At 73.8% G+C, this 54,695-nt stretch carries 57 protein-coding genes (1 of these 57 running past the window's edge); 25 read left to right on the top strand and 32 right to left on the bottom strand.

Annotated features, from left to right (window positions below; all coding sequences use genetic code 11):
- Positions 1–614 carry the 5' portion of an HpcH/HpaI aldolase family protein gene (locus O2W15_RS09130; protein WP_269179168.1) on the bottom strand. The gene continues 118 nt to the left of window position 1, outside the view, so the window shows 614 of its 732 coding nt (coding positions 1–614); its start codon is at positions 612–614; its stop codon lies beyond the left edge, outside the window.
- 196 nt (positions 615–810) lie between these two features.
- Between O2W15_RS09130 and O2W15_RS09125 the strand changes: the two genes are divergently transcribed.
- On the top strand, positions 811–2,214 hold the full coding sequence (locus O2W15_RS09125; protein WP_269179167.1) for a short-chain fatty acid transporter: 1,404 nt from the start codon (positions 811–813) through the stop codon (positions 2,212–2,214).
- A gap of 24 nt (positions 2,215–2,238) precedes the next feature.
- On the opposite strand, the gene O2W15_RS09120 is transcribed toward O2W15_RS09125, so the two are convergent.
- Both O2W15_RS09120 and O2W15_RS09115 read right to left on the bottom strand, forming a co-directional pair.
- Complete coding sequence (locus tag O2W15_RS09120) at positions 2,239–2,463, bottom strand: hypothetical protein (RefSeq protein ID WP_269163288.1); 225 nt, start codon at positions 2,461–2,463, stop codon at positions 2,239–2,241.
- A 121-nt stretch (positions 2,464–2,584) separates the two neighbouring features.
- Entirely contained in the window at positions 2,585–3,040 is a 456-nt protein-coding gene (locus O2W15_RS09115; RefSeq protein ID WP_269163289.1) for an Lrp/AsnC family transcriptional regulator, read from the bottom strand.
- Positions 3,041–3,171: 131 nt separating this feature from the next.
- On the opposite strand from O2W15_RS09115, the gene pdhA reads away from it, so the two are divergent.
- From pdhA to O2W15_RS09095, 4 genes are all read left to right on the top strand, one after another.
- Positions 3,172–4,263, top strand: coding sequence for a pyruvate dehydrogenase (acetyl-transferring) E1 component subunit alpha (pdhA, locus tag O2W15_RS09110; RefSeq protein ID WP_269179166.1), 1,092 nt, complete (start codon positions 3,172–3,174; stop codon positions 4,261–4,263).
- Positions 4,263–5,276, top strand: a complete 1,014-nt coding sequence (locus O2W15_RS09105) for an alpha-ketoacid dehydrogenase subunit beta (protein WP_269179165.1) — start codon at positions 4,263–4,265, stop codon at positions 5,274–5,276. The genes pdhA and O2W15_RS09105 overlap by 1 nt, the downstream gene beginning before the upstream one ends.
- Positions 5,273–6,697: a dihydrolipoamide acetyltransferase family protein gene (locus O2W15_RS09100; RefSeq protein ID WP_269179164.1), complete on the top strand. Its 1,425-nt coding sequence runs from the start codon at positions 5,273–5,275 to the stop codon at positions 6,695–6,697. The genes O2W15_RS09105 and O2W15_RS09100 overlap by 4 nt, the downstream gene beginning before the upstream one ends.
- Positions 6,698–6,770: 73 nt before the next feature.
- Positions 6,771–7,214 (top strand): thioesterase family protein, encoded by a 444-nt coding sequence (locus O2W15_RS09095; RefSeq protein WP_269163292.1) that lies wholly within the window; start codon positions 6,771–6,773, stop codon positions 7,212–7,214.
- A 19-nt stretch (positions 7,215–7,233) separates the two neighbouring features.
- On the opposite strand, the gene O2W15_RS09090 is transcribed toward O2W15_RS09095, so the two are convergent.
- The 5 genes from O2W15_RS09090 to O2W15_RS09070 form a co-directional block, all read right to left on the bottom strand.
- Positions 7,234–8,433 carry an alpha-hydroxy acid oxidase gene (locus O2W15_RS09090; RefSeq protein ID WP_269179163.1) on the bottom strand — a complete coding sequence of 400 codons (1,200 nt, stop codon included), beginning with the start codon at positions 8,431–8,433 and terminating at the stop codon, positions 7,234–7,236.
- On the bottom strand, positions 8,430–9,254 hold the full coding sequence (locus tag O2W15_RS09085) for an ABC transporter ATP-binding protein (protein ID WP_269179162.1): 825 nt from the start codon (positions 9,252–9,254) through the stop codon (positions 8,430–8,432). Before O2W15_RS09085 ends, O2W15_RS09090 begins: the two co-directional genes overlap by 4 nt.
- Positions 9,255–9,306: 52 nt before the next feature.
- Positions 9,307–11,217: a branched-chain amino acid ABC transporter ATP-binding protein/permease gene (locus tag O2W15_RS09080; RefSeq protein ID WP_269179161.1), complete on the bottom strand. Its 1,911-nt coding sequence runs from the start codon at positions 11,215–11,217 to the stop codon at positions 9,307–9,309.
- Between the two features lie 3 nt (positions 11,218–11,220).
- Positions 11,221–12,090: a branched-chain amino acid ABC transporter permease gene (locus O2W15_RS09075; RefSeq protein ID WP_269167239.1), complete on the bottom strand. Its 870-nt coding sequence runs from the start codon at positions 12,088–12,090 to the stop codon at positions 11,221–11,223.
- A gap of 82 nt (positions 12,091–12,172) precedes the next feature.
- Complete coding sequence (locus O2W15_RS09070) at positions 12,173–13,378, bottom strand: ABC transporter substrate-binding protein (RefSeq protein ID WP_269163297.1); 1,206 nt, start codon at positions 13,376–13,378, stop codon at positions 12,173–12,175.
- 295 nt (positions 13,379–13,673) lie between these two features.
- Between O2W15_RS09070 and O2W15_RS09065 the strand changes: the two genes are divergently transcribed.
- Together O2W15_RS09065 and O2W15_RS09060 are read left to right on the top strand one after the other, a co-directional pair.
- Positions 13,674–14,147 (top strand): pyridoxamine 5'-phosphate oxidase family protein, encoded by a 474-nt coding sequence (locus O2W15_RS09065; RefSeq protein WP_269179160.1) that lies wholly within the window; start codon positions 13,674–13,676, stop codon positions 14,145–14,147.
- Positions 14,148–14,152: 5 nt separating this feature from the next.
- A complete protein-coding gene (locus tag O2W15_RS09060) occupies positions 14,153–15,901 on the top strand; it encodes a sensor histidine kinase (protein ID WP_269179159.1) in 1,749 nt (582 codons plus the stop codon).
- A 13-nt stretch (positions 15,902–15,914) separates the two neighbouring features.
- On the opposite strand, the gene O2W15_RS09055 is transcribed toward O2W15_RS09060, so the two are convergent.
- Positions 15,915–16,592, bottom strand: coding sequence for a response regulator (locus O2W15_RS09055; RefSeq protein WP_269163300.1), 678 nt, complete (start codon positions 16,590–16,592; stop codon positions 15,915–15,917).
- A 202-nt stretch (positions 16,593–16,794) separates the two neighbouring features.
- Between O2W15_RS09055 and O2W15_RS09050 the strand changes: the two genes are divergently transcribed.
- Positions 16,795–17,202 (top strand): four-helix bundle copper-binding protein, encoded by a 408-nt coding sequence (locus O2W15_RS09050; RefSeq protein WP_269163301.1) that lies wholly within the window; start codon positions 16,795–16,797, stop codon positions 17,200–17,202.
- 30 nt (positions 17,203–17,232) lie between these two features.
- Here the strand turns inward: O2W15_RS09050 and O2W15_RS09045 are convergent, their stop codons facing one another.
- The 3 genes from O2W15_RS09045 to O2W15_RS09035 all read right to left on the bottom strand — a co-directional run bounded on the left by O2W15_RS09045 (position 17,233) and on the right by O2W15_RS09035 (position 18,410).
- On the bottom strand, positions 17,233–17,445 hold the full coding sequence (locus tag O2W15_RS09045; protein ID WP_269163302.1) for a hypothetical protein: 213 nt from the start codon (positions 17,443–17,445) through the stop codon (positions 17,233–17,235).
- Positions 17,446–17,452: 7 nt separating this feature from the next.
- Entirely contained in the window at positions 17,453–17,746 is a 294-nt protein-coding gene (locus O2W15_RS09040) for a hypothetical protein (RefSeq protein WP_269163303.1), read from the bottom strand.
- Between the two features lie 124 nt (positions 17,747–17,870).
- Positions 17,871–18,410 carry a DUF421 domain-containing protein gene (locus O2W15_RS09035; RefSeq protein WP_269163304.1) on the bottom strand — a complete coding sequence of 180 codons (540 nt, stop codon included), beginning with the start codon at positions 18,408–18,410 and terminating at the stop codon, positions 17,871–17,873.
- 317 nt (positions 18,411–18,727) lie between these two features.
- Between O2W15_RS09035 and O2W15_RS09030 the strand changes: the two genes are divergently transcribed.
- Positions 18,728–19,051, top strand: coding sequence for an STAS domain-containing protein (locus tag O2W15_RS09030; RefSeq protein ID WP_269179158.1), 324 nt, complete (start codon positions 18,728–18,730; stop codon positions 19,049–19,051).
- 12 nt (positions 19,052–19,063) lie between these two features.
- Here the strand turns inward: O2W15_RS09030 and O2W15_RS09025 are convergent, their stop codons facing one another.
- Positions 19,064–20,422 (bottom strand): DUF2254 domain-containing protein, encoded by a 1,359-nt coding sequence (locus tag O2W15_RS09025; RefSeq protein ID WP_269179157.1) that lies wholly within the window; start codon positions 20,420–20,422, stop codon positions 19,064–19,066.
- 49 nt (positions 20,423–20,471) lie between these two features.
- On the bottom strand, positions 20,472–20,840 hold the full coding sequence (locus O2W15_RS09020) for an STAS domain-containing protein (RefSeq protein ID WP_269179156.1): 369 nt from the start codon (positions 20,838–20,840) through the stop codon (positions 20,472–20,474).
- A gap of 142 nt (positions 20,841–20,982) precedes the next feature.
- Between O2W15_RS09020 and O2W15_RS09015 the strand changes: the two genes are divergently transcribed.
- From O2W15_RS09015 to O2W15_RS09005, 3 genes are read left to right on the top strand one after another with little or no spacing between them, the layout of a single operon-like run.
- On the top strand, positions 20,983–21,699 hold the full coding sequence (locus O2W15_RS09015; protein ID WP_269163309.1) for a response regulator transcription factor: 717 nt from the start codon (positions 20,983–20,985) through the stop codon (positions 21,697–21,699).
- Complete coding sequence (locus O2W15_RS09010; RefSeq protein WP_269179155.1) at positions 21,696–23,069, top strand: sensor histidine kinase; 1,374 nt, start codon at positions 21,696–21,698, stop codon at positions 23,067–23,069. The genes O2W15_RS09015 and O2W15_RS09010 overlap by 4 nt, the downstream gene beginning before the upstream one ends.
- Positions 23,066–23,698 carry a GerMN domain-containing protein gene (locus O2W15_RS09005; RefSeq protein WP_269163311.1) on the top strand — a complete coding sequence of 211 codons (633 nt, stop codon included), beginning with the start codon at positions 23,066–23,068 and terminating at the stop codon, positions 23,696–23,698. Before O2W15_RS09010 ends, O2W15_RS09005 begins: the two co-directional genes overlap by 4 nt.
- A gap of 14 nt (positions 23,699–23,712) precedes the next feature.
- Here O2W15_RS09005 and O2W15_RS09000 read toward each other — a convergent pair whose 3' ends face one another.
- From O2W15_RS09000 to O2W15_RS08990, 3 genes are read right to left on the bottom strand one after another with little or no spacing between them, the layout of a single operon-like run.
- Positions 23,713–24,378: a GPR1/FUN34/YaaH family transporter gene (locus O2W15_RS09000; RefSeq protein ID WP_269179154.1), complete on the bottom strand. Its 666-nt coding sequence runs from the start codon at positions 24,376–24,378 to the stop codon at positions 23,713–23,715.
- Complete coding sequence (locus O2W15_RS08995) at positions 24,378–24,860, bottom strand: hypothetical protein (protein WP_269163313.1); 483 nt, start codon at positions 24,858–24,860, stop codon at positions 24,378–24,380. Before O2W15_RS08995 ends, O2W15_RS09000 begins: the two co-directional genes overlap by 1 nt.
- Complete coding sequence (locus O2W15_RS08990) at positions 24,857–27,319, bottom strand: molybdopterin oxidoreductase family protein (protein WP_269163314.1); 2,463 nt, start codon at positions 27,317–27,319, stop codon at positions 24,857–24,859. Before O2W15_RS08990 ends, O2W15_RS08995 begins: the two co-directional genes overlap by 4 nt.
- 322 nt (positions 27,320–27,641) lie before the next feature.
- On the opposite strand from O2W15_RS08990, the gene O2W15_RS08985 reads away from it, so the two are divergent.
- On the top strand, positions 27,642–28,982 hold the full coding sequence (locus tag O2W15_RS08985; RefSeq protein ID WP_269163315.1) for a DUF2254 domain-containing protein: 1,341 nt from the start codon (positions 27,642–27,644) through the stop codon (positions 28,980–28,982).
- A 52-nt stretch (positions 28,983–29,034) separates the two neighbouring features.
- On the opposite strand, the gene O2W15_RS08980 is transcribed toward O2W15_RS08985, so the two are convergent.
- A complete protein-coding gene (locus O2W15_RS08980; RefSeq protein WP_269163316.1) occupies positions 29,035–29,616 on the bottom strand; it encodes a hypothetical protein in 582 nt (193 codons plus the stop codon).
- 13 nt (positions 29,617–29,629) lie between these two features.
- Positions 29,630–30,769 carry a zinc-dependent alcohol dehydrogenase gene (locus tag O2W15_RS08975; protein ID WP_269179153.1) on the bottom strand — a complete coding sequence of 380 codons (1,140 nt, stop codon included), beginning with the start codon at positions 30,767–30,769 and terminating at the stop codon, positions 29,630–29,632.
- 93 nt (positions 30,770–30,862) lie between these two features.
- On the opposite strand from O2W15_RS08975, the gene O2W15_RS08970 reads away from it, so the two are divergent.
- Positions 30,863–31,132: a YciI-like protein gene (locus O2W15_RS08970; protein ID WP_269163318.1), complete on the top strand. Its 270-nt coding sequence runs from the start codon at positions 30,863–30,865 to the stop codon at positions 31,130–31,132.
- Here O2W15_RS08970 and O2W15_RS08965 read toward each other — a convergent pair.
- From O2W15_RS08965 to O2W15_RS08920, 10 genes are all read right to left on the bottom strand, one after another.
- On the bottom strand, positions 31,122–31,742 hold the full coding sequence (locus O2W15_RS08965; RefSeq protein WP_269179152.1) for a hypothetical protein: 621 nt from the start codon (positions 31,740–31,742) through the stop codon (positions 31,122–31,124). The two genes, O2W15_RS08970 and O2W15_RS08965, sit on opposite strands and share 11 nt — an antisense overlap.
- Positions 31,743–31,771: 29 nt before the next feature.
- The gene (locus tag O2W15_RS08960) at positions 31,772–33,205 is read right to left on the bottom strand and encodes an FAD-binding oxidoreductase (RefSeq protein ID WP_269179151.1); all 1,434 of its coding nucleotides are present in this window, start codon (positions 33,203–33,205) and stop codon (positions 31,772–31,774) included.
- Positions 33,202–34,707: a malate dehydrogenase (quinone) gene (gene mqo / locus O2W15_RS08955; RefSeq protein ID WP_269163321.1), complete on the bottom strand. Its 1,506-nt coding sequence runs from the start codon at positions 34,705–34,707 to the stop codon at positions 33,202–33,204. Before mqo ends, O2W15_RS08960 begins: the two co-directional genes overlap by 4 nt.
- A gap of 11 nt (positions 34,708–34,718) precedes the next feature.
- Positions 34,719–35,648 (bottom strand): AEC family transporter, encoded by a 930-nt coding sequence (locus O2W15_RS08950; protein WP_269179150.1) that lies wholly within the window; start codon positions 35,646–35,648, stop codon positions 34,719–34,721.
- Positions 35,649–35,673: 25 nt separating this feature from the next.
- Positions 35,674–36,537 (bottom strand): ATP-grasp domain-containing protein, encoded by an 864-nt coding sequence (locus O2W15_RS08945; RefSeq protein ID WP_269179149.1) that lies wholly within the window; start codon positions 36,535–36,537, stop codon positions 35,674–35,676.
- Complete coding sequence (locus O2W15_RS08940; protein WP_269163324.1) at positions 36,534–38,048, bottom strand: aldehyde dehydrogenase (NADP(+)); 1,515 nt, start codon at positions 38,046–38,048, stop codon at positions 36,534–36,536. Before O2W15_RS08940 ends, O2W15_RS08945 begins: the two co-directional genes overlap by 4 nt.
- 41 nt (positions 38,049–38,089) lie before the next feature.
- Positions 38,090–39,262 (bottom strand): L-talarate/galactarate dehydratase, encoded by a 1,173-nt coding sequence (locus O2W15_RS08935; protein WP_269163325.1) that lies wholly within the window; start codon positions 39,260–39,262, stop codon positions 38,090–38,092.
- 20 nt (positions 39,263–39,282) lie between these two features.
- Positions 39,283–40,614, bottom strand: coding sequence for an enolase C-terminal domain-like protein (locus tag O2W15_RS08930; RefSeq protein WP_269179148.1), 1,332 nt, complete (start codon positions 40,612–40,614; stop codon positions 39,283–39,285).
- A 48-nt stretch (positions 40,615–40,662) separates the two neighbouring features.
- A complete protein-coding gene (kdgD, locus tag O2W15_RS08925) occupies positions 40,663–41,577 on the bottom strand; it encodes a 5-dehydro-4-deoxyglucarate dehydratase (RefSeq protein WP_269163327.1) in 915 nt (304 codons plus the stop codon).
- A gap of 133 nt (positions 41,578–41,710) precedes the next feature.
- Entirely contained in the window at positions 41,711–42,604 is an 894-nt protein-coding gene (locus tag O2W15_RS08920) for a LysR substrate-binding domain-containing protein (RefSeq protein ID WP_269163328.1), read from the bottom strand.
- A gap of 142 nt (positions 42,605–42,746) precedes the next feature.
- Here O2W15_RS08920 and O2W15_RS08915 point away from each other — a divergent pair, with 142 nt between their 5' ends.
- The 4 genes from O2W15_RS08915 (at position 42,747) to O2W15_RS08900 (ending at position 46,401) form a co-directional block, all read left to right on the top strand.
- The gene (locus tag O2W15_RS08915) at positions 42,747–43,757 is read left to right on the top strand and encodes a Bug family tripartite tricarboxylate transporter substrate binding protein (protein ID WP_164700616.1); all 1,011 of its coding nucleotides are present in this window, start codon (positions 42,747–42,749) and stop codon (positions 43,755–43,757) included.
- A 70-nt stretch (positions 43,758–43,827) separates the two neighbouring features.
- Positions 43,828–44,460, top strand: a complete 633-nt coding sequence (locus O2W15_RS08910; protein WP_269179147.1) for a tripartite tricarboxylate transporter TctB family protein — start codon at positions 43,828–43,830, stop codon at positions 44,458–44,460.
- A 10-nt stretch (positions 44,461–44,470) separates the two neighbouring features.
- On the top strand, positions 44,471–46,000 hold the full coding sequence (locus tag O2W15_RS08905; protein WP_269163330.1) for a tripartite tricarboxylate transporter permease: 1,530 nt from the start codon (positions 44,471–44,473) through the stop codon (positions 45,998–46,000).
- Positions 45,997–46,401 (top strand): universal stress protein, encoded by a 405-nt coding sequence (locus O2W15_RS08900; RefSeq protein ID WP_269163331.1) that lies wholly within the window; start codon positions 45,997–45,999, stop codon positions 46,399–46,401. Before O2W15_RS08905 ends, O2W15_RS08900 begins: the two co-directional genes overlap by 4 nt.
- Before the next feature lie 72 nt (positions 46,402–46,473).
- Here the strand turns inward: O2W15_RS08900 and O2W15_RS08895 are convergent, their stop codons facing one another.
- Both O2W15_RS08895 and O2W15_RS08890 read right to left on the bottom strand, forming a co-directional pair.
- A complete protein-coding gene (locus O2W15_RS08895) occupies positions 46,474–47,667 on the bottom strand; it encodes a fatty acid desaturase family protein (protein ID WP_269179146.1) in 1,194 nt (397 codons plus the stop codon).
- 36 nt (positions 47,668–47,703) lie between these two features.
- On the bottom strand, positions 47,704–48,810 hold the full coding sequence (locus O2W15_RS08890) for a ferredoxin reductase (RefSeq protein ID WP_269179145.1): 1,107 nt from the start codon (positions 48,808–48,810) through the stop codon (positions 47,704–47,706).
- A gap of 89 nt (positions 48,811–48,899) precedes the next feature.
- On the opposite strand from O2W15_RS08890, the gene O2W15_RS08885 reads away from it, so the two are divergent.
- Together O2W15_RS08885 and O2W15_RS08880 are read left to right on the top strand one after the other, a co-directional pair.
- Complete coding sequence (locus O2W15_RS08885; protein ID WP_269179144.1) at positions 48,900–50,099, top strand: PucR family transcriptional regulator; 1,200 nt, start codon at positions 48,900–48,902, stop codon at positions 50,097–50,099.
- A gap of 27 nt (positions 50,100–50,126) precedes the next feature.
- Positions 50,127–50,876, top strand: coding sequence for an SDR family oxidoreductase (locus tag O2W15_RS08880; RefSeq protein ID WP_269179143.1), 750 nt, complete (start codon positions 50,127–50,129; stop codon positions 50,874–50,876).
- Positions 50,877–50,883: 7 nt separating this feature from the next.
- Here the strand turns inward: O2W15_RS08880 and O2W15_RS08875 are convergent, their stop codons facing one another.
- Positions 50,884–51,201 (bottom strand): ArsR/SmtB family transcription factor, encoded by a 318-nt coding sequence (locus tag O2W15_RS08875; protein WP_269179142.1) that lies wholly within the window; start codon positions 51,199–51,201, stop codon positions 50,884–50,886.
- A 145-nt stretch (positions 51,202–51,346) separates the two neighbouring features.
- Between O2W15_RS08875 and O2W15_RS08870 the strand changes: the two genes are divergently transcribed.
- From O2W15_RS08870 to nuoK, 5 genes are read left to right on the top strand one after another with little or no spacing between them, the layout of a single operon-like run.
- The gene (locus tag O2W15_RS08870) at positions 51,347–51,697 is read left to right on the top strand and encodes an NADH-quinone oxidoreductase subunit A (RefSeq protein ID WP_269163337.1); all 351 of its coding nucleotides are present in this window, start codon (positions 51,347–51,349) and stop codon (positions 51,695–51,697) included.
- The gene (locus tag O2W15_RS08865; RefSeq protein WP_269179141.1) at positions 51,688–52,755 is read left to right on the top strand and encodes a hypothetical protein; all 1,068 of its coding nucleotides are present in this window, start codon (positions 51,688–51,690) and stop codon (positions 52,753–52,755) included. Before O2W15_RS08870 ends, O2W15_RS08865 begins: the two co-directional genes overlap by 10 nt.
- Positions 52,752–53,669 carry an NADH-quinone oxidoreductase subunit H gene (locus tag O2W15_RS08860; protein WP_269179140.1) on the top strand — a complete coding sequence of 306 codons (918 nt, stop codon included), beginning with the start codon at positions 52,752–52,754 and terminating at the stop codon, positions 53,667–53,669. The genes O2W15_RS08865 and O2W15_RS08860 overlap by 4 nt, the downstream gene beginning before the upstream one ends.
- An 11-nt stretch (positions 53,670–53,680) precedes the next feature.
- On the top strand, positions 53,681–54,232 hold the full coding sequence (locus tag O2W15_RS08855) for an NADH-quinone oxidoreductase subunit J (protein ID WP_269179139.1): 552 nt from the start codon (positions 53,681–53,683) through the stop codon (positions 54,230–54,232).
- Positions 54,229–54,531, top strand: coding sequence for an NADH-quinone oxidoreductase subunit NuoK (gene nuoK / locus O2W15_RS08850; RefSeq protein WP_036334437.1), 303 nt, complete (start codon positions 54,229–54,231; stop codon positions 54,529–54,531). Before O2W15_RS08855 ends, nuoK begins: the two co-directional genes overlap by 4 nt.
- The last annotated feature ends 164 nt before the right edge of the window (positions 54,532–54,695 follow it).

The raw sequence follows: 54,695 nt of genomic DNA, 5'->3' as shown, positions 1-54,695 counted from the left end.
TCGAAGGCGTGCACGCCGACGGGCACGCCCGCGGCTCGGGCCCGCGTGATGACCGAGGAGAGGACCTCCTGCAGCTGCGCCGGGTCGCCGGCCAGCCCGAGGGACGAGGCCAGGTCGACCGGGCCGACGTAGACCCCGTCGAGGCCGTCGACGGCCAGGACTGCGTCGAGCTCGGCCAGCGCCTGCGCGGTCTCCAGCACGACCAGCACCAGCGGTTCGTCCACCCCGCCGGACAGCCGCCCGGCGGACCGGTTGCCCCGCGGCGCGTAGCAGCAGGCGGCGACGACCTCCCGCACGTGGTCGGCACCGAGCACGTTCGGGACCAGGACGCCGTGGGCACCGAGGTCCAGCGGCCGGCCGACGTCGGCGAACTGCGCGCTCCGGGTGCGGACCAGCGGCACCGAGCCGGCCGCCGTCACCGCCGCGGTCACCCCCGGCAGCTCCGCCTCGGCGAGCGCGCCGTGCTGCAGGTCCAGCACGACGAAGTCCGCGCCGGTGCGGGCCAGCAGCTCCGCGGTCATCGCGCCCGGCAGCTGGCTCCAGAGCCCGTGGCAGGCCTCCCCCGCCGCCCATCGCTCGCGGAGGGTGCGACCTCCGCCCGGCTCCACGTTCACGCGTCCCGCCCCGTGTCCCGCTCCTCGACCAGCACGCCCCCAGTCTGCCGCCCGACCTGTTGCGCGCGGCGGCGGTGCGGGTGCCAAGATCCCTGGATCGCGGCTGCCGTCGTCGGGACTCCCCGCCGTGCGGCCGGCGCCCGGACAGCCTTCCCGGCGTGGCCCCGGCCACCCGGCCTCCCGAGAGCGAGCAGTGATGACCAGGACCCCACACACCGGGACCGATGCCGACTCCAGCTCACCGGGTCGGTCGAGCGGCCTGTCCTCGCTGATGCGGCCGGTCAACGCCGTCGTCGAGCGGTACATCCCCAGCGCGCTCGTGTTCGCCGTGGTGCTGACGTTCGTCGTGGCCGCACTCGCGCTGCTGCTCACCGACGCCGGCCCCATCGACGTCCTGGACGGCTGGGGCGACGGGTTGTCGGGGCTGCTGGCCTTCATGACCCAGATGGCGCTGATCCTGCTGCTCGGGCACACGCTGGCCAACACCGGGCCGGTGCGGCGGCTGCTCACCCGGCTGGCCGCCGTGCCCCGGACGGCGCTGCAGGCCTACCTCTACGTCTTCGTGATCGCGGCGCTGGCGTCGCTGATCACCTGGGGCCTGGGCCTGGTCGTCGGCGCGCTGCTGGCCCGGGAACTGGCCGTGCAGGGGCGGGAGCGGGGCCAGCGCCTGCACTTCCCGCTGCTGGTGGCCGCCGGGTACTCCGGCTACGTCATCTGGCACATGGGCTACTCCGGCTCGGGCCCGCTCACCGCCGCGACCGAGGACTCCTTCCTTGCCGAGACGCTGGGCGGCACCATCCCGATCAGCGAGACCATCTTCACCTGGTGGAACATCACCGCGGCCGTGGTCACGATCCTGGTCGTCGGCCTCGCGCTGGCCGCGGTCGCACCCCGTGGTGGTGACCGGGTGATCGAGCTGCCGGCCGACGTGCGCGACACCGAGGGGGTGGCGCTGGACGACGAGGTGGTCACCCCGGCCGACCGGGTCGACGGCAGCCGGCTGGTCACCACCCTGGTCGGCCTGGCGCTGGTCGCCTACCTGGTGCACCACTACGTCGACGGCGGCACCGCCACCCTGGACATCGTCAACTGGACGTTCCTGGCGCTGATCTTCCTGCTCGTCCGCAACCCGTTCGAGCTGATCGCGCTGGTGAAGAACGCGGCCGCCAACGTCGGGGAGATCCTGCTCCAGTTCCCGCTGTACGCCGGGATCATGGGGATCATGTCGACGACCGGCCTGATCGCCGTGTTCTCCGACGCCGTCGTCGACATCGCCTCCCCGGCGACGTTCGGCCTGCTCGCCTTCCTGTCCGCCGGCGTCGTCAACTTCTTCGTCCCCTCCGGCGGCGGTCAGTTCGCCGTCCAGGGGCCGGTCATGATCGACGCCGCGCAGAGCCTGGGTGTCGACCCGGCTGTCGCGATCATGGCGATCGCCTACGGCGACCAGTGGACGAACATGATCCAGCCGTTCTGGGCGCTCCCGGTGCTGGCCATCGCCGGGCTCAAGATGCGCGACATCCTCGGGTACACGACGGTCACGCTGATCGCCTCGGGCCTGGTGTTCGGCACGGTGACGCTGCTGCTCGGGGTGCTGGCCTAGGGCACGCCGGCGACGGCCGGCCGGTCAGCTCCAGGGCGACCGGCCGCGCCGTTCCCGGTTGGCGGCGTCCAGCCGGGTGAGGGTCCGCACCCCGCGGACGACGTCGCCGGCCAGCTGCACCACGGCGTCGACCACCCCGTCCAGCCAGGTGTCGGTGCGCGGCCGGGCCGGCGGGGACTCCGGCCGGGAGCTCCGCCCCAGGGCTCGGAACAACAGCACGCAGAGGGCCAGGAACAGGAACAGCTCCACCGGGCTCCCCCGTCCAGCAGGTCGGCGCCCCGGGTGGGGTGCCGTGCCTCCACGATGACCCCGCCGGTGCCGGGGTGCCAGCGGCAGGAACGCCACCGACCGCAGGAGGGCTGCCAGTCCGTCAGGCCCGGGCGCAGGCCAGCGGCGGCGGCTCCTCGAACACCAGCAGCGTGCGCGAGCTCAGCACGCCGGGCATGCCCTGGATCTCGTCGAGCACCAGCCGCCGCAGGTCGGCGTTGTCCCGGGCGCGGACGAGCAGGATGACGTCGAACTCGCCACCGACCAGGCCGATGTGCGCGATCCCCGGCAGAGCGCGCAGCCGCTCCCGGACGTGCCGCCAGTCGGCCTGGCGGGTGTTGAGCGTGACGTATGCCGAGGTGCCCAGCCCGGCCGCGACCGGGTCGATGTCGACGCAGAACCCCCGGATCACCCCGGAGGCCCGCAGCCGCTCGACGCGGGCGTAGGCGTTGGCCCGGGAGATGTGCAGCTTCTCGGCCAGGGCCCGCATGGGCATCCGGCCGTCGGCGGTCAGCTCGTCCAGGATGCGGCGGTCGATGTCGTCCAGGGCACTGGCCACGTGTCTTCTCCTCCGGGTGTTTCGCGGTCGGGCGCTGGACATCTGGCTCGATCCGGGGCGGTTCGACGCGACGTCCTCTCGCATCTGGCCAGCCCCTGGCGCGCAGATGACGCCTCATCCACGATCCCACCATGACACGTGACCTGGATCTCCTCCTGCCGTCACCTCACCCGGTCGAGCTGATCGACCCCACCGGCCAGACCGTGGCCGAGGCCGCGCACGAGCTGCCGGACGACGCCACCCTGCTGCGCGCCTTCGCCGGGTTGACCACCGCCCGTCGGATCAACGACCAGGCCGGCGCGCTCGCCCGCCAGGGCCGGCTCGCCGTCTACCCCTCCTCGCACGGGCAGGAGGCGTGCCAGGTGGCCGCCGCCCAGGTCCTCACCGACGACGACTGGCTCTTCCCCACCTACCGGGACACCGCCGCCGTGGTGATCCGGGGCGTCGACGTGGCCGAGGCGTTCCTGCCGCTGCAGGGTGCCTGGCACTCCGGCTACGACCCCCACCGGTACAAGGTCGCGCCCCAGGCGACCCCGCTGGCCACCCAGCTGCTGCACGCGGTCGGCGTCGCGCACGCCGCCCGGCTGCGCGGCGAGCCGACCGTCGCGCTCGCGCTGTGCGGTGACGGCGCGACCAGCGAGGGCGACTTCCACGAGGCGCTGAACTTCGCCGCGGTGTTCCGGGCGCCGGTGGTGTTCCTGGTGCAGAACAACCAGTACGCGATCTCGGTGCCGCTGGCCCGCCAGTCGGTCGCCCCCTCACTGGCGCACAAGGGCATCGGCTACGGGGTGCCCGGCGAGCGGGTGGACGGCAACGACGTCGCGGCCCTGCTCACCGTGCTCGGCACCGCGATGGCGCGGGCGCGGGCCGGGGAGGGCCCGCAGCTCGTCGAGGCGCACACCTACCGGATGCAGCCGCACACCAACGCCGACGACTCCCGGCGCTACCGCCAGGACGACGAGGTGGCCGGCTGGGTGCAGCGCGACCCGGTGGCCCGGCTGGAGACCTGGCTGCGCCAGCACGACCTGCTCGACGACGCCCAGCTGGCCGCCGTCACCGCCGACGCCGACCAGCTCGCCGCCCGGATGCGCACGGAGCTGGCCCAGGACTCGACGCCCGAGCCGGCCGAGCTGTTCGCGCACGTCTACGCCGCCCCGACACCGCAGCTGGTCGAGCAGGCCGCCGTCGTGGCCGACGAGCTGAGCCGAGAGGACGACCACTGATGACCAGCACTGCGACGACGGGGACCGTCGGGCACGAGAAGCTCACCATGGCGCAGGCGCTGAACCGCGCCCTGCGGGAGTCGATGGCCGAGGACGACTCGGTGGTCGTCTTCGGCGAGGACGTCGGCGCCCTGGGCGGGGTCTTCCGGATCACCGACGGGCTCACCGCCGAGTTCGGCGACACCCGCTGCTTCGACACGCCGCTGGCCGAGTCCGGCATCGTCGGCATGGCCGTCGGCATGGCGATGAACGGCATGCGGCCGGTGGTGGAGATGCAGTTCGACGCCTTCGCCTATCCGGCGTTCGAGCAGATCACCAGCCACGTGGCCAAGATGCGCAACCGCACCCGCGGCGCGGTGTCCCTGCCGATGGTCATCCGCATCCCCTACGCCGGCGGGATCGGCGGGGTCGAGCACCACTGCGACTCCTCCGAGGCCTACTACGCGCACACCCCCGGCCTGCACGTCGTCACCCCGGCCAACGCCGCGGACGCCCACCGGCTGCTGCGCGCGGCCATCGCCTCGCCGGACCCGGTGGTGTTCATGGAGCCCAAGAAGCTCTACTGGACCAAGGAGGAGGTCGACCTCGGCGCCGAGCTGCCCGGCATCGGCCGGGCGATGATCCGCCGCGAGGGCACCGACGCCACGCTGATCGCCTACGGCCCCTCCGTCCCGGTCGCCCTGGAGGCCGCGGAGGTCGCCGCGCAGGAGGGGCGCAGCCTGCAGGTCGTCGACCTCCGCTCGATCGTGCCGTTCGACGACGAGACGGTCTGCGCCGCGGTCCGCTCCACCGGGCGCGCCGTGGTGGTCGCCGAGGCCCCCGGCTTCGCCAGCGTCGCCTCCGAGATCGTCGCCCGGGTCACCGAGCGCTGCTTCCACTCCCTGGCCGCACCGGTCCGCCGGGCCGTCGGCTTCGACATCCCCTTCCCCTCGCCCAAGCTCGAACACGTCCAGCTGCCCGGGGTCGACCGGGTGCTCGACGCCGTCGACGACCTGCAGTGGGACCTGTCGTGAGCGCGGAGACCTTCCTGCTCCCCGACCTGGGCGAGGGCCTCACCGACGTCGAGGTGGTCCGCTGGCTGGTGGCCGAGGGCGACGTCGTGGCCGTCGACCAGATCGTGGTGGAGGTCGAGACGGCGAAGTCGGTCGTCGACGTCCCCACCCCGTTCGCCGGGCGGGTGGCCACGCTGCACGCCGCCGAGGGCGAGACCGTGCTGACCGGCAAGCCGCTGATCACGGTGACCGCGGCGGAGTCGGCGCCCGAGCCGGCCGCCGCGCCGGTCCAGCCCGACGCCGCCGACTCCCCCGAGGCCGAGGCCTACCGGGAGGAGGAGCAGGCCGGCTCCGGCAACGTGCTGATCGGCTACGGCACGCAGGCCAGCACCGGCTCGGGACGGCGGCGCCGCCCCCGTCCGTCGGGGCAACCGACCCCCGCAGCCGCCACCACCGCTCCCGAGCCGGCTCCCGCTCCCGCTCCGGCGCCGGCTCCCGATCCCTCGCCGGCTCCGGCCACCGCTGCCGACGAAGAGCCAGGTGGCCCTCGCGGGGTGCCGAAGGTCGTCTCCCCGCTGGTCCGCCGGCTGGCGCGGGAGAAGGGCGTGGACCTGCACGGACTGGCCGCGGCGAACGGCGGTGGGGTGATCACCCGGGCCCACGTGGAGCTGGCCTCCACCGCACCGGCCCCCGACGCCGCACCGGCCGCCACCGAGGCCGCGCCCCCGGCGCCGTCCGCCACCCCGGTGGACGGCGAGCGTCGGATCCCGCTGAACGGGTTCCGCCGGGCGGTGTCGGCCGCGCTGTCCCGCAGCCGGGCGGAGATCCCCGAGGCGACCGTCTGGGTCGACGTGGACGCCACACCGCTGGTGGAGCTGCGGGAGAGCGCGCGCACTGCGAGCGACCCGGGGCCGGGGCTGCTGGCCTACCTGGCCCGGTTCGTCGTCGCCGGCCTGCGCCAGTACCCGGTGCTCAACTCCCGGCTGGACACCGAGCGCCAGGAGATCGTCGAGCACGACCGGGTCAACCTGGGGCTGGCGGTGCAGAGCGACCGTGGGCTCGTCGTCCCGGCGGTGCTGGGCGCGGAGACGATGACCACCGAGCAGCTCGACCGGGAGATCCGGGCGCTCACCGCTCGGGCGCGCGAGGGCCGCGCCAGCGCCGAGGAGCTCAGCGCCGGCACCTTCACGCTGAACAACTACGGCGGGTTCCGGGTCGACGGCAGCGCGGCGATCATCAACCACCCGCAGGTGGCGATCCTCGGCTTCGGCCGCATCCTCGACCGGCCGTGGGTGGTGGACGGCGAGATCGTGGTCCGGAAGATCACCCAGATGTCGTTCGTCTTCGACCACCGGGTGTGCGACGGCGGGACGGCGTCGGGGTTCATCCGGGCGGTGGCCGACGCGATCGAGGACCCGGCGTCGGCCATCCCCCGGCTGTGACCGGCCGGCCGCTGCCCGCCCGCCCGGCGGGGACCCCCGTGGTCCCCGCCGGCCCCGCTGCCTGAGGAGACCCATGCCCGACGTACCTGCGCTCGACATCCCCGTGGGGGCGACCGCGACGCTGGAGCTCGTCGTCACCCCCGAGCTCACCGTGCACTTCGACGAACTGGGCCCGGTGCACCCGGTCTACGCGACGTACAGCATGGCCAAGCACTTCGAGGAGGCCGGCCGCAAGCTGCTGCTGCAGTACCTCGCGCCGGGCTCGGCGGGGATCGGCCGGTCGGTGGCGGTCGAGCACCTGGGGCCCAGCTGGGTCGGGGACACCGTCACGGTGGTGGCCCGCTGCACGGAGGTCTCGGGCAACCGGCTGACCTGCGCGTGCACGGCCACCGACGCCGAGGGCCGGGAGCTCGGCCGCGGGACGACGGTGCAGGTGGTCCTTCCCGAGGAGCTGCTGGAGGCACGGATCGGCCCGGCCGCGCGGGCACGACGGGACGGAGCGGCCCAGCCCCGCTGAGCTGCCCCCGGGCGCGGGCTCAGCGGCGGCGCAACACCGAGCGGTCGAGCTGCGCCACGTCGGTGACCCCGAGCAGCTGCAGCGCCCGGCGCAGCTCGGCGGCGAACAGGTCGACCGCCCGCTCGACCCCGGCCTGACCACCGACGGCCAGCCCGTACAGCTGCGGCCGGCCCAGCAGCACCGCACGGGCGCCCAGGGCGAGGGCCTTGGCGACGTCGGTGCCCCGCCGGAAACCGGAGTCGACCAGCACCTCGAGCTCGTCGCCGACGGCGTCCACGACCTCCGTCAGCGCGGTCACCGTCGCCCCGACGTGGTCCAGCTGGCGGCCGCCGTGGTTGGAGACCACGACGGCGTCCACCCCGGCCGCCGCTGCCCGCCGGGCGTCGGCCGCGGTCAACACGCCCTTCACCACGAACGGCCCGCCCCACGCCTCGACCATCCACGCGATGTCGTCCCAGGTGACGGTCGGGTCGAACTGCCGGCCCACGAACTCCATCACCGCCTGCGGCCCACCGGCCACGTGCCGCACGTTGGCGAAGGTGACCGCCTCGGAGCGGAACAGGCCCCACCACCAGTGCGGCCGCCGGGCGCCGTCGGCCAGCGTGCGCAGCCCGAGCTCCGGCGGGATGGTCAGGCCGTTGCGCAGGTCCCGCTCCCGGGCCCCGGGCACCGGGGTGTCCACGGTCAGCACCAGGGCCCGGTAGCCGGCCTCCCGGGCCCGGTTGATCAGCTCCTTGCACAGCCCCCGGTCGCGCCAGACGTAGAGCTGGAACCACTGCGGCGGGCTGCCCGCGGCGGCGATGTCCTCCAGCGACGTCGTGCCCAGGGTGGCCGCGGTGTACGGGATGCCGCGGGCCGCAGCCGCCCGGGCCACGGCCAGCTCGCCGTCCGGGTGGACCATCCGGGTGAACCCGGTGGGCCCCAGCACAAGCGGCAGCGCCGTGCGGGCACCGAGCACCTCGGTGCCGAGCTCGACCTCCCCGACGTCGCAGAGCACCGAGGGCACCAGCTCCAGCTCGTCGAAGGCGCTGCGGTTGCGGCGCATCGAGACCTCGTCCTCGGCGGCGCCGTCGACGTAGTCGAAGACCGCGCGCGGCAGCCGCCGGCGGGCCGTGGCCCGCAGGTCCGCGACCGTGTGGCAGCGGGCCAGCCGGCGCCGGTCGCCGTCCAGCTCCGGCCGCTGCACCCGCAGCAGCGCGACCATCTCCGCCGGCGTCACGTCCGCTCGGTGGCCCGGGTCGCACCGCTCCCCGACCTAGGGGCCGCCGGGGTCCCACCGGGAGCCTCGGCAGCAGGGGCGACATCGGCGTCGGCGTCGGCCGCGAAGCCACCGCCGAGGAAGCCGCCGGAGACCCGCGGGTCGGTCGACAGCGCCGCGGGGTCGCCCTCGAGCACCACCCGCCCGCGGTCCATCACCGAGACCCGGTCGGCGACGGCGAAGGCGGCCCGGGCGTTCTGCTCCACGACCACCAGGGTCAGCCCGTCGTCGCGGAGCTGGCCCAGGGCGGAGAAGATCTCCCCCACCAGCCGCGGCGCCAGCCCGACGCTGGGCTCGTCCAGCACCAGGACCCGAGGCTGGGCCATCAAACCCCGGGCGATCGCCAGCATCTGCTGCTCACCGCCGGACAGCGTCCCGGCCGCCTGCTCCAGCCGCGGCTCCAGCCGCGGGAACAGCGCCATCGCCCGGTCGCGGGCCTCCGTCCGGGCCGACGCCGGCCCCCGCCGCCGGGTGTAGCCACCCAGCACCAGGTTGTCGGCCACGCTCAGCGACGGGAACACCAGCCGGTTCTCCGGCACGTGCGCCAGCCCGGTGCGGGCCAGCTTCTCCGGCCCGTACCCGGTGACGTCGGTGCCGGTCAGGTGCACCGTGCCGGCGGTGACCGGCAGCAGTCCGGACAGCGCCCGCAGCAGGGTCGTCTTGCCCGCACCGTTCGCGCCGATGACGGCGACCAGCTCGCCGTCCCCCGCGCTCAGGTCGATGCCGTGCAGCACCGCCAGCCGGCCGTAGCCGGCGTGCAGTCCACGGACCTCCAGGCTCATGGCCGTCCCTCCCCGGACCCGGCACGCACCGGTCTGCCCACGCTCGGCCGGCTCACGGTGCGCCCGCCTCGGCGACCGCGGCCGCGGCACCGTCCTCCGGCTCGACGCCCAGATAGGCCGCGATCACCGCCGGGTCGTGCCGCACCTCGTCCGGCGTGCCCAGCGCGATGCGGACGCCGTCCTCCAGCACGGCGACCCGGTCGGCGAGGGCGAGCACCGCCTCGACGTCGTGCTCGACCAGCACGATGGCCATGCCACCGGCGCGGAGCCGACGCAGCAACCGGGCCAGCTCGCGCCGCTCCGTGCCGGACAGGCCGGCCATCGGCTCGTCGAGCAGCAGCAGGTCGGGGTCCAGCGCCAGGGCCCGGGCGATCTCGACCAGCCGCTGCCGGCCGAAGGGCAGGTCGGCGGCGAGCCGGTCGGCGTCCTCCCCCAGGCCGAGCAGCTCCAGCAGCTCGCGCGCCGACTCCTCGACGGCGCGCTCCTCCCGCCGGGCCGGCAGCACCAGCGCGGCCCCGAGCATCCCGGAACGGCTGCGCAGGTGGCGGCCGACCATCACGTTCCCCAGCACGGTGGCCGAGGTGAAGATCTGCAGGTTCTGGAACGTGCGGGTCGCCCCCGCCCGGGCGAACACGTGCGGCTTGCGCCCCTCGACCCGGGTGCCGGCCATGGTGACCTCGCCCGCGGTCGGGGTGACCGCACCGCTGATCATGTTGAAGGCGGTGGTCTTGCCGGCACCGTTGGGCCCGATCAGCGCCACGATCTCCCCCGCCGAGACGGTGAGGTCGAAGTCGTCGACGGCGGTGACGCCACCGAAGCGCTTGGTCAGCCCGCGGACCTCCAGCAACGGCGTGCCCGGGGCCGGCCGGCCCTCCCGCGCCAGCAGCGGCACGTCGTCGGCCACCGGCTCCAGGTGGATTTCCTCCTCGTCGCCACCGGGCTCGGGCGCGCTGCCGGCCATCCGTCGCCGCGCCCCGGTCCACAGCTGGTGCAGCCCACCGGGCAGGAAGATCATGATCGTGGTGAGCAGGATGCCGAAGCCGATCAGCTGCACCTCACCGACCGCGCCGGGCAGCAGCTCCGGGATCAGCCGGCGCAGCCCGTCGTCCAGGCCCTCCACGGCGAAGGCCCCGACGACCGCGCCGTAGACGCTGCCCACGCCGCCGAGCACCGCCATCAGCAGGAACTTCACCGACAGCGGGAAGTTGGCCGCGTTCGGGTTGATCACCCCGAGCCAGTGGGCGAACGCCGTCCCGGCGACGCTGGCGTAGGCGGCGGAGAGCACGAAGACCTGCACCCGCAGCCGGAAGGTGTCCACTCCGAGGGACTCCGCGGCCACCTCCGAGTCGTTGACCGCGCCCAGCGCGCGCCCGATGCGGCTCTCCACGATGTTGCGGGCCAGCCACAGGCCGAGCAGCACGACCGGGACCAGCAGCAGGTAGTACTCGGTCGGCGAGTTGTAGGTGCGGCCGTTCATCTCCGGCTTGGTGATGCCGTAGATGCCCGACGTGGCGCCCAGGAAGTCGGACTCGGTGGCCAGCACGGTGACGATGACGCCGAAACCGAGGGTGGCCAGGGCGAGGTAGTGGCCGCGCAGCCGGAGCAGCGGGAGCCCGACCAGCAGCGCCGCCAACATCGTCACCCCGACCGCGAGGACCGACGCCGGCAGCCCGCTCCACTCGTACCGGGTGACCAGCACCGCCTGGGTGTAGGCCCCGATCGCGAAGAAGCCGGCCTGCCCCAGGCTGACCTGGCCGGCCAGGCCCATCAGCAGCGACAGCCCGAGCGCGGCGAGGGCGTAGATGAGCGCGTACACCCCGACGTTGATGACGCTGGAGGAGGCGACCAGGGGCAGCGCCAGCATCAGCAGCGCCACGACGGCGATGCCGATGACGTCGCCGCGGCGGCTGCGGCGGCTGCGGGCCCCGATCCGGGGCAGTCGACGGACCGGTCGACCGACCATGGGTCAGACCCTCGCTTCCGCAGAACGCCCGAAGATCCCGGCGGGCCGGGCGACGAGCACGATGATCAGGAGCAGGAACGCCACCGCGTCCCGCAGGCCGGTGCTGATGTAACCGGCGGTGAGCGTCTCCAGCACGCCCAGCAGGAGCCCGCCGAGCACGGCACCGCGCACCGAGATCAGCCCGCCCAGGGTGGCCGCGACGAAGCCCTTGAGCCCGAGGGTGAGCCCGGACTCCCAGGAGGTGAAGAAGATCGGGCTGGCCAGCACCCCGGCGATCGCGCCCACGGTCCCGGCGATCAGGAAGCTGATCAGCGAGGCCTTGGTCAGCGAGATGCCGACCAGCCGGGCGGCCACCGGCTGCTCCGCGCAGGCGCGCAGCGACTTGCCGGCCAGGGTGCGCTCGTAGAACCAGTAGACGGCCAGCGAGACGATCCCGGCGATCAGCAGGATCCACAGCTCCTGGTAGCGGATGCTCACCCCGGCGACGGAGAAGCCGCCCGGGGTCAGCGGGGTCAGCCCCTCCGCGTTCGGGCCGTAGACCAGCAGCATCAGGGCCTTGAGCCCGGTGGAGACACCCAGCGTGAGGATCAACGACACCAGGGTCGTCATCCGCTTGACCGGGAAGATGACCAGCCGCTCCATGATCACGGCGACCAGGGCGACCGACACCACGGCGAGCACCACCGCGGCGAGCAGCGGGAGCCCGCTGCTCACCGCGGAGATGGCCACCAACCCGGCCAGGGCGGCGAACTCGCCCTGAGCCAGGTTGATGACCCCGCTGACGGTGAAGATCGCCACGAAGCCGATGGCGACGAGTGCGTAGACCGCACCCTGGCTGAGCCCGGCGAACAACAGCTGCAGCAGGTCGGTCACCGACCCACCTCGCACCCGTCCGCCGGCGGGACCAGGGGCAACAGCCCCCTGCAGGACCTGGCGACGACGCTCACGGCGGGCGTCAGTCGCCCTGGTCCGGGACCAGCTGCCACTGACCGTTCTCCACGGTGACCAGCGCGAGGGCCTCCTTCGACAACCCCGCGTGGTCCTCCGGGGTCATCGTGAAGACCCCGCTGATGCCGGTGAAGTCGGTGACGCTCTCCAGGTGGTCCCGGATGGCCTGGGGGTCGGTGCCCTCCTCGCTCAGGGCGTCGACGGCCAGCTGCCAGGCGTCGTAGGCGTGCCCGGAGAAGGTGGACGGACCGGCCCCGAACTCAGCGGTGTAGTCGTCGATGAAGGTGGTGATGATCTCCTTCTGCGGGTCGTCGTCGGGCAGCTGCTCGGCCACGACGAGGCGGCCCAGCGGCGCGACCATGCCCTCGGCGGCGTCCCCGGCGGTGTCCAGGAAGACCTGGTTGCCGATGCCGTGGCTCTGCATCACCGGCGTCTCGATGCCCAGCTGGTCGTAGGCCCGCTGCGCCAGACCGGCGGCCGGGGGGATCCCCCAGATCACGTTGACGTCGGCACCGGCGTTGCGCAGGTTCACCATCTGCGCGGTGAAGTCGGTGGCGTCCGGGGCGAACTTCTCCGTCGCGACGACCGAGATGCCCTGTTCCGCGCCGATCTCGTCGAACATCTCGGCGACGCCCTCGCCGAAGCCCGAGGCGTCGCGGGCCAGGCCGATGGTGCTCCAGCCCTGCTCGGCCATGTAGTCGATCATGCGCTCGATCACGACCCGGTCGTTCTGGGCGGTCTTGAAGACCCACTCCGAGCCCTCGACGATCGCCTGGTTCGCGGCCAGAGAGATCATCGGCGTCTCGGTGGACTCCGCGATCGGCCGCATCGCCAGGCTCGGACCGGTGCGGCTGGCGCCCAGGACGATGTCGACCTCGTCCTCGTTCACCAGCTTGTTCATCGCCTTGGCGGCGCCGTCCTCGGTCGACTGGTTGTCCTCGATGATCAGCTCGACCTCGCGGCCGTCGATGCCGCCCTCCTCCTCCAGCTGCCCGGCGAGCAGCTCGAGGGCCTGGCGCTCGGGCACCCCGAGGGACGCCCCGGCGCCGGTGATGTCGAGGACCGCACCGATCTTGATCGGGCCCGTCTCGTCGGCGCTGCCCCCGCCGCCGCCGCCCCCACCGCCGTCGTCGGACTCGGCGCAGGCCGCCAGGCTGAGGGTCATCGCCGCCAGCAGTGCGGCGGTGCGCGTCGTCGCGGTCCTTCGTCCCATGAGGTCTCCTTTGACCGCAGCTCGATGATCGAGCGCTTCGTTCGAAGTCCGCCACAGGCTAGCCACCATGTGGTCCCGATCACAAGGACCGTGGCGCCGGCACCCGCGCCTCCAGAAGAGGACCAAGCACCCCAGGAGAGGCCGGGGACCCCGGGAGAGCACCAAGGACACCAGGAGAGGACCAAGGACACCAGGAGGGGACCAAGGACACCGGCACCGATCGACCCGGCTCTGGACGATGGGCGGGACGGCCGCCCCGCGGGCCCGTCTCAGCACAGACCCCGAGGAGGCCCCGGTGGACACCCTGGACGACGAACGCGACGCACTGGCACTGGGCGAGGCCGAGTGCCTGCGCCTGCTGGACACCGCCGCCATCGGCAGGATCGCCTTCACCGAGGGTGCGCTGCCCGCCGTCCAGCCGGTCACCTTCGTCCGGGACGACCGGGAGATCTACGTCCCCACCCACCGGGGCAGCGCGGTCGCCGCGGCCAGCCGGGGCGCCGTGGTCGCCTTTGAGGTCGACCAGGTCGACGTCGACACCCGCACCGGGTGGAACGTCACCGTCGTCGGCCCGTCCCGGCTGATCACCGACCCGGCCGAGGTCTGCCGTCTCGACGGCCTCGGGATCGGCCCGTGGGTCCCCTCGGGTGCGCACTGCTACGTCGGGGTGCAGGTCCGGCTGGTACGCGGTCGGCGGATCGGACCCCGCCCGGCGACGACGGCGGGCGCACCGGGCCTGTCCTCGGCCGGGGCAGGGCTGCCAAGCTGAGTGCGATGAGCCAGGACGGAACGACACCGCGGTCCCCGGACGCACCGCCCGGCACCGACGACACCTCCCCGCTGGCGGCGATGCGGCTGACCGAGCTGCTCGAGGAGGTGCAGGACCGGCTCTCCACGGTGGCCCGCACCCAGGCCCGGGTGCAGGACCTCCTGGACGCCTTTCTCAGCGTCTCCGCCGGCCTGGACCTGGACACCACCCTCCGCCAGATCGTCGAGGCCGCGGCCCGGCTGGTCGACGCCGAGTACGGCGCGCTCGGCGTGCTGCGCCCGGAGGGCGGCCTGGGCCAGTTCATCACCGTCGGCATCGACGAGGAGACGCGCGCCCGGATGGGCCACCTGCCCGAGGGCAAGGGCGTGCTGGGCCAGCTGATCACCGACCCGCACCCGCTGCGCATCGCCGACCTCGGCGACCACCCGTCCTCGGTCGGCCTCCCACCCGGGCACCCCCCGATGCGCACCTTCCTCGGCGTGCCCGTGCTGGTCCGCGGCACGGTGTTCGGCAACCTCTACATGACCGAGAAGCACGGCGGCGGCCACTTCACCCACGAGGACCAGGCGGTGCTGGTGGCCCTGGCCGGAGCCGCCGGCATCGCGGTCGACAACGCCCGGCTCTACGCGGAGGGCGAGGTCCGCCGGCGCTGGCTGACCGCGGTCGCCGACATCCGCTCCACGCTGCTGAGCGGGCTGCCGCCGGAGCAGGCGCTGCAGCTGGTCGTCGACCGGGTCGCCGACCTGACCGCAGCCGACGGCGCCTGGCTGGTGTCCGGCCCCGACCCGGTGAGCGGCAGCTACGAGGTGCAGGCGCAGTCCGGCGCGGAGCTCCCCGACGTCATCGGCCACCGCCTGCTCCTCGCGGAGGCGCCCACCCGCCAGCCGGCCGCCGGCCCACGCGCCCTCACCCCCGTGGACCTGTCCGGCTTCCCGCTCGGTGGTCCCGATGCTGCGCCCTGGGGCCCCGGGATCGGCGTGCCGTTGCCGAGCACGGACGCCCAGGCCGCGGTGGTGATCGCCGCCCGCCGCGGCGGCCGCCCCGGCTTCGACCCCACCATCGGGCCGTTGATCGGCGAGTTCGCCGACCAGGTGGCGCTCGCGCTCGACATGGCGGCCCGTCAGCAGGTCGCCCGGCGGCTGGACGTGTACGAGGACCGGGACCGGATCGCCCGCGACCTGCACGACCACGTCATCCAGCGGCTGTTCGCCGCCGGCCTCAGCCTGCAGGCCGCGGCCACCCGCGTGCAGGACGACGTCGTCGGGCAACGACTGCGCCAGGTGGTCGACCAGCTCGACGAGACCGTCCGCGACATCCGCACCACGATCTTCGACCTGCACACGACCGATGGCACCGAGCACGCCGAGAGCCTGCGCCGGCAGGTCCTCGACATCGTGACCCAGACCGCCGGCGACCACCTGCAGTCGACCGTGCGGACGTCCGGGGCGGTCGACAGCCTGGTGACCGGCGACCTGGCCGTCGACGTGGTCGCGGTGGTCCGCGAGGGGGTCAGCAACGCCGCCCGGCACGCCGGCGCCAGGCACGTGACGGTCACCCTGGACGTCGCCGACGCCGTCGTCGTCGAGGTCCGGGACGACGGCCGCGGCATCGACCCGACCGTGGCCTGCAGCGGTCTGCGCAACCTCGCCGAGCGGGCGCGGCGGCGGGGCGGGGAGTCCGTCGTCCAGCCGCTGCCGGAGGGCGGCACGCTGGTGCGCTGGCACGCCCCGCTGCCGGTGCGCGGCTCCGGCTGACCGACGACCGGGGTCAGCCCCGGGACGAGGCGGGGCCCGAGCCCCGGAGCTCGGTCGCCAGGATCGCGGCCTGGGTCCGCCGCTCCAGCCCCAGCTTGGCGAGCAGGTGCGAGACGTAGTTCTTCACCGTCTTCTCGGCCAGGAACATCCGCTCCCCGATCTGCCGGTTGGTCAGCCCCTCCCCGATCAGCTCGAGCACCGTCCGCTCCTGGTCGCTGAGCTTGGCCAGCGGGCCGCTGGGCTCGGCCGCCCGGCGCATCCGCTGCATGACCGCGGCCGCCGCGGCCGGGTCCAGCAGCGACCCGCCACCGGCCACCGTGCGCACCGCGCTCACCAGGTCCTGCCCCAGGATCTGCTTGAGCAGGTAGCCCGAGGCCCCGGCCATGATCGCCTCGAACAGCGCCTCGTCGTCGCTGTAGCTGGTGAGCATCACCGCCTTGAGGTCGGGCATCCGGGACCGCAGCTCCCGGCAGACCGAGACGCCGTCACCGTCGGGCAGCCGCACGTCCAGGACGGCGACGTCCGGGCGCAGCGCCGGCACCCGGGCCAGCGCCTCGGCGGCGTTCTTCGCCTCGCCCACCACGGTGATGCCCGGGTCGGTCTCCAGCACGTCGGCGACACCGCGCCGGACGATCTCGTGGTCGTCGAGCAGGAACACCCGGATGGGGCCGGACGCAGCGTCCGTGGTCACGCGGTACCTCGTGCTCTCCGCCGGGCCGTGGTGACGCGGCTGGGTCGTCGTTGCCGGCGCGCTCGACGCACGCCTCCGGCAGCGAATCTAGGCGGTGCCGGATGACGACTCCATGACGCACGTGACCCTGTCGTCCGCGGTGGGTAGGCGGCGGGGAACGCGTGGCGGCAACCGGCCGCCCGGACGACCGGGAGGACTCGACATGACCGCAGCAGCACAGATGCTGGAGACGTACCCGCAGGACCTCGGGGGCATCGATCGGGAGAAGCTCATCGCCTGCATCGAGGCGTGCCTGGAGTGTGCGCAGGCGTGCACCGCGTGCGCGGACGCCTGCCTGGCCGAGGACATGGTGGCCGACCTGCGCACGTGCATCCGGACCAACCTGGACTGCGCCGACGTCTGCGAGGCCACCGGGCGGGTGCTGTCCCGGCACACCGGGTACGACGCCAACCTCACCCGGGCCGTCCTGGAGGCCTGCGCGGCCGCCTGCAAGGCGTGCGGGGACGAGTGCGGCGGCCACGCCGAGATGCACGAGCACTGCCGGGTCTGCGCGGAGTCCTGCCGCCGCTGCGAGCAGGCCTGCCGCGACCTGATCAGCTCGCTGGGCTGACCGGCCGGGCACGCGGCCGGCCGGGGACGGTCAGGAGCGGGCGATCCACTCGTGCCCGCAGGCGCGACACAGCATGGTCGCCCACCAACTGTGGTCCTCGGTCGGCTGCGTGGCGTCCACCAGGTCGCGGGAGGTGCAGCCGGGACACCGCAGCAGGGCGGCGAGCGCGCCGCCCAGCCGTCCCCCGCTCCGCCGCCCACCGTCGGTGGTGGTCGTGTCCGCCGGTGCGATCGAGAGGGTCATCGCCGGCTCACGCGTCGGCCAGCGGCGCGCCCGCCGCGACCAGCTGGACGTCGGTGGAGGTCGGGGGCGCGACCTCCCGGACGGTCGCCGTCCGGGCGTGGCCACGCTGTTCCCGGTGCGCGTACAGCTCGTGCCGGCTGGGCAGCGGGTGGCCACCCCGGCAGCACAGCGTGCCGACCTCCCCCACCAGGACCGGGCGCGGGCGGCCGGGCACCTCGAACCGGCCGGCGCGCTCGATGAGCCGGGTGTCGCACTCCGGGCAGTGGAGGTTGTGCAGGGAGAGGATCCAGACGGAGACCATGCGCACACCCTGAGTGACTGGTTGCACCCGCGGTAGGTCGGCGCCAGCGTGTCCGGGGAACCGTCACAGGATCGCAAACCGGCCCGGCCGGACCCCGGCGGTCGAGCCGCCCGGACCGCGGCGGTCAGGCCGCCTGGTCTCCGGTCGCGCCGACCTCGGCGCCAGCGACCCCCTCGAAGGCCGACCAGTTCCCGATCTTGCTGCGCGGGACGACGCTGAAGGAGCCGTCGGTCTCCAGCACCACGGCGGCGACGTCGGACAGGTCGCCGGAGCCGGTGGCCCGGACGGCCTGCCGGATCTCGTCGAGCGTCACCCGCTGCTCCTGCATGGGCCCCGGCAGCGGCCGGCCCTCGCGGAACAGCAGCGTCGGTCGCGCCGTCAGGACGTTGCGCACCCCGCCCCAACGGGCCGAGGCCCAGGCGACCAGCCACTGCAGCGCGGCCAGCAGTGCCAGTGCGGTGAGGCCCTCGGTCCAGGAGACGTCGGAGCTCAGCAGGATCGTGGCCAGGACCGAGCCGAGCGCGACGGTGACGACCAGGTCGTAGGCGTTCAGCTTCGCCAACGTCCGCTTGCCGGAGAAGCGCAGCACCACGACCAGGGTGACGTAGGCCGCCGCCCCCACCGCCAGGATGCGGCCCAGATCCGCCCACGAGTCCCACCACATGCCGCTCTCCCCGTCCTGTTCGCCCGCCCGGCCCGCTCCCCTCCTGCCATGGGGTTCGCAGGGACGCAGCAGTTGCGCCCGGCTGATCCCGCCCCCCGTAGCCAGCCCGCCCCGGCCGGAAACACACCGTCCGGTGCCGGTCGGCGGCGGCCCTGGGGTCGACGGCGGCGATGTGACAGGTACGTGACGGTCCGCCCGCAAACCTGTCGGCCGCGCCGGTCGAGTGCCAGTCTCAGGTCCCGGCGAACCGGGTCCGGAGCAACCGCCACCCCGTGTCGCCTGCCATCCCCCCAGCGACCCCGTCACAGACCAGCCCGATGCCGACACCCCCGGAGGACGACGTGACCGCTCAGCGCTCACCGCACCCGCTCCCCGGCCCCTCGCTCACCGAGGTGGTCGACGGCCACACCGGCCGGGTCCGGGTCAGCGGGCACCTCACCCCCCAGGGTGCCGACCTGCTCCGGGGCACCGTCGAGGGGCTCCGCCGGCTCGGGCACTCGACCGTGGTCCTGGACCTGGCCGACGTGCAGGCCGCCGACGCCGTCGGTCTGCACGTCCTCTCCGACCTGCGCACCACGATGCGGGCCTCCGGTGACGAACTCCTCCTCCGGAACGCACCGCACGAGACCGCCGTCGGCTGACGCCCGGGACGGTCAGCCGACCTCGGCCGGCCAGCTCCCGGCCAGCGCCTGGCGGACCTTCTGCCGCCACGCCCGGGTCTCGGCCTCGGTGACCTCGGTGGACGTCAGCGCCCGTTCGGCGACCGAGTCGACGTACCCGCACACCAGGTCGTCGACGCCGCGGCCCTGGGCCCGCCAGGCGAACTCCCGCAGCAGCCCGGCCAGCCGGCGGAGCACCGTGGGCTGCCCCTCGGCGAACTGCAGCGGCTCCTCGATCGCCAGCTGCAGGAGCTCCGGCAGCTCCCACGGCGGCACGACCAGCCGCACCCGCTGCTCCTCGTCCCGGCAGGTGCGGGGCTCCACGGGACACTCCGCGAAGCGCCCGAGCAGCGCCGAGGCGTGCGAGAGGGCGTGCACCGCGGTCGTCGGGTCGTTGGTGCCCGGGGAGAGCGCCCGGACGCAGATGTCGACGACCTTGCGCAGGCCGTAGGACAGGTCCCGGTCGGGCGTGCGCTCGTAGTGCAGCTGGAAGCTGCGGTCCAGCGCCTCCTCCAGTGTCTCGGTGTCCGGGTCGCCGCCCGGCGACAGCGACCGGGCGTGGGCCACCGGTGTCCCCTCGACGACGGAGTCACCGATCCGGACGGCCAGTTCGACGACCACGCCGGCCTCGCGGGCAGCGGCGACCGCCGCTCCCTCGTCGACGCCGACGAGGAACCCGCTGGACCGCGCCACCAGCGGGACCGGCGGACCGCCGCCGCGGTGCCCTCCCGTGTCGCGGGCAGCACCGCCCGGCTCGTCGAGCTCCCGCGCGACGGTCTGGGTGGCCTCGTCGTGCACGTCGCGCAACATCGTCTCGACCCGCAGCAGCCGGGACAGGTGTCCCAGGAAGAGGACGAGCCCCAGCACGCTGCCCAGCGTCAGCAGGTAGCCCACCGTGATCGACAACCGCGGCACGAAGGCACTGTCGTCCTCGGTGGCGCTCTCGGCCCGCACGGTCCGCAGCACGGTGAGGGCGTAGACGAAGGTCAGCACCAACTGGGCCAGGGTCAGCTGCACCACCCGGTCGGTGACGAAGGTCTGCAGCAGCCGCGGCGTGTACTGGCTGCTGCTCAGCTGCAGTGCGACGACGGTGAGCGAGAAGGTCACGCCGGTCACCGAGATCAGCGAGCCGGCGATCGCGGCCAGCAGGTCCCGCGCGGCCGAGGCACCGCCGCCGAAGGCGAAGGTCAGTGGGTGCTCCCGGGTCGCCCAGTGCTGGTCGAGCTCCGGGAGCGTGGTCCCCAGGACGATGGCCAGCAGGACGCCCAGTGCCGGGATCGGCCACAGCGCGCCCCGCAGCTTGCCGACCAGCCGGCTCAGCAGCCCACCCCGGTGTGTTCGTGAACTGCGCATGTTCGGAGTCTCGCCCACGCCCCGGTCCGGCAGGGGCACGGCGGGCGGGTCAGCCCTCGGGCGGGTGAGGCGCGTCCTCCAGCTGCATGACCCGCCACAGCCCGGTGCGGTGCAGCAGGTCCTCGGTGCGCCGGTTCACCCCGCGCAGGACGACGGCGCCGCCGCGGGCCCGGCAGGTCCGGTGCGCCCACAGGAAGCTGGCCACCGCGGTGCTGGAGAGCTGCCGGACGTCGGTGAGGTCCACGACCAGCCGGCGCGCTCCGGACAGCAGCGCGTCGTGCAGCAGCCAGCGCAGGTCCGCGAGCCCGTCGGCCAACAGGTCGTCGGACAGCCGCACGACCACCTGCCCGTCCCGGCCGGGACGCGCGGGTGCGGCGTCCGTGCCCGTCGGTGGACGGTGGACGGCGGTGGCGGTCATCGGCAGTGCTCCCCGCGGCTCTGCGTGGTCGGGTGGACCCCTCCGAGGATGGGTGCCGCACCTTGCGATCCCCCGCTCGTTGGTTTGCGATCGTGTGACGGCTCCCCGACCGGCTCGGGGCGCGCACCGCGGCGATGGCAGCATGGGCCGCGTGTCGCCGCGTCTGCTGCTGGTCGAGGACGACGACCACATCCGCATGCCCCTGCGCTGGGCCCTCGAGGACGAGGGCTACGAGGTGGCCGAGGCGGCCAGCGGGGAGGACGCCTGCCGGCAGGTGGCGATCGCCGCGCCCGACCTGATGATCGTGGACCTGATGCTCGGCGCCATGGACGGCTACGCCGTCATCCGCGAGGTCCGCCGCGCCAACGACCTGCCGATCGTGGTGGTCAGCGCCCGGGCCGACACGCACGACATCGTGGCCGCGCTCGAGGCCGGCGCCGACGACTACGTGACCAAGCCGTTCCAGGTCAAGGAGATCACCGCCCGGCTGCGCGCCCTGCGTCGCCGGATCGGCGCGAGCTCGGGTGCCGACGAGCGCCCGCAGGAACTGGTCCTCGACAACGACCCGGCGGCACCGCTGGTGCTCCGGCCGGACCGGGGCACGGTGCACCGCGGCACCGAGCAGCTGCACCTCACGCTGACCGAGTTCCGGCTGCTGTGCGAGCTGGCCGCCTCCCCCGGCCGGGTGCTCAGCCGGCAGGCGCTGCTGGAGCGGGTGTGGGAGCACGGGTTCTTCGGCGACGAGCGCCTGGTGGACGTGCACGTGCGCCGGCTGCGGACCAAGGTGGAGCGGGACCCGGGCGCCCCGACGCTCGTGGTGACCGTGCGGGGCCTGGGCTACCGGCTGGACCCGCAGTGAGGCTGGCGCTCGCGCCGAGACGGCTGCGGGCGCGGATCGTGCTCGCCTTCGCCGTCGGCGCGCTGCTGGTCTCCGCCGTCCTGGTGACCACCACCTTCGCGCTCGCCCGCAGCTACCTGCTGGACCAGCGGGAGACCGCCGCCACCCGGCAGGCGTTCACCGACGCCAACGTGCTCGCCAGCCGGCTGTCCACGGCGGGCAGCGAGGTCGGGGACGAGCTCGACGACCTCGTCCCCTCCGGTGGCGCTGACGTCGTGGTGCGCAGCGGCGGCGCCTGGTACTCCTCGCGGCTGGACGTCGGCGCCCGCGACGTCCCGGCCCCCTTGCAGGAGCTGGTGGCCTCGGGGACGGCAAGCACCACCCGGGTCAACAGCCCGACCGGCCCGCAGCTGGTGATCGGCATCCCGATCGCCGCGGCGGGTGTCGAGTTCTACGAGGTCGCTCCGCTGGTCGAGCTGCAGACCGCGCTGCGCACGCTGGCCGCGGTGCTGGGCGCCGGCGCGGCGACCGCCACCCTGGCCGGGGCACTCTTCGGGGCCTGGGCAAGTCGGCGCGTCGTCCAGCCACTGGAGCAGGTGGCCGGGGCGGCGACCCGGATCGCCGGGGGTGAGCTGGACATCCGGTTGCCGCCCACGGAGGACCCCGACCTGTTGGCCATCGTCGCCAGCTTCAACAGCATGGTCGATGCGCTGGCCTCCCGGATCGACCGGGACACCCGGTTCGTCGGCGACGTCAGCCACGAGCTGCGCAGCCCGCTGACCAGCCTGGTCACCAGCGTCGAGGTGCTGGGCGCCCGCCGTGAGGAGCTCTCCCCACGCGGACAGCAGGCGCTGACCCTCATCCAGGGGGAGCTCGGCCGGTTCCGCCGGATGCTGGACGACCTGCTGGAGCTGGCCCGGGTGGACGGGGACCCCGTGACGGCGTCGGACGAGCCGGTCTCGCTGGCCGCCCTCGTCCGCGAGGTCCTGGCGCACCGCGGCGGGCCGGAGGTCGTGCTGTCCGCGGACCCGGACGAGGAGACGGTCGTGCAGGGTGACAAGAACCGGCTGGAGCGGGCGGTGACCAACCTGCTGGACAACGCCGACCGGCACGCCGGCGGGGCAGCGGCCGTGCTGGTGGAACGCCGGGAGGGCTCGGTGGTCGTGATGGTCGACGACGCCGGCCCCGGCGTGCCCCTCGTCGAGCGGGAGCGGGTGTTCGAGCGATTCGCCCGGGGCCCGCGGGCGGCCCGCGGGTCGCTCCCCGGCGCCGGTCTGGGGCTGGCGATCGTGGAGGAGACCGCGACCGGTCACGGCGGCGGCGCCTGGTGCTCCGAGAGCCCGTTCGGCGGCGCGCGCTTCACCCTCTCCCTCCCCGGCGCACCGCAGTGAGCCGCCTCCGCACCACGCGCGGGTCCGAGAGGCGCTGGTCCGGCGCGCTGCTGCTGGCCGGCGCGCTGGCCGGCTGCGGCGTCCCGACCGGCGGCGCGCCCGAACCGATCCCCACTTCGCAGGTGCCCTACGACCTCGCGTCCCCCAGCCCGACCGCCACCGGCGCCCCCTCCGCCGACGCGCGGATCGACGAGCCGCGCGTCTACCTGGTGGCCGAGGACGGCGTCCTCGTCGCCCGGGGCCGGTCGCTCGACTCCGGACCGCTGGAGGACCGGCTCGACCAGCTGCTCGACGACCTGGCGACCGGGCCGTCGGCCAGCGAGCTGACCGACCGGCTGTCCACCGCGCTGCGGCCGGAGACGTCGCTGACGGTCGAGGAGCTGTCCGACGGGACCGTGACGATCGAGCTGGGCGGGGACGCCCAGGCGCCGGCAGGGCAGGAGAGCCGCCGGGCGGTGGCCCAGATCGTCCTGACCGCCACCAGCCTGCCGGAGGTCGAGGCAGTGTTGCTGACCCAGGCCGGGGAGCCGGTCGAGGCGCCCCTGCCCTCGGGCGAGCTGACCTCCCGCCCCCTCTCCGCCACCGACTACGAGCCGCTGCTCACCCCGACGGCCTCACCGACGTCCTGACGGCCGTGCCGGCGTCACAGCTGTGGCCGGACACCGGCCTCCTCGGCCAGGGACGCCGGCTCCAGTGGTCCGTCGCCGTCCATCGCGGCCCGACCGGGACCCCGCCGCCCGACCGGGAGCACCGTGCTCTCCCGCGCCCCCTCCAGCTCGAGGGCCAGCGCGGTGTAGAGCGCAACGGCGGCCAGCACGATGCCCACCCAGCCGGCCACCGCCTCCCAGTCGGCCGAGCCGGTCATCTCGTACACCCCGGTGGTGACGAACCGGATGCCGGCGACGGTCATCACCAGCGCGGGCATGACCTTGCTGCTGATCGCGGCGGCAGCGGGTACCAGCATGGCGATGCCGGCCACCACCAGCAGCACGCCGAGCCCCGAGCTGGTGCTGCCCGGCGGGATGGTCAGCGTGGTGAAGCCGGCCACCGCCCACGTACCGCTGAGGACCCCCATGCCGGTCGCGGCGACCGGGTCCCGGGTGAGGAACCCGAGCACCGAGGCCAGGAACTGGAGCGGAACGGTCGCCGCCAGCGCGGTGAGCGCCGCGATCCGGCCCTCGTCCGGGTCCACCCAGCCCAGCTGCACGGCGCTGAAGACCGTGGTCGCCAGCGCCAGCGCCAGGAAGCCGAGCGGCAGGGGCGTCGCCAACGGCCGCAGGACCACCCGCGTGGCGGCTCCCCCGCTCATCAGCTGACCAGCACCTGGGTCGCCTGCACCTTGAGCATGGCGTTGGCCCACCGCACCTGGCGCAGCGTCTCGGGATGACAGCGCTGGGCGAGCGCCAGGAGCTCCTTCTTCCTGGCTCCCTGGGCGGCCTGGGCCAGCAGCTCCCAGTCCAGCGACACCCCGGATGCCTCCCGATAGACGTGCCGGAGGTCGGCCAGCAACAGCAGACCCGGCTCGGGCCGGCGGCCCACGGCGTCCGACGCCTTCTGCCGCAGGCTGGCCAGCAGGCTCGGGTCGCCCTCCGGCTCCCCGTCCAGCTCGATGTCGTGGTCCCGACCGATCTCGGCCAGCGCCCGCACGTGGTCCTGCGACCAGCGGGCGATGTCGCGCGCCACGTAGAAGACCTCGTGGTCGGCCTTGTGCCGGTCCGACATCGCCAGCAGCGCGCCGGCGAGGTGGTTCTCCGAACGGTGCAGCTCCTCGATCGCGAGTCCCAGCTTCACAGCGCACCTCCGGTCGTGGCCATCCGCTCGGTGACGGCGGCGGCGGGCCCGCCGGTGGTGGGCGGCACGTCGGCCGTCACCGGCCGCGATCCCGTGGTCGTGGGTGCCGAGGACGGCGTCCCCTTGCCCTTCGACAACCGGCGGACCGACGCCGCAGCGGTCTTGAAGATCGGCTGCTTGGACACGGGATCCCAGTCGGTGAGGGTCAGCTCGTTGGCCGCCCGACCCCGCTTGCCGCCCGGCTCGTGGCCCGACGGTGAGTCCCAGTAGCCGTAGTGGAACGGCAGGAAGGCCACCCCGGGCCGGATGCCGCTGATCCGCAGCCGGGCGTCGACCCGGCCCCGAGGGGTGCTGATCTCCAGCAGGTCGCCCTCGGCGAAGCCGCGGTCGGCGGCGTCACTGGCCGACAGCTCGACCCACACCTCCGGTGCCGCCTTCTGCAGCTGCGGTGCCCGGGCGGTCTTCGTCCGGGTGTGGAAGTGGTACAGCGTGCGACCGGTGATCAGCTGGAAGGGGAAGTCCTGGCTCACGATCTCGTGCGGCGGCAGGTACTCGACCGCCTTCAGGACCGCCTTGCCGGTGGGGTTCAGCGCCTTGTACTCGACCGGTGACAGCGGCGCGCCGGTGACCAGGTCCCGGCCGTAGCTCTCGCAGTAGTCGGGTGCTGCCCAGAACTGGCCGTCGACGTAGATGCGTTCGGTGCCGTCGGGGTTCTCCTCGTTGCACGGCCACTGGATGCCGCTGCCGCCGCGGAGCTTCTCGTAGCTCAGGCCGGTGTAGTCGCACGGCCGCCCGCGGGTGCAGTCCTTCCAGCCCTCGAACGCCCCCTCCGGGTCGTCCCACTTCACCAGCGGCTGGCCGTCCTTGTCCTGCAGGTCCATCCGCCGGGAGAAGTCGATGAAGATGTCCAGGTCGGGCCGCGCATCGCCGGGCGGCTCGACCGCCTTGTCCGACAGGTGCACCGTGCGGTCGACGTTGGTGAAGGTGCCGGTCTTCTCCCCCCAGGTGGCCGCCGGCAGCACCACGTCGGCGAGCTGCGCCGTCTCGGACAGGAAGATGTCCTGCACGACCAGGAAGAGCCGTTCCTGGGCGAGGACCTCCCGGATCCGGCCGAGCTCCGGCAGGGAGACCGCCGGGTTCGTGGCCTGCACCCACATGAACCGGATGGAGCCCTCCTCCGCGTACCGGAACATCTGCATGGCGTGGGTGGGCGGCGAGTAGTGCGGGATCTGCATCGGGTCGAGGTTCCAGACCTTCGCGAGGTCCTTCACGTGCTCCTCGTTCGACCAGTTGCGGAAGGCCGGCAGGTCGCCGTCGGCTCCGCACTCCCGGGTGTTCTGCGCGGTGGGCTGGCCGTTCATCTGCAGCAGACCCGAGCCCGGCTTGCCGAGCATGCCCCGGATGATGTGCAGGTTGTTGACCTGCGTGGCCGCCGCGGACGCCTGGTGGGACTGGTAGAAGCCCTGCAGGACGCTGGACATCAGCCGTTCGGCGGTGCCGAGGACGCGGGCCGCCTCCCGGATCTGCTCGACGGGCACGTCGCAGATCTCGGCGGCGAGCTCCGGCGGGTAGTCCGCGACGCGCTTCTCCAGCTCGGCGAACCCGACGGCGTGGGCCTGCACGTACTCCTCGTCGACCCACCCGTTGGCGATCACCTCGTGCAGCAGCGCGTTCATCAGCATCACGTTGGTGCCCGGGCGCGGCGCCAGGTGCACCGTCGCCGCCCGGGCGACCGGGGTCTCCCGCGGGTCGACGCAGATCACCTGCGGCGGGTTCGGGCCGGCCAGCCGGTCGAGGACCCGGGTCCAGAGCACGGTCTGGGTCTCGGCCATGTTGTGCCCGAAGAGCGCGATGACGTCGGCGTGGTCGATGTCGGTGTAGGAGCCGGGCTGCCCGTCGCAGCCGAAGGACTCCTTGAGCGCGGCGGCCGCGGTCGCGGTGCAGAGCCGGGTGTTGCCGTCGACGTGGTTGGTGCCGATACCGCCGTGCGCGATGAGGCCGAGCGTGTAGTACTCCTCCAGGAACAGCTGCCCGGTGGTGTAGAAGCTGATCGCGCTGGGGCCCTGCTCGTCCAGCAGCTCCTTCGCCCGGTTGACCACCGCGTCCATCGCGGTGTCCCAGTCGGTCTCCACCAGCTTCCCGTTGCGCCGGATCAGCGGCGTGGTCAGCCGGTCCGGTGACTTGTTGGCCTGCCAGCCGAAGAGGTCCTTGGGCCCGAGCCGGCCGTGGTTGACCCGGTCGACCTCCCGACCACGGACCCCGACGATCTCGCCGTCCTTGACCGCGATGTCCAGGCCGTCTCCGTTGGAGTGCAGGATCGTCGCCGACTGGACCCAGCGGTCCACGTCGTCGGGGGCGACCCCGTCGGCCAGGTGGGTGTCGACCCGGGTGGGCCACTCCTCCCCCGGTCCGTAGGGCGTCCGGGTGCCCCACGGTTCTGCGATGCGGTCGATCTGCATGCCATGCCTCCTGAGAGAAGTCCGGCTGTCTGCGGTGCTCGTCCCCCGGCCGCAACGGCCCACCGGGCCGTGCCCGGCCCCTGGTACCGCCTCGGCGTCGAGATCCAACCGGGCCGACGTCCCGCGCGCGCCGCTGCTCAGCGCGTCCTGCCCACCGCGGCGCCATTGGCGGCCAGGCAACTCCGCCCACCCTCACAGGGTGGTTGCACACCTGCAACCGTTGGGGCGCCCGGGGCCCCTGGCCCGGCACGGTGGACGCGCTGACATGCTCCGGGCAGACGTCGAGGCAGCGGCGGATGCGCGTCAACACGACGGAGCGGCCATGAGAGCGGTCCGGACTCCCACCGGTCAGCAGGTCCGAGCGTCGCTCTGGTTCTGGCCCACGGTCGCGGCCATCGGGTCGCTCGTGGTCGCCTTCGGCCTGCTGTTCATCCGGCCGGCCACCGCGAGCACCTTCGCCGAGCGGGCCTGGCCCGGCGATGCGTCCAGCGCCGCCTCACTGCTGCAGACGGTCGCCACCGCCTCGATCACCGCGTTGACGCTGACCCTGTCGCTCACCGTGGTGGCCCTCCAGCTGGCGTCCCAGCAGTTCTCCCCCAGGCTGCTGCGCTCGTTCGCCCGCGACGGCGTCGTCCAGGCCACCGTAGGGGTGCTCATCTCGGCGTTCTTCGTCTCCCTGGTGACGCTGCGCGGCATCGACCCCGAGCGACCACTGCCGGTGCTGGCCCTGCTGCTCAGCTTCGCCCTGGGGCTGGTGTCGGGCGGCATGCTGATCGGCTTCATCGCCCACATGGTCGCCCGGCTGCGGGTCGACAACATGATGGCCGCGGTGCACCAGGACTCGGTCGCCAGCATGGAGGAGGCCTACGCCCCCTACGACCAGGGGCCCGAGTGGCCCGGGCCCGGCCTGCCGGGGCCGGGCGGCGGCGTGCTGATCCCGGCCTGGCGCAGCGGGTTCGTCCGGACGGTGGCTCCCGGGCCGCTCGTCGAGGCCGCACGGGAGCACGGTGTGCTGCTGCGGCTGGGCATCCGACCAGGTGACTCGGTGGTGCTGGGGTCGCCGATCGCCACCGCCTTCGCCGACGAGGACGACGAGGTCCCGGTCGACGCGCTCGTGGCTGCCCTGCGCGAGGCGGTGAACCTGGGCTTCGAGCGGACCGAGGAGCAGGACGTCGCCTTCGGGCTGCGGCAGCTGGTCGACATCGCCCTCAGGGCGATCTCGCCCGGGGTGAACGACCCGACGACCGCGGCCGAGGCGCTGGGCTACTGCGCTGACCTGCTGGTCCGGCTGACCGGCCGGCGGCTGGGCCCGCAGGTGCAGCGCGACCAGGACGGCGTCGTGCGCGCCGTGCTCCCCGACCGCGACCTGCACTACTACCTGGACCTGTCCTGTGCGCAGGTCCGCCGGTTCGGCCGGGACGAGCCCACCGTGCTCACCGCGGTCCTCCGCCTGCTGCGAGACGTCGCCGTCCAGGTCCGGGACGACGACCAGCGTCGGGCCGTCGCCGACCAGGTCGACCTCGTCGTGGCGGAGACGTCCGACCGGCTGCTGGACGCCGACCAGGAGGCGGTCCGGGACATGGCCCGACGGGTGTCGCTGGCCCTGGCCGGGCAGGTCGACGACGCCTATCGCGACCGCGCCGGGACCACCCGCTCGATCTGACTCGTCGACCACCCGGCCCGCGCGACCTCCCTGGCCGCGCCCGTCGCGCGGGTCAGCCGCGCAGCGACCGGGCCAGCCGCCGGACGGCCACTGCGCCGAGCCCGGCGCCGGCCACCCACGGGCCGGCGACCACCAGCGGGTCCAGCACGTGGTGGCGGGCGTCGGACCGGCCCCTCCGGGAGCCGACGCCGCCGTGGGTGACCTCGGTGCGCACCCCGGTCGCCGGCACGTCGGGCCGGGTGGAGCCGAAGGACTGCAGGTGGCTGCCCCAGGCGTCGACCCGGTCACCGGCGACCAGCAGCAGCCAGTGCGCCAGCCGCGCCTCGCTGAACCGCTCGTAGGCCAGCCGCCGGATCGCCCCGGACGGGCCGTGCAGCGGTTGTGCGGTACCGAACACCGGGGTCACGAACGCGTGCTCGATCGAACGCTCCCGGCCCGCCGACCCCGGCTGCCGGTCCGGGAAGTCCCAGTGGGCGCCGGTCTCGGCGGGGTACTGCAGCTTCGGGGACGACGGCCGGTCGGCGGGGTCGAGGTCGACGCCCCAGCCAGGGATGCGGGCCCGCAGCTCCTCCCGGCTGGGGGGCGCGGTGCGCTTGTCGCGGACGTAGGCGCTGGGGATGTCGGGCTCGGTCATCGTGGTCGCTCCCTCAGGTCGCGTTCGGCACGACGAGCGGCTTGATGCAGCCGTCGAGCTTGGCGGAGAAGACGTGGTAGGCCTCGGCGATGTCCTCCAGCGGGAACCGGTGGGTGACCATCTGCCGCGGGGTCAGGTGTCCGTTGCGCACGTGCTCGAACATCCGGGGCCACTGCCGCTTTACCGGGGTCTGGTTCATCCGCAGGGTGAGGCCCTTGTTCATCGCGTCGCCGAACTTGACCGCGTTCGGGATCGGGCCGTAGGCGCCCACCACCGCGATGGTGCCGCCCTTGCGTGCGGCGTCGATCGCCCAGTTCAGCGCGGTGGCCGACCCGCCCTGCAGCTTGAACTTCGGTCCGGTGAACTGCTGGAGGGCGTTGCCGTCGGCCTCCGCGCCCACCGCGTCGATGACGACGTCGGCGCCGAGGAAGTCGGTCTGCTGCTTCAGCTCGACCACGACGTCGTCCAGCTCGTCGTAGTCCAGCGTCTCGGCGTGGGCCATCTCCCGGGCCTTCGCCAGCCGCTCGGTGAGGTGGTCGACGACGATGACCCGGCCGGCGCCCATCAGCCAGGAGGACTGGGCGGCGATCAGGCCCACCGGCCCGGCGCCCAGGACCACCACGGTGTCGCCCTCGACGATCTCGCCCAGCTGCGCCCCGAAGTACCCGGTCGCGGCGGCGTCGGTGAGCAGGACGGCGTCCTCGTCGTGCATCCAGTCCGGGATCAGCACCGGCCCGACGTCGGCGAAGGGCACCCGCACGTACTCCGCCTGGCCGCCGTCGTAGCCGCCGGTGGTGTGCGAGTAGCCGTAGATGCCCCCGACCGCGGTCGCGTTCGGGTTCACGTTGTGGCAGTTGGAGTAGAGGCCGCGGGCGCAGAACCAGCACGAGCCGCAGAAGACGTTGAACGGCACCATCACCCGGTCGCCGACCTTCAGGTGCTGCACCGACGGGCCCACCTCGTCGACGATGCCGATGAACTCGTGGCCGAAGGTGTGGCCGACCCGGGTGTCCGGCATCAACCCGTGGTACAGGTGCAGGTCGGAACCGCAGATCGCGGCCAGCGTCACCCGGACGATCGCGTCGTTCGGGTGCTCGATCCGGGGCCGGTCCTTCTCCTCGACCCGCAGTTTGTAGGGGCCTCGGTAGGTCATCGCGCGCATGGTGCCTCCAGGTACGGCTCGTCCGCCCGGGGTGCCCCGTGCGCGGCTCCGGCAACCGCCACCGGGTGTGTGAGGGTGGCGGGCATGCACCTGCTGCTGGAGTACACGCTGGCCGAGGACTACCTGGAGCGCCGGGCGGCCCTGCGGGACGACCACCTCGGCCTGGCCCGGGCTGCCCACGAGCGGGGTGAGCTGCTGCTGGGCGGCGCGCTGCCGGACCCCTTCGACCGGGCGCTGCTGGTGTGGACCGCGTCCCGCGAGGTCGTCGAGCGGTTCGTCGAGGCCGACCCTTACGTCGTGCACGGGCTGGTGACCGGGTGGACCATCCGGCCCTGGAACGTGGTCATCGGCTGACCTGCGGTCCGGGCAGTTCCACCGTCGTCGTCACCCGCACCACCGAGGGACGGGGCGGCACCGAGCCGAACCCGAAGGTGACCGGTGGCCGCACCGGCGACACCGCGCCCAGCGGCTCGCCGTCCCACGTCGCGTCCACCGAGGCCACGGTGTGCAGGTCCTGCACGCCGTACCACTCGGTGCGCCCGTTGCCGGCCGAGCCGGTGGTGCGCAGCCCGGTCAGCAGCCGGGCCGGCCGGTCGAGCAGCCCGACCCAGCCGGGTCGCCGGGCCAGCGGCGCGGGCACCGCACGCAGCACCCGGCCCAGCCCGGGACGGCGGCCGACCCGGACCGACATCGCCAGCGGGCCGGCGCGCACCGTCCAGGTCGCGCCGCGCCGGGTCACCGCCACGTCCACCAGCCGCACCTCGTCGAAGGTGTACGTCGAGCCGACGAACTCGGCGACCTCCGGACCAGGCGCGAGCAGCACCCGGTGCCCGTCCGGCCGCTGCACCATGACGTCGGAGAACGCCCCCAGCGGCGAGGACGGCCAGTGCCCGAGCACGATCCGGGTGCCCGACGTGGTGCCGGTCCCGAGGATCCAGCCGTCGAACCGCAGTCGCGTCGTCACCGGTGGTCCCTGTCCACGACCGCGTCCGCTCAACCCGCCGGCAGCACCTTCCCCGGGTTCATCAGCCCCACCGGGTCGAGCAGCGCCTTGACCCCGCGCATCAACTCCAGTTCCAGCGGGTCCTCGTAGTCGGTGAGCAGGTCCCGCTTGGCCACCCCGACGCCGTGCTCGGCGCTGATGCTGCCGGCGAAGGATGCGGTCGAGTCGTAGACCACCCGGGCCAGCTCGTCGGCCCGGGCGCGGAACGCCGCGTCGTCGCTGCCCGCCGGCTTGCTCAGGTTGTAGTGCAGGTTGCCGTCGCCCACGTGCCCGTAGGCGACCACCCGGATGCCGGGGACGGCGGCGGCCAGCGCGCGGTCGGTCTGCTCGACGAACGCCGGGATGCGGCTGACCGGCACGGTGACGTCGTGCTTGAGGCTGGGGCCCTCCCGGTTCTGCGCCTCGGAGATCCCCTCGCGCAGCGCCCACAGCGCGGCCACCTGCGCCGATCCCGAGGCGATGACGGCGTCCAGCGCGAGGTCCCGCTCGAACGCCTCGCCCAGCGCGGTCTCCACCACCTCGCCCAACCCGGCGTCGGGCAGGGTGTCGCTGAGCTCGACCAGCGCGTACCAGGGGTGCACCTCGGCGAACGGGTCGCGGGCACCGGCCGCGTGCGCGAGCACGAAGTCCACGCTCTGCCGGCTCATCACCTCGAAGCCGGTCAGCCGGTCGCCGGCCAACGCGCGCACCACCTCGATCAGCTCGACCGCCGCCGCCGGCCCGGGCAGCGCCACCCAGGCGGTGGCCCGGCTGCGGACGGCGGGGAACAGCTTGAGCACCGCGGCGGTGATGATGCCGAGCGTGCCCTCGGCTCCGACGAACAGGTGCTTGAGGTCGTAGCCGGTGTTGTCCTTGCGCAGGCCTCGGAGCCCGTGCCAGATCCGCCCGTCGGGGAGGACCACCTCCAGACCCAGCACCAGGTCGCGCATGGTGCCGTAGCGGAGCACCGCCGTGCCGCCGGCGTTGGTGGCCAGGTTGCCGCCGATCGTGCAGCTGCCCTCCGCGCCCAGCGACAGCGGGAACAGCCGGTCGGCGGCCGCAGCGGCCTCCTGCACCGACTGCAGCACGACGCCGGCCTCCACGGTGATCGTCTGGTTGGCCGGGTCGAGCTCCCGGATCCGGCGCATCCGGGTCAGCGACAGCACCACCTGCCGACCCGTGGCGTCCGGCACCGCGCCCCCGCACAGGCCGGTGTTGCCGCCCTGCGGGACCACGCCGACCCCGGCGTCCCGGCACAGCCGGACCACCGCGGCGACCTCCTCGGTGCTGGCCGGTCGGACCACCGCTGCGGCCTCGCCGGAGTACGCGCCGCGCCAGTCGGTCAGGTGGCTGCGCACCTGGTCGGGGTCGGTGACCAGCCCGGCCGGGCCGACGGCGTCGTGCAGCGCCGCGAGCAGGGCCGGGAGGGCATCGGGGGTGGTCATGCGGTGTCCCCTCCGGACCGGACCGGGGTCAGCTGCAGGACGGCGCGGGCGTGGTCCACGTTCGCCGCGAGCTGGGCGGCGTCCCAGCCGTGCACGGTGTCCGCCGACGGGGCCAGCTCGCTGAGCCGGGGCCCCCACGCCGCCGTCCGCCCCGGGAAGCTCGCCGCCAGCACGTCCACCATGGTCGCCGCGGCGGTCGAGGCCCCGGGCGAGGCGCCGAGCAGCGCCGCCAGGGAGCCGCCGGCCGAGGTCACCAGCTCGGTCCCGAAGCCGACCATGCTGCCGCGGCCCTCCGTGGTCTTGAGCACCTGCACCCGCTGCCCGGCGGTGATCAGCTCCCAGTCCTCGGCACGGACCGACGGGACGAACTCCGCGAGCGCCGCGATCCTGTCCTGCGGGGTCTGGCGCAGCTGTCGCACCAGGTAGGCCATCAGGCTGCGGTTGTCCCGGGCGGCGGCCAGCAGGGTCGGCAGGTTGCCCCGCCGCACGGAGCGCACCAGGTCGGTGAGCCGACCCTGGGTGAGGAACCGCGGGGAGAAGGCGGCGAACGGCCCGAAGAGCAGGTGGTCGCGCCCCTCCACGACCCGCCGGTCCAGGTGGGGCACCGAGATCGGCGGCGCACCCGGCGCCGCGTGGCCGTACAGCTTGGCCCGGTGGGCGGCGACCAGCTCGGGCCGGTCGGTGCGCAGGAACTGGCCGCTGATCGGGAAGACGCCGTACCGGCGCACCTCGGGCACCCGAGCCGCCTGCAGCAGCGGGAGGGTCCCGCCGCCGGCACCCACGAAGACGTACGGGGCGCGCAGCTGCCGCCGTGCTCCGGTGCGCCGGTCGCGCACGTCCAGGTGCCACCGGTCCCCGCTCCGCCGCAGCCCCTGCGTCTGCTGGCCGAACCGGACGTCCGCGCCCCGTGCGGCCAGCGCGGACAGCAGCCGGCGGGTGAGCACGCCGAAGTCGACGTCGGTGCCCTGGACCGAGCGGGTCGCCGCGATCGGCTGACCCGGGGGCCGCTGGTCGAACACCAGCGGCAGCCACCCGGCGAGCACCGCCGGGTCGTCGGAGAACTCTTGGCCGGCGAACAGCGGGTGGTCGCGCAGGGCCTCCCAGCGGGCCCGCAGGTACGCCACCCCCTCGTCGCCCCGCCCCAGCCCCAGGTGCGGCACCGAGCGGATGAAGTCCTCCGGTGCGCCGAGGAGCCCGCGCTCGACCAGGTGGGCCCACAGGGTCAGCGAGGTGAGGAACTGTGCGCCGATCTGCACCGCGGCCGACACGTCGACGGTCCCGTCGGGACGGCGGGGCGTGTAGTTGAACTCGCAGAGCCCGGCGTGCCCCGTGCCGGCGTTGTTCCAGGCGCTCGAGCTCTCCAGCCCCGCGGCGTCCAGCCGCTCGACCACGGTGATCGTCCAGTCCGGCTCCAGCTCGCTGAGCAGCACGCCCAGCGTCGCGCTCATCACCCCGCCACCGACCAGGACGACGTCCCGGTCCTCTGGTCCAGCGTCGGTCATCGCTCTCCCTCTCATCTCAGCAACACCGCCACACCGAGCAGCACCGGCACCGACAGCACGGTGGTCAGCAGCACGACGTCGCGAGCCACCGCACTGCCCCGGTCGTAGGTCGTGGCGTAGACGAACACGTTCTGCGCGGTGGGCAGGGCGGAGGTGAGCGTGACCGCCAGCAACGGCACCCCCGCCAGCCCGACCCCCCAGCGGCCCAGCGCGTAGGCCAGCGCCGGCTGCACCGCCGTCTTGAGCGTGACGGCCAGCCAGACCTGGCCTCCGCCGTCCCCGGACGCCGGCCGCGGCGCCCCGTGCAGACTCGACCCGAAGGCGAGCAGCGCCGCGGGGACGGCGAGGGCGGCGAGCAGCTCGACCGGCTGGAGCACGACCGCGGGCAGCCGCCACCCGGTCTCGGCCAGCAGCAGGCCGACCAGGCAGCCGAGCACCACCGGCGTGCGCACCGGCTGGGTGAGCACCTGCCAGCGGGACGGCGCGCCCTCTTCCGGCCCGCGCGAGCCGGCCAGCACCGCGAGCCCCACCGGGGCCATGACCAGCACCTGGAAGAGCAGCACCGGTGCCACGTAGGTGGCGTCGCCGAGCACGTAGACGGCGATCGGGAGGCCGAGGTTCCCGGCGTTGACGTAGGAGGACGCGAGCGCGCCGGTGGTCAGCGAGGCCGGGCGCAACCGCCACCACCAGCGGGCGAGCCCGGCGTACAGCGCGGCCGCGATCAGGGCACTGCCGCCAGTCGCCACCAGAGCGGCGGTGAACAGCCCCGCCGGGTCGGCCTCGGCCAGCGTCAGCAGCAGCAACGCCGGCGTCGCGACGAAGTAGGACAGCCGGGACAGCACCCCGGCGGCGTCGGGGCCCAGTGCCCCGGTGCGGCCGGTGAGCCAGCCGACGGCGATGACCGCGGCCAGGGCGGCGAACCCGCTCAGGACCGCGGTCACGTGGCCGCAGGCCGCACCGTGGCGGTCACCGGATCGCGTCCTCCACCGCGGACACCAGCTGGGCGAGGGCGCCGTCCGGGGCCTGCGGGAGGAAGAGGCTCGGCTCGGCCAGCTCCAGCTCGAGCACCACCGGGGAGCCGCCCGCATCGGCGACCAGGTCGATCCGGGCGTACAGCACCGGGGCGGCACCGGGCACGAGCGACGGCACCGCGTCGAACACCGCCTGGGCGACCGCCCGCTGCTCCGGGGTCGGCTCGACCGCGCGCAGGTCGCCGCGGCTGTCGCGGTCCTGGCGCACACCCTCGCCGCGCTGTAGCAGCGCGCCCTTGCGCACCGCGTGGGAGAAGCGGCCGCCGAGGAAGAGCATCGCGGTCTCCCCGGCGTCGTCCACGCTGGCCAGGTAGGGCTGGACCATCGCCGTCCGGCCGGCCGCGGTCAGCTCGGCCACGTGCCCGAGCACCGCCGCCGGCTCGGTCCACCGGGCGGTGTCCCGGGAGCCGGCCGAGATCGACGGCTTCACCACCCACTCCCCCGCCTCCGGCAGCGCGGCGACGTCGGTGGGGTCCCAGACGGTCGGGACGACGGGCAGCCCGGCGGCGACGAGGTCCCGCAGGTGGGCCTTGTCGGTGTTCCAGGCCAGCACCTCGACCGGGTTGCGCAGCCGCGGGACGGCGGCGGCCCAGGCCAGGAACTCCGCCCGCCGCCAGGCGTAGTCCCAGCACGAGCGGACGACGGCCAGGTCGTAGCCCGCCCAGTCGACCTCCGGGTCGTCCCAGCGCACGAGGTCGACGGCCAGCCCCGCCGACCGCAGCGCAGGCGCCGCGATCGGCAGGTCGGGGTCGACCCGCAGCCCCCGCTCGCTGCTGACCAGCGCGACCCGCGCGCTCACGCCGGCAGCTGGAGGACGCCGTCGATCCGCCGCGGGATGCTCGTGTGGTCGTCGGTGAGCTCGGCCGGGAGCACGTCGGCCGGGGCGCCCTGCCAGGTGACCGGGCGGAGGAACCGGCGGATCGCCGAGGTGCCGACCGAGGTGTGCTGGGAGTTCGTCGACGGCCACGGCCCGCCGTGGTGCTGCGCCCAGGACACCGCGACACCGGTCGGGTAGGCGTCGTAGACGATGCGGCCGGCCCGGGTGCGGAGCTCCTGGGAGACCGCCAGCGGCAGCTGGGTCTCCCCTGCGCCCCGCAGCACCGTGGCGGTGAGCGAGGAGGGCATCTTCGCCAGCGCGGCGAAGAGGTCCGGCTCGCCGTCGTACCGGGCCACGACCGCGACCGGGCCGAAGACCTCCTCGGTGACCTGCTCGGGCAGCCCGGCGGCCGAGGTGCTCAGCAGCAGCGGCGTCGCGGCGAAACCGGTGCCGTCGCCCTCGGTGCCACGGGCGACAGCGGTGACCCCCGGCGCCTCGGCGATGGCGGCGGACAGCTTCCCGAACGACGCCGCGATGCCCTCGTTGAGCAGCACCTGCGGGCTGCTGCCGCGCACCGCCTCGGCCATCGCGTCGACGACCTGGTCCCCCTCCGGACCGGTGGGCACGAGCACCAGGCCGGGCTTGGTGCAGAACTGACCGGCGCCGAGGGTGAAGGACCCGACGAGCTCCTGCCCGAGCTGGCTGCCGCGCTCGGCGGCGGCCTGCGTGGTGACCACCACCGGGTTCAGGCTGCTCAGCTCACCGAAGAACGGGATCGGGTCCGGGCGCTGCTCGATGATCTGCAGCAGCGCCCGGCCGCCGTTCACGGAGCCGGTGAAGCCGACCGCGCGGATGGCCGGGTGGGCGACCAGGGTCGCGCCGGCCTGCAGGCCGTGCACCAGGCCGAGCGTCCCCTCGGGGGCGCCGGCCTCGCGGGCCGCGGCCACGAACACCTCGAAGACCAGCTGGGAGGTGGCCGGGTGCGAGCCGTGCGCCTTCACCACCACCGGGCAGCCGGCCGCCAGGGCCGAGGCGGTGTCGCCGCCGGGCACGGAGAAGGCGAGCGGGAAGTTGCTGGCGCCGAAGACGGCGACCGGGCCGATCGGGAGCAGCATCCGGCGCAGGTCCGGGCGCGGGCCCATGGGGGTGTCACCGGCGTGGTCGATGGTGGCCTCGAGGTAACTGCCCTCTCCGAGCACCTCGGCGAAGAGCCGCAGCTGGTAGGCGGTGCGGGTCAGCTCGCCGTTCAGCCGGCCGGTGCCCAGGGCGGTCTCCCGGTCGGCGACGGCGACGACGTCCTCCCGCCGGGCCTCCAGCGCGTCCGCCAGGGCCCGCAGCAGGCCGGCCCGACCCGCCCGTCCCATCTCCTCCAGAGCCGGGGCAGCGGCCAGGGCCGCCTCGCACAGCCGGGCCACCTCCTCGGGGGTGGTCTCCTGCGCGACCACCTCGGCCGCCTGCCCGTTGCGCGGGTCGATGCTCACGACGTCGGTCATGGGTGCTCCTGTCGGTTCTGGGGGCGGGTCAGTGGGGCAGGTCAGTGGGGCGCGTCGACGTGGACGCGGTCCACGGTCCAGGCGCGCGCCTGCTCGGTCAGGGTGACACCGAGACCGGGGCGGTCGGACAGGTGCATCCGGCCGTCGCGGGTCTCCAGCCGCTCGTTGAACAGCGGGTGCAGCCAGTCGAAGTGCTCGACCCACGGCTCGTGCGGGTAGGCCGCGGCCAGGTGCACGTGGATCTCCATCGCGAAGTGCGGCGCGATCTGCAGGTTCGCGTCGTCGGCGAGCGCGGCCAGCTTCAGGAACTGCGTGATGCCGCCGATCCGGGGGGCGTCGGGCTGCAGGATGTCGACCGAGCCGGCCCGGATGAGCTCGCGGTGCTCGGCGACGCTGGTGAGCATCTCCCCGGTGGCGATCGCGGTGTCCAGCGAGCGGGCGAGCTGGGCGTGCCCCTCGGCGTCGTAGGCGTCCAGCGGCTCCTCGATCCACACCAGGTCGAACTCCTCCAGCCGGCGGCTGACCCGCATGGCCGTGGGCCGGTCCCACTGCTGGTTGGCGTCGACCATGAACGGCACGCCGTCACCCAGGTGCTCGCGGACGGCGCGCACCCGGCGCAGGTCCTCCGCCGAGTCCGGCAGGCCGACCTTGATCTTGATGCCGCCGACGCCGCTCTCCAGCGTCCGCGTGGCGTTGTCCTTGACCTGCTCGACCGTCTCGTGCAGGAAGCCGCCGGAGGTGTTGTAGCAACGCACCGAGTCGCGGTGGGCACCCAGCAGCTTGGCCAACGGCAGCCCGGCGCGCTTGGCCTTGAGGTCCCACAGCGCCACGTCGATCGCGGCGATCGCCTGCGTCGAGGCCCCGCTGCGGCCGACCGACGCCCCCGCCCAGACCAGCTTGGTCCACAGCCGGGCGATGTCGTTGGGGTCCTCGCCGATCAGGCCGGGGGCGACCTCCCGGGCGTGGGCGAACTGCGCGGGCCCACCGGCCCGCTTGGAGTAGCTGAACCCCACGCCCTCGTGGCCGGCCTCGGTCCGGATCTCGGCGAACAGGAACGCGACCTCGGTCATCGGCCGCTGCCGGCCGGTGAACACCTTCGCGTCGCTGATCGGGTTGGGCAGCGGCAGCGTGACCGAGGAGAGCGAGATCGACTCGATCCGGTCCAGGACGGCCGGGGCGGAGGTGGTCGGGGTCGGGGCGGACGTCGTCGTCATGGCAGCTCCAGGCATCGGGGTCAGCGCACCAGGCAGGGACGCTTGGGGTCGAAGCCCCAGTCGGGCACGAGGTACTGCATGGCGACCGCGTCGTCCCGGGCGCCGAGCCCGTGCTCGCGGTAGAGCTCGTGGGCCGCGCCCAGGGCGTCCCGGTCCAGCTCGACGCCGAGTCCCGGCGCGGTGGGGACCGCGATCGCCCCGTCCCGGATCTGCAACGGCGACCGGGTGAGCGCCTGGCCGTCCTGCCAGATCCAGTGGGTGTCCAGCGCGGTGATCTCCCCCGGCGCGGCAGCCCCGACCTGGGTGAACATCGCCAGCGAGATGTCGAAGTGGTTGTTGGAGTGCGATCCCCAGGTCAGGCCGAAGTCGGCGCACAGCTGGGCCACCCGCACCGAACCGCGCATGGTCCAGAAGTGCGGGTCGGCCAGCGGGATGTCCACGGCGTGCGACCGGACGGCGTGTGCCATCTGCCGCCAGTCGGTGGCGATCATGTTGGTGGCCGTCGGCAACCCGGTGGCCTGCCGGAACTCCGCCATGACCTCCCGCCCGGAGAAGCCGCCCTCGGCCCCGACCGGGTCCTCGGCGTAGGCGAGCACCCCGTGCAGGTCGCCGAGCAGCCGGACGGCGTCGGCGAGCAGCCAGCCCCCGTTGGGGTCCAGCGTGATCCGGGCGTCGGGGAACCGCTGCGCCAGTGCCCGGACGGCGGCGACCTCCTGCTCGCCGGCGAGCACGCCGCCCTTGAGCTTGAAGTCGGTGAAGCCGTAGCGGGCCTGGGCCGCCTCGGCCAGGGCGACGACCGCCTCGGGGGTGAGTGCGGGCTCCCGACGGAGCCGCTCCCAGTCGTCGGCCGGGGTCGGCTCGGCGACGTAGGGCAGGTCGGTCGCCGTCCGGTCCCCGATGTAGAAGAGGTAGCCCAGCATCGGCACCGCGTCGCGCTGCTGCCCGTCGCCCAGCAGCTCGGCGACCGGGACCCCCAGGTGCTGCCCGAGCAGGTCCAGCAGCGCGGACTCCAGCCCGGTCACCGCGTGGACGGTCGTCCGGAGGTCGAAGGTCTGCAGACCGCGGCCGCCGGCGTCCCGGTCGGCGAAGGTGTCCGCGACCGAGCGCAGCAGCCGGCCGAAGGCGGCCACCGGCTGCCCGACGAGCAGCGGGCCGGCGTCGGCCACCGTCCGCCGGATGTCCTCGCCGCCGGGCACCTCCCCCACGCCCTCGCGGCCCTCGCTGTCGGTGACGATCACGATGTTGCGGGTGAAGAAGGGGCCGTGCGCGCCGCTGAGGTTGAGCAGCATGCTGTCGTGCCCGGCGACGGGCACCACCTCGACGCGGGCGACGGTCGGCGTGGTGCCGGTCATCGGGTTCCTCTCAGCAGACGGCGGGCAGCGGGTCCGGGGACCCGGGGTTCAGGAGAGCTTGGAGACCAGCGTGGTCAGCTCGCCGAGCTCGGCCTCGGTCAGGTCGGTGAGCGGCGGGCGCACCCGGCCACCGTCCCGGCCCACCGCGGTGAGACCGGCCTTCACGATCGAGACCGCGTAGCCGCGGGCCCGGTCGCGGATGTCGAGGTACGGGAGGACGAAGTCGTTGAGCATCCCGTAGACCGCCACGCGGTCCTGGGCGCGGACGGCGGCGTAGAACCGGAGCGCGAACTCGGGCACGAAGTTGTACAGCGCCGAGGAGTACGTGCTCACCCCCAGCTGGAGCAGCGGGAGGGCGAACGTCTCGGCGGTGGGCAGGCCGCCGACGTAGATGAGCCGGTCGCCGACCTTGGCGTAGGTGCGGGTCATCTGCTCGATGTCGCCGACGCCGTCCTTGAGCCCGATGAGGTTGGGGTTCCGGTCGGCGAGCTCGGCGACGGCGCCGTCGCCGAGCACGGCGTTTGCCCGGCTGTAGACGACCACACCGAGGTCGGTGGCCCGGCAGACGGCGCTGACGTGCTCGACCAGACCGGCCTGGCTGGCCTCGGTGAGGTAGGGCGGGAAGAGCAGCAGGCCATCGGCACCGGCGGCCTGGGCGGCCTGGGCCTGGGCGACCGAGACGGCGGTGCCGCCGGTGGCCGGGGCGATGACGGGCACCCGGCCGGCCACCTCGTCGACGGCCACCCGGACCACCCGGTCGATCTCGGCGGGGGTGAGCGAGAAGCCCTCCCCCGTGCCGCCCGCGGCGAACAGGCCGGCCACGTCGAAGCTCGACTGCCAGGCCAGGTGCTCGCGGTAGCGGGGTTCGTCGAACTGCAGCTCGGCGTCGAAGTGGGTGACCGGGAACGACAGCAGACCGGACTTCAGCCGGTCAGCGAGAGCATCCGGGGGCAGCAACGTCACGGGTCGTGTCCTTGGGTTCGACGGGTCCGCGCACTGTCGACCGGAGGTCGCGGGCGGTGGTCGACGTCACCCTAGGAACGGCCTGCGATGCCTGTCCAAGAGCAGTTCCGCATCGTTCGATGCGCACAGGGCATCATGAAAGCGCTTGCCCATCCGCCAGGACGTCCAGCGCACGCCACAGCGCCGGGTTCTTCGACTCCCGGGCCCAGAGCAGGTGCAGCTCGACCGGCTCGGGCACCGGGGTCTCCAGGCGCACCAGTCCGACCCCCGCGATGGTGAGCCCGGCTGCCGACTCCGGGACGAACGCGACCCCCCGGCCGGCGGCGACGAGCCAGAGCATGGTGAGCACCTGACTGACGGTGTGCACCGCGTTCTCCGAGGTCGCCGGCACGAACCCGACCACCAGGTCGTAGAAGTACCGCGCCTGGGTCGGCGAGTGCATCACCACCGGCTCACCGGCCAGGTCGGCCGCGGTGACCGGCCGGTCCAGTGCGAGGAGCCGGTGCCCCAGCGGAGCGGCGACCAGCAGGGACTCGCGGTGCAGCAGCCGGGAGCCGAACCGCTCGGCGTCGAACGGCGGCCGGGCCAGCCCGAGGTCGATCTCCTCGGCCAGCAGGCCGGCCACCTGCTCCCTGGTCACCATCTCGGCGAGGTCGACGTCCACGTCGGGCAGGGCGGCACCCAGGTCGTCGAGCAGCCGGCCGAGCACGCCGTAGGCGGACGCCGCGGTGAAGCCGATCCGCAGCACGCCGCTGGACCCGGAGGAGACCCGGCGCGCCAGTTCTGGTGCGCCATCGGCCAGGGTGAGCAGCCGGCGGGCCTCGACCAGGAAGACCTCACCGGCGGCGGTGAGGTCGACCCGCCGGTTGTCCCGCTCGAGCAACTGGGCACCGACCACCCGCTCCAGCTTCTGAATCTGCCGACTGAGCGGTGGCTGGGTCATCTGGAGCCGCTCCGCCGCGCGGCCGAAGTGGAGCTCCTCGGCGACGGCGACGAAACCGCGGAGCTGCTCCAAGGTGAACGCCATGCAGCGAAGGTATCAATCAATGCTCCAATGGATTTGGACAGGCATGAGCGGCCGTTCCTACTCTTCGGTCGTCCCCGCGTTCGTGACGGCACTCACAGCACCCCCAGGCCGGACCGACGGCTTCTCGAAGAGGAGAACCACCATGACCACGAACCACCGCGCCCGTCGCTGGGCACTGTCCGGCGCCGGACTCACCCTGGCCCTCTCCCTCACCGCCTGCGGGGGGAACGTCGGCGGCGGGTCGGACTCCGAGGAGGAGTTCCCGGGCGGCGACCCGATCACGATGCTGGTCGGGCAGGACCCCGGCGGCAGCACCGACCTGATCGCCCGCGCGGCGGCCGACGGCCTCTCCGACGAGCTCGGCGTCCCGGTGACCGTGGAGAACCGGCCCGGCGCCAACGGTGCGCTGGCCGCCCAGCAGCTGGCCGGCGAGGACCCGGACGGCCATACCCTCATGGTCTACAACGGCAGCCTGGCCTACATCACCCCGCTCGCGGTGGGCGAGGGCGAGGCCCCCGACATCGCCGACTTCGACATCGTCACGGGCCTCTCCCTGGACGACTACGTCCTGGTGACCGCGCCGGGCTCCGGCTTCAGCACGGTCGAGGACCTGGCCGCGGCCGGTCGCCCGATCACCTTCGGCACCACCGGGGTGGGCACCGGCAGCCAGCTGTCCCAGGAGCTGCTGTTCGCGCAGGCCGACATCGACGCCACCGCCGTCCCGTTCGACGGCGGTTCGCCCACGCTGACCGCCGTGCTCGGCGGGCAGGTGGACGTCGGCTCCGTCCAGCTCGGTGAGGCCATCGAGCAGATCGAGTCCGGCGGCCTCACCCCGATCGTGACCTTCGCCGAGGAGCGTCCGAGCTACCTGCCCGACACCCCGACCGCGGTCGAGGCCGGCTACGACGTGCCGGTGCAGCAGTCGCGCGCCGTCTTCGCCCCCCAGGGCGTGCCGGACGACGTCATGCAGACGCTGCGCGACGGTTTCGAGGCCGCGTTCGAGACGGAGGCCTACCAGCAGCTCAACGAGGACAACCTGCTCACCCCCCTCGAGGTCGACGGTGAGGAGATCCGGGAGCGGTGGACCGAGAACCTGGACAACTACCGTGCCGTGGTCGAGGAGTACGGCATCGACCTCGGTGGAGATGCGTGACCCTCGGGTCCCCGATGGTCCGGGACGCGACCTGCGTCCCGATGACCCCGAGCAGGAGCGAGGAGAACTCGTGAGCTCTGCGCACGACGGGGCGCACACCCCAGGGAGCCCCGGCGGCCGCACGGCCGCCGGGGCCACCCCCCAGGGGAACGTGGCCCCCCACCCGACCGACACCGCCCCGGCGACCACCGACACCCCCTCGACGCTGCACGACCTCGAGGACCTCGCGCAGGAGGTCGAGGAGGAGGCCGAGCACCGCCCGCCACCGGCCGGCCCGGCCACGAACCTGGTGATCGCGGCACTCGTGGTCGCACTGGGGGCGGCCGCCACCGTCGGCGCCCTGGCGCTCGGCGCCGGCACCGCACGCACGCCGGGACCGGGCATCTGGCCCTTGATCCTCGGCGTGCTGCTGGTCGTGCTGGGCGTGGGCCTGGCGGCCACCGCCCGCCGGACCACCGACACCGAGCAGTTCTCCAGGTCGTCCTGGCTGGTCCTCGCCGGGCTGGCCACGATGCTCGTCTTCGTCGCTGCCATCGGCACCATCGGCTTCGAGATCCCTGCCGTGCTGCTGGCCTTCGTCTGGCTCCGCTTCCTGGGCGGCGAGAGCTGGCGGACGTCCGCGATCGTCAGCATCGGCGTGGTGGTCGCCTTCTACCTCGTCTTCGTCGCGGCCCTCTCGGTCCCCATCCCGCACCTCTTCTGAGGAGAGTCCGTTGGACCTCGCCCCGGTGCTCGACGGCTTCGCCGTCGTCCTGGAACCGACCAATCTGCTCTACTGCCTGATCGGCGTCGTCGTCGGCATGCTCGTCGGCGTGCTGCCGGGCCTCGGCCCCGCCGCCACCATCGCGATCCTGCTGCCGATCACCATCGGCATCGAGCCGGTGACCGCGATCATCATGCTGGCCGGCATCTTCTACGGCGCCCAGTACGGCGGCACGATCACCTCCGTCCTGCTCAAGCTGCCGGGCGAGGCGTCGTCGGTGGTCACCGTCTTCGACGGCTACGCCATGGCCCGCCAGGGCAAGGCGGGGACCGCGCTCGGGATCGCGGCGATCGGCTCGTTCGCCGGCGGCACGATCTCGATCGTCGCCCTGTCCTTCCTCGCCCCCCTCGTGGCCAGCTTCGCGCTGGACTTCGGGCCGCCGGAGTACACCGCCCTGGCGCTGCTCGGCATCCTGCTGGTCGCCACCGTCAGCAGTGGCAGCCGGCTCAAGGCGGTCGTCGCGGCCTGCGTCGGCCTGCTGCTCGCCACGGTCGGCCGCGACGGCTTCACCGCCACCGAGCGGTTCACCTTCGGCAACCTGAACCTGGCTGACGGCCTGGACTTCGTGCCGATCGCGATGGGCCTCTTCGGTCTCGGCGAGATCCTCTACAACCTGGAGCAGCGGCACAACGCCACCCAGGCGCCGACCAAGGTCGCCAACGTCTGGCCCTCCCGCCAGGACCTGCGCCAGTCCTCGGGCGCGATCGGCCGCGGGTCGGTGATCGGCTTCTTCCTCGGCATCCTCCCCGGGGGTGGTGCGACCCTCTCCTCGCTCGCCGCCTACGCGGTGGAGAAACGGCGCTCCAAGACGCCGGAACGCTTCGGCAAGGGGGCGGTCGAGGGCGTGGCCGGGCCCGAGACGGCGAACAACGCCGCCGCGACGTCGTCCTTCATCCCGCTGCTCACGCTGGGCATCCCCGCCAACGCGACCATGGCGGTGATCTTCGGCGCCCTGCTCGTGGTGGGGGTCACCCCCGGCCCGCAGCTGGTCACCGAGGAGCCGGAGCTGTTCTGGGGCGTCGTCAACTCGATGTACATCGGCAACATCCTGTTGCTGATCATGAGCATCCCGCTGGTCGGGCTGTTCGTGAAGATCCTCCGGGTGCGGCCGGCCATCCTGGCGCCGATCACCGTGCTCATCACGCTGATCGGCGTCTACACGGTCAACAACAGCGTCTTCGACATCGTGCTGGTCATCGTCTTCGGCGTGCTCGGCTACCTGATGAAGAAGGCAGGCTTCGACCCCGGCCCGCTGTTGCTGGCCTTCGTGCTGGGTGCTCTGCTGGAGGACGGCTTGCGCCGTTCGCTGCTGATCTTCGACGGCGACGCGACCGGCTTCTTCACCCGTCCCATCTCCGGCACCCTGCTCGTCGTGTTCCTGATCGTGGCGGTGTACCCCTTCGTGGCGAGCCTGCGGAGCCGCCGGCGGCAGGAGCCGGCCCAGGACACGTCCGACCCGAACACCAAGGAGCTCGTGTGACCGTCCTCGTCGGTTTCGTCCCCACGCCCGAGGGCGAGGCGGCCTTCACGGCCGGTCTCGCCGAGGCCCGCCGTCGGCAGGAGGGGCTGCTGGTGCTCAACACCCCGCGGGGCGGAGCACCGGTCAGCGCCGACGTCGCACCACCGGAGCTGGTCCGGTCGCTGACCTCCCGCGCCGAGGCCGACGGCGTCGCCCTGGAGCTGCGGCAGACCCCGCACACCGGCGACCTGGCCGACGAGCTGCTCCGGGTGGCCGAGTCCGTGGACGCCTCGGTGATCGTGATCGGCCTGCGCCGCCGCTCCCCCGTCGGCAAGCTGCTGATGGGCAGCAGCGCCCAGCGGATCCTGCTGGACGCCGACCGCCCGGTCCTGGCGGTCAAGCCGCACCCCACCGCCGGCTGACCCGCCCAGGACGGCACGAGGCCCGCCAGGAGATCTCCTGGCGGGCCTCGTGCTGTGTGTGGGGCCGGTCTGTCAGGCGGCGGCCTGGAGCGCGCGCCGCACCTTCGGGCCACCGGTGGTCATCTTGTAGAGCTTGACGACCTGGGCCGGGGCGTTAGCAGGGGTGGTCTGGGCCAGCCAGCCGTTGGGCAGCGAGAGCCGGATGACCTTGTGCCACGCCGAGCCGACCTGACGGGGCAGGGACGCGGAGTGGTACCGCAGCCCGTAGCGGGCGAAGAGGTCGCGGATCTGCGGGGCGATCTCGGCGTACCGGTTGCTCGGCAGGTCCGGGAACAGGTGGTGCTCGACCTGGTGGGAGAGGTTCCCGGTCATGATGTGCATGGCCTTGCTGCCGGAGATGTTGGCCGAGCCGAGCATCTGGCGCAGGTACCACTCACCGCGGGTCTCCCCGTCGATGGACTTCTTCTCGAAGGTCTCCACGCCCTCCGGGAAGTGCCCGCACATGATCACCGAGTGCGACCACACGTTGCGCACCACGTTGGCGGTGAAGTTGGCCGCCAGGGTGGGCAGGAACGACGGGCCCGACAGCGCCGGGTGGACGACGTAGTCCTTCGTCATCTGCTTGCCGATCTTCTTCAGCACCTGCTTGCCGCGGGCGCGGAAGCCCGGGTCGGCCCGCCGCTCCTTGGTGGCCAGGTTCTTGCCCAGCTCCAGGTCGTAGGCGGCGATCCCGTACTCGAAGAAGCAGGCGTTGACGAAGTTCCAGACCGGCTGCAGCAGGTACAGCGGCACCCACTTCTGGTCCTCGTCGACGCGCATGATGCCGTAGCCGAGGTCGTTGTCCTTGCCGATCACGTTCGTGTACGTGTGGTGGAGCACGTTGTGCGAGTGCTTCCACTGCTCCGACGGGCTGGCCATGTCCCACTCCCACGTCGTGGAGTGGATCTTCGGGTCACGCATCCAGTCCCACTGCCCGTGCAGGATGTTGTGCCCGATCTCCATGTTCTCCAGGATCTTGGCGACCGAGAGCCCGGCGGTGCCGAGGACCCAGGCCGGCGGGAACCTGGAGAACAGCAGCACGGCCCGGCTGGCCAGCTCCATCTTGCGCTGCACGTCGATGACCCGGCGGATGTAGGCCGCGTCGTCCTCGCCACGGCTGTCCACGATGGTCTGCCGGATGGCGTCGAGCTCGCGGCCGATGGCCTCGATGTCGGCCTCGGAGAGGTGGGCGATCGGGTTGTCGGACTTCTTCTGCAGGACGGTCATGTGCAGCTCCTCAGCTGGTGGGACAGCAGTTCTGGATCAGTGGTCGATGTCGCAGGCGTCAACGGCGGCGCTGACGCAGGTCTGGATCAGGACGCCGTCACCGGGGGCGGCGGTGGTCAGCTCCCCGTTGCGCAGGTCACGGACGGCGCCCTCGCGCAGCGGCAGCACGCAGCCATAGCAGATGCCCATCCGGCAGCCGCTGGGCATCAGCAGCCCGGCCTCCTCGGCGGCGTCCAGGATCGGCGTCGCGCCGTCGACCTCGAGCGTGCGCTCGGACTTCGCGAACGTGACCGTGCCGCCCTCGCCGGTGACCAGCACCCGGGGGCGGAAGCGCTCGGTGTAGAGCCGGTCGGCGATGCCCTGGTCGGCCCAGTGCTCCTCCAGCGCCTCGAGCAGGCCGACCGGGCCGCAGGCCCAGGTGGCCCGCTCGGCCAGGTCGGGCACCAGGTCGGCGATCGCCGGGGCGTCCAGGAAGCCGGCGTCCTGGGTGTGGTGCTCGACCAGGCGGATCCGGCCGGCCCCCGCCAGCTCGCGCAGCTCGGCACCGAAGATGACGTCCTCGACGGTGGGCGCGGAGTGCACCAGGACGACGTCGCACCCGGCGTCCTCGCCCAGGTTGCGCAGGATGCCCATGACCGGAGTGATGCCCGAGCCCGCCGTCACGAACAGCGCCTTCGCCGGCCGCGCCTCGGGGAGGACGAACTCACCGGTCGCCTGGTCCAGCTGCACGATGGTGCCCGGCTGGGCGCGGTGCACCAGGTGGTTGCTGACCTTGCCGTCGGGGATGGCCTTCACGGTGATGGAGAAGCAGCCGTCGGCGCGGCCGAGCACCGAGGTGATCGAGTACGCGCGCCACAGCCGCACGCCGTCGATGTCGATGCCGATCCGGACGTACTGGCCGGGTGTGTGCGGGAGCCAGTCACGGCCCGGCCGGATCACGATGCTGGCGGCGTCCCGGGTCTCGTGGTGCACCGCCTCGATCCGGCCGCGCAGCGCGGCGCCGGAGCGCAGCGGGTCGACCAGGTCCAGGTAATCGGCGGGCAGCAGCGGCGTGGTGACCAGCTCGGCCACCTTGAGCACCCGGTCACGCAGCGTGGTCAGCACAGGACGGGCCGGCGACGGACGCGGGACGGTGGCGGTCATGTACTGATCCTTACCCGCACCGAGGGCGAACAACTGTGCCTCGGACGTGAATCGGGCGGTATCTTCTGTTCCCTGCGAACAACGAGAGGGTGAACACCACGAGCGACCAGGTCACGTTCCCGCCGCCGGTCGTCGCCGCGATGCAGGCCCAGCTCCCCGCCGTGGCCCAGCAGACGGTGGCCAGCATCGTCGTCGAGGTGCCCAGCTACGCCGACGCCTTCTCCGGGGAGATGGGCCGGGCGATCTCCAACGCCGTCCAGCTCGCCCTGGGTGGCTTCCTGGAGCTGGCCACCACCGCCGGGGGCGTCGACGCGAGCCGGCCGATCGGCCCGGCACTGGAGGGCGCGTACTCCCTCGGCCGGGGCGAGGCGCGCAGCGGACGGTCGATGGACGCCCTGCTGGCCGCCTACCGGGTCGGCGCCCGGGTGTCCTGGCGGCACATGAGCGACACCGCGGTCGACGCCGGCCTCTCGGTGGGGTCGCTGGCCCGCTTCGCCGAGCTGGTGTTCGCCTACATCGACCAGCTGTCGGCCGCCAGCGTGGCCGGGCACACCGACGAGCTGGAGACCACCGGCCGGGTGCGCCGGCACCACCGCGAACGACTGGGCGCGCTGCTGCTGGCCGGGCGGCCGCTGCACGACCTCACCCCCGCGGCCGAGCGGGCCGGCTGGCTCCCGCCCCGGACGCTGACCGCCGTGCTGCTCCCCGAGGTGCGGGCCCGCGGCGCCGTCGCGCTGCTCGGCCAGCGCACGCTCCAGCTGGACGACGACATCCCGGGGCTGGACCCGGCCCTGGAGCTCAGCGTGCTCCTGGTGCCGGACGCCGGGGAGGGCGCCCGGGCCGCCCTGCTGCGCGCCCTCGAGGGGCGGACGGCGGTGGTCGGCCCGGCCCGGCCGTGGTCCGCGGTCGCCGGCTCCTACGCCCGCGCGCTGCGCGCCCTGCGGCTCGGGCTGCACTCCACCGGCGCGGCGCCGCTGGACACCGAGCAGCGACTGCCGGAGCTGGTGCTGCGGGCCGACGAGGACGCCCTGGCCGACCTGCGGGCCGCGGCGCTCGCCCCGCTGGACGGGCTGACCCCGGCCACCCGGGAGAAGCTGGCCGCGACCCTCCGCTCCTGGCTGCTGCACCACGGCCGGCGCGACCAGGTCGCCGCCGAGCTGTTCGTGCACCCGCAGACCGTGCGGTACCGGATGGGGCAGCTGCGCGACCTGTACGGCGACCGCCTCGAGGACCCGCAGACGGTGCTCCAACTGACCATCGCGCTCGGCCCGCAGCCCCCCGCGTCCTGATCCTCCGCCGTCCCCGAGGATGGGGGCATGCGGATCGCGGTGGCCGGTGGCACCGGCCTGCTGGGTGCACTGGTGGTCGCGGAGCTGACGCGGCACGGCGACGACCCGGTCGTGCTCGCCCGCTCGCACGGGGTGGACCTGACCGACGGCACCGGCCTGGACAGCGCCCTGGACGGCGTCGAGGCGGTGGTCGACGTCGCGAACGTGACCACGACCAGCCGGCGCCGGTCGGTGGCCTTCTTCACCTCGGCCACCTCCCAGCTGCTCGCCGCGGCCGCCCGGGCCGGTGCCGGGCACGTGGTCACGCTGTCGATCGTCGGCGCCGACACCGTCGACTTCGGCTACTACCTGGGCAAGCGGCGGCAGGAGGAGCTGCTGGCCGCCGGTCCGGTGCCCTGGACGCTGCTGCGCGCCACCCAGTTCCACGAGTTCGCCGGCCAGCTGGTCGAGCGCTCCCCCCGCCCGTTCGTCGTCGTCCCCCGGATGGCCACCCGGCCGGTCGCCGCCGCCGAGGTCGCCGCCCACCTCGTGCGGCTCGCGCACGACGCCGCGCAGGGGGTCGCCCAGCCGATCGCCGGACCGGAGGACCACGACATGGGCGACCTGGTCCGGCGGCTGCTGCGCGCCACCGGGCAGCGCCGGGTCGTCGTCCCGGTGCGGCTGCCCGGCCGGGCGGGTGCGGCGATGGCCGGTGGTGCGCTCGTCCCCGCCGAGCCCCACGTCCGCGGCAGGCAGACCTACGCCGAGCACCTGGAGACGCTCACGCACCGGAGCTGAGCCGGGGTCAGCCCTCCCCGTCGGCCACCTGGCGGGACAGCTCGACGAGCTGCCGCAGGCAGTGCTCCCGCAGCGGCCCCGGGAAGCCGTCGGCCAGGCGGTAGAAGACGACCCGCCCGTCCTTGCGGCTGGTGACGAAGCCGGCGGTGCGCAGCAGCCGCAGCGCGTAGCCGACCGCGTCCTCCGTCGCCTCCAGCGCCATCGCCAGGTCGCCCACGCACAGCTCCTCGACCACGTCGAGGGCGTAGAGCACCCGGGACCGGGTGGGGTCGGCCAGCAGGCTCAGCATCGCCGACAGGCTCGCGGCGTCCTCGCGGCTGGGCACCCGCGCCCTCGCCGCAGCCACACGCACGGGGTCGACCGGATGGGGATGGTCCGTCACGATCGGTGCGGTTACCCGCATGGGCGCACGGGTATGCGCGCCGTCGGTCAGCCACGGCCCGAGGACGACGCGGACGGAGGACGAACTGGTGTCGGCCTACCTGAGCCTCGCCGCGATGCTGGGCCTCGCCGTCGGCGGTGTGCTGCTGGCGTACCTGCTGCACCGGCGGACCGCGGTGGCGCCGGGCGCGGTCGCGAGCCTGCCGTTCCTCTCCGGCTGGCGGCCCGCCGAGCACGCACTGTCCCGGTTCGAGGCGCGGTACTACCCGATGACCCTGCTGTTCCTCGCCTTCGACGTGGAGATGCTCTACATGTACCCGTGGGCGACCGTGGTCGCCTCGATCGGGACCTCGGCGATCATCGAGATGTTCGTGCTGCTCGGGGTGCTGATGACCGGCGTGCTCTGGGCCTGGCGCGAGGGTGCGCTGCGGTGGACCTGAGCCGGCTGGCCGCCCGCCGCACCGCGGTGCTCGCCGTCGAGGTGCCCGGCTGGAGCCGCACCCGCTGCGCGCTCGAGGAGCACGTCCGGGACCGGGGCTGGCGGCTGGCCCGCTCACCCGCCGACGCGGACCTGCTGGTCGTGTGCGGGCGCCCCGGGATCCGGCTGACCGCCGCGGTCGACCACGTCTGGAGCCAGCTGCCCGGCCCCCGCGCCCGGGCGGAGGTGACGACCGCCGCCGACGTCCCGGCCGTCCTGGACCGTGCCGCGGCCGAGCTCGCCGACGGCGCAGCCCAGCGCCGCGACGCCGCCGCCCGGCCGGCCGACCCCGAACCCGGCACCACCGCCACGGGCGACGACGACATGGGCGACATGGACATGGACGACGACGCCAGCGACGGCGACGGCGACATGGGCGACCACGACATGGACCACGGCGACATGGACATGCCGATGCCCGCCGGGATCGGCCTGGCCGGCGGCGGGGACGACGACCAGCTGACCGACCCCGACGCCCTCGACCTCGACGTGCTGCACGTGCCCCTCGGACCGGTGCTGCCGCACTGGCCGGCCGGCCTGCTGCTGCACACCACGCTGCAGGGCGAGCTGGTGGTCTCCGCCCGGGCGGAGGTTCTGCTGCCGGCCGACGGCTCCCCCACCGACGCCCCGGTGCACGGCACCCCGGCCGGCCGGTGGGATGCGGTGGCCACCCTGCTGAGCCTGGCCGGCTGGGACGACGCCGCCACCCGGGCCGCGCGGGTCCGCGACGCCCTGCTCGCCGGTGGGCAGCCACCCGAGGCCGAGCGGCTGGCCCGCCGGATCATCCGGTCGCGGCTGCTCCGCTGGTCGCTGCGCGGTCTGGGCCGGCTCCCCGAGGGCGATGCGCACGACCGGCTGCGGCACTGGCTGGAGGGGAGTCAGCAGCGCCGATCCACCGAGCTGACCGCGGTGGCCGAGCTGGTCACCGGGCTGGACCTGGCCACCGCCCGCCTGGTGGTCGCCTCGCTCGACCTGGACACCGCCGACCGGGTGACCGTGCCGGCGGAGGCGGGCTCGTGACCGTCACCGAGGTCTCGGTCGGCTGGGTGCCGGTGGCGGCCGCGCTGCTGCTCGTCGTCGGGGCCGCCGCGGCGAGCCTGGACGGTGCGCTGGCCGCGCGGTCGGCCGGGCAGCCGCTGGGTAGGGGCCTGCTCACCCCGGTCGCGGAGACGGCGCGACTGTTCGGCCAGCGTCGCCGGACCACCGTGGCCGCGGACCTCCCGTTGCAGCGGATCGGCGGCGCCGGGCTGCTCACCGCGGCGCTGCTGATGGTCGCCGTCGTCCCGTTCGGCCGGTGGACCGTCGCCGACCTGACGGTGGGCATCGTCTGGTTCAACGCGATGGACGTGCTGGTGTGGGCGGCGGTCTGGCTGGCCGGCTGGGGCCCGAACAGCGCCCACGCCCTGGTCGGCGGGTACCGGTTCCTGGCCCAGGCGCTGTCCTACGAGCTGCCGCTGATGTTCGCGCTGACCGCGCCGGCGGTCGCCGCGGGCAGCCTCCGGCTGGGTGACGTGGTGGCCGCGCAGTCCGGGCTGTGGTTCGTCGTCTGGATGCCGGTGGCGTTCGCCGTCTTCTGCGTCGCGGTCGCCGGCTTCTCCGTCTGGGAGCCGCTCGGCGCACCCGCCGGTGGGGTGTTCACCGAGGCGTCCGGGGTCGACCGCTGGCTGCTCTCGACCGGGCGGTACGCGCTGCTGACCGCCGGGTCCGCCTTCGGGGCCACCGCCTTCCTCGGCGGCGGGCACGGGCCGCTGTTGCCGGCCTGGCTGTGGCTGCTGGTCAAGACCGCCGGGCTGCTCGCGGTGCTCGTCGCGCTGCGGCGCCGGCTCCCGGTGGTCGCTCCGGAGCGGTTCGCGGGCCCCGCCTGGCTGGTCGCACTCCCGTTGGTGCTGCTGCAACTGCTGGTCGTGTCCGTCGTCGTCGTGGTCCAGGCCTGAGGAGGGTGGACGTGCTGACCGGGATCGTGTTCTGGGTGCTCGCCGTGATCGCGGTGGCCACCGGCGTCGCCGTCTTCCGGGTCGACTCGATGGCCCGGGCGACCTACGCGCTGGCCGCGTCCTTCATCGCCGTCGGCCTGGTGCTGCTGCTGGTCGACCTGGAGTTCCTCGGCGTCATCACCGTGCTGATGATGACCATGGAGATGGCCGTGATGGGCATCTACATGATCATGTTCATGGGGATGAACCCCGCGCTGATGCCCATGGACATGGTGCACGGCAAACGCCCGGCGCTGGCGGTCGCGGTCGGCACGTTCGTCGTGCTGGCCGCCGGGGCGCTGCTGATCCCGTGGCCCACCCGCCGCGGAGCTCCCGCCGCCGACCTGGTGACCTCGCTGGGCGAGGCGGTCATGGAGTCGAAGATGCTGGTGATGATGACCGTCTCGCCGGTCCTCTTCGCCACGATCGTCGCCGCGCTGGTGCTGGCGTTGCCGAAGGGCCGGTACGACCGGCTCGGCGACGACCTGCGCGGTACGGACCTGCGCGGGAAGGCCCCGCGATGACGCTGCAGACGATGCTGCTGGTGGCGGCCGCGCTGTTCAGCGTGGGCCTCTACGGCGCCATCTCCCAGCAGGTCGTGGTCATGGTGATGATGGGCCTGGAGCTGATGCTCAACGGCGTCATCCTCGCCGCCGCGGCCTTCTGGTGGTTCCTCTCCCCCACCCCCGACGGCCAGGTGCTGCTGCTCGTGGTGATCACCGCGATGACGGTGGAGATGGCGATGGGCTTCGCGGTGGCCACGCTGCTGCACCGGTCCCGGCAGTCGGACATGACCGACATGGCCACGGACCTGTCCCGGTGACCGGGCTGCTCTGGGCCTGCGCCGTGGTGCCCGCGGTCGTCGGCGCCGGGCTGTGTGTCACCGGACGGCGCGCGGACCGGGTCGCGCCGGCGGTCGGGATCGTCACGGCGGGCGTCGTCCTGGTGCTGTCGGTCGCCGTGGCGCTGGGCCGGCCCAGCGCCACG

The organism is Modestobacter sp. VKM Ac-2979 (genome assembly GCF_026967995.1).
GTDB lineage: Bacteria > Actinomycetota > Actinomycetes > Mycobacteriales > Geodermatophilaceae > Modestobacter.
This window is presented reverse-complemented; position numbering and strand designations above follow the sequence as displayed.

What these genes read in the sequence shown, in the direction of transcription:
- pdhA (WP_269179166.1), top strand. Translation starts at nt 3,172, where the DNA reads ATGACACGTGACCTGGATCTCCTCCTGCCGTCACCTCACCCGGTCGAG.
- O2W15_RS09070 (WP_269163297.1), bottom strand. Translation starts at nt 13,378, where the DNA reads ATGGGACGAAGGACCGCGACGACGCGCACCGCCGCACTGCTGGCGGCG.
- O2W15_RS09085 (WP_269179162.1), bottom strand. Translation starts at nt 9,254, where the DNA reads ATGAGCCTGGAGGTCCGTGGACTGCACGCCGGCTACGGCCGGCTGGCG.
- O2W15_RS09045 (WP_269163302.1), bottom strand. Translation starts at nt 17,445, where the DNA reads ATGACCCTCTCGATCGCACCGGCGGACACGACCACCACCGACGGTGGG.
- O2W15_RS08935 (WP_269163325.1), bottom strand. Translation starts at nt 39,262, where the DNA reads ATGACGACGACGTCCGCCCCGACCCCGACCACCTCCGCCCCGGCCGTC.
- O2W15_RS09025 (WP_269179157.1), bottom strand. Translation starts at nt 20,422, where the DNA reads ATGCGCAGTTCACGAACACACCGGGGTGGGCTGCTGAGCCGGCTGGTC.
- O2W15_RS08980 (WP_269163316.1), bottom strand. Translation starts at nt 29,616, where the DNA reads ATGACCGAGCCCGACATCCCCAGCGCCTACGTCCGCGACAAGCGCACC.
- O2W15_RS09030 (WP_269179158.1), top strand. Translation starts at nt 18,728, where the DNA reads ATGCCGACACCCCCGGAGGACGACGTGACCGCTCAGCGCTCACCGCAC.
- O2W15_RS09080 (WP_269179161.1), bottom strand. Translation starts at nt 11,217, where the DNA reads ATGGTCGGTCGACCGGTCCGTCGACTGCCCCGGATCGGGGCCCGCAGC.
- O2W15_RS08990 (WP_269163314.1), bottom strand. Translation starts at nt 27,319, where the DNA reads ATGCAGATCGACCGCATCGCAGAACCGTGGGGCACCCGGACGCCCTAC.
- mqo (WP_269163321.1), bottom strand. Translation starts at nt 34,707, where the DNA reads ATGACCGACGCTGGACCAGAGGACCGGGACGTCGTCCTGGTCGGTGGC.
- O2W15_RS09035 (WP_269163304.1), bottom strand. Translation starts at nt 18,410, where the DNA reads ATGTGGTGGGACTCGTGGGCGGATCTGGGCCGCATCCTGGCGGTGGGG.
- O2W15_RS08920 (WP_269163328.1), bottom strand. Translation starts at nt 42,604, where the DNA reads ATGGCGTTCACCTTGGAGCAGCTCCGCGGTTTCGTCGCCGTCGCCGAG.
- O2W15_RS08975 (WP_269179153.1), bottom strand. Translation starts at nt 30,769, where the DNA reads ATGACCTACCGAGGCCCCTACAAACTGCGGGTCGAGGAGAAGGACCGG.
- O2W15_RS09040 (WP_269163303.1), bottom strand. Translation starts at nt 17,746, where the DNA reads ATGGTCTCCGTCTGGATCCTCTCCCTGCACAACCTCCACTGCCCGGAG.
- O2W15_RS09060 (WP_269179159.1), top strand. Translation starts at nt 14,153, where the DNA reads ATGAGCCAGGACGGAACGACACCGCGGTCCCCGGACGCACCGCCCGGC.
- O2W15_RS08940 (WP_269163324.1), bottom strand. Translation starts at nt 38,048, where the DNA reads ATGACCGACGTCGTGAGCATCGACCCGCGCAACGGGCAGGCGGCCGAG.
- O2W15_RS09000 (WP_269179154.1), bottom strand. Translation starts at nt 24,378, where the DNA reads ATGAGCGGGGGAGCCGCCACGCGGGTGGTCCTGCGGCCGTTGGCGACG.
- nuoK (WP_036334437.1), top strand. Translation starts at nt 54,229, where the DNA reads ATGACGCTGCAGACGATGCTGCTGGTGGCGGCCGCGCTGTTCAGCGTG.
- O2W15_RS08960 (WP_269179151.1), bottom strand. Translation starts at nt 33,205, where the DNA reads ATGACCACCCCCGATGCCCTCCCGGCCCTGCTCGCGGCGCTGCACGAC.
- O2W15_RS08985 (WP_269163315.1), top strand. Translation starts at nt 27,642, where the DNA reads ATGAGAGCGGTCCGGACTCCCACCGGTCAGCAGGTCCGAGCGTCGCTC.
- O2W15_RS08970 (WP_269163318.1), top strand. Translation starts at nt 30,863, where the DNA reads ATGCACCTGCTGCTGGAGTACACGCTGGCCGAGGACTACCTGGAGCGC.
- O2W15_RS09020 (WP_269179156.1), bottom strand. Translation starts at nt 20,840, where the DNA reads ATGACCGCCACCGCCGTCCACCGTCCACCGACGGGCACGGACGCCGCA.
- O2W15_RS09050 (WP_269163301.1), top strand. Translation starts at nt 16,795, where the DNA reads ATGACCGCAGCAGCACAGATGCTGGAGACGTACCCGCAGGACCTCGGG.
- O2W15_RS09015 (WP_269163309.1), top strand. Translation starts at nt 20,983, where the DNA reads ATGGGCCGCGTGTCGCCGCGTCTGCTGCTGGTCGAGGACGACGACCAC.
- O2W15_RS08890 (WP_269179145.1), bottom strand. Translation starts at nt 48,810, where the DNA reads ATGACCGCCACCGTCCCGCGTCCGTCGCCGGCCCGTCCTGTGCTGACC.
- O2W15_RS08880 (WP_269179143.1), top strand. Translation starts at nt 50,127, where the DNA reads ATGCGGATCGCGGTGGCCGGTGGCACCGGCCTGCTGGGTGCACTGGTG.
- O2W15_RS08930 (WP_269179148.1), bottom strand. Translation starts at nt 40,614, where the DNA reads ATGACCGGCACCACGCCGACCGTCGCCCGCGTCGAGGTGGTGCCCGTC.
- O2W15_RS08895 (WP_269179146.1), bottom strand. Translation starts at nt 47,667, where the DNA reads ATGACCGTCCTGCAGAAGAAGTCCGACAACCCGATCGCCCACCTCTCC.
- O2W15_RS09125 (WP_269179167.1), top strand. Translation starts at nt 811, where the DNA reads ATGACCAGGACCCCACACACCGGGACCGATGCCGACTCCAGCTCACCG.
- O2W15_RS09095 (WP_269163292.1), top strand. Translation starts at nt 6,771, where the DNA reads ATGCCCGACGTACCTGCGCTCGACATCCCCGTGGGGGCGACCGCGACG.
- O2W15_RS09105 (WP_269179165.1), top strand. Translation starts at nt 4,263, where the DNA reads ATGACCAGCACTGCGACGACGGGGACCGTCGGGCACGAGAAGCTCACC.
- O2W15_RS08915 (WP_164700616.1), top strand. Translation starts at nt 42,747, where the DNA reads ATGACCACGAACCACCGCGCCCGTCGCTGGGCACTGTCCGGCGCCGGA.